At 57.0% G+C, this 57,671-nt stretch carries 51 protein-coding genes and 2 rRNA genes (2 of these 53 running past the window's edge); 24 read left to right on the forward strand and 29 right to left on the reverse strand.

Annotated features, from left to right (window positions below; all coding sequences use genetic code 11):
• Nucleotides 1–2,794 (forward strand): 23S ribosomal RNA (locus QEZ52_RS02730); it begins 34 nt to the left of the window's first position.
• 226 nt (nucleotides 2,795–3,020) lie between these two features.
• Nucleotides 3,021–3,135 (forward strand): 5S ribosomal RNA (gene rrf / locus QEZ52_RS02735).
• A 345-nt stretch (nucleotides 3,136–3,480) separates the two neighbouring features.
• Here the strand turns inward: rrf and QEZ52_RS02740 are convergent.
• The 18 genes from QEZ52_RS02740 to QEZ52_RS02825 all read right to left on the reverse strand — a co-directional run bounded on the left by QEZ52_RS02740 (nucleotide 3,481) and on the right by QEZ52_RS02825 (nucleotide 22,168).
• Entirely contained in the window at nucleotides 3,481–3,729 is a 249-nt protein-coding gene (locus QEZ52_RS02740; protein WP_406646101.1) for a hypothetical protein, read from the reverse strand.
• A gap of 291 nt (nucleotides 3,730–4,020) precedes the next feature.
• A complete protein-coding gene (locus QEZ52_RS02745) occupies nucleotides 4,021–4,938 on the reverse strand; it encodes a helix-turn-helix transcriptional regulator (RefSeq protein ID WP_406647801.1) in 918 nt (305 codons plus the stop codon).
• Nucleotides 4,939–5,052: 114 nt separating this feature from the next.
• Nucleotides 5,053–5,499, reverse strand: coding sequence for an acyl-CoA thioesterase (locus QEZ52_RS02750; RefSeq protein ID WP_406647802.1), 447 nt, complete (start codon nucleotides 5,497–5,499; stop codon nucleotides 5,053–5,055).
• Entirely contained in the window at nucleotides 5,500–6,693 is a 1,194-nt protein-coding gene (gene boxA, locus QEZ52_RS02755) for a benzoyl-CoA 2,3-epoxidase subunit BoxA (RefSeq protein ID WP_406647803.1), read from the reverse strand.
• Entirely contained in the window at nucleotides 6,690–6,866 is a 177-nt protein-coding gene (locus QEZ52_RS02760; RefSeq protein ID WP_406647804.1) for a hypothetical protein, read from the reverse strand. Before QEZ52_RS02760 ends, boxA begins: the two co-directional genes overlap by 4 nt.
• Before the next feature lie 153 nt (nucleotides 6,867–7,019).
• Complete coding sequence (boxB, locus tag QEZ52_RS02765; RefSeq protein ID WP_406647805.1) at nucleotides 7,020–8,471, reverse strand: benzoyl-CoA 2,3-epoxidase subunit BoxB; 1,452 nt, start codon at nucleotides 8,469–8,471, stop codon at nucleotides 7,020–7,022.
• Nucleotides 8,472–8,543: 72 nt separating this feature from the next.
• On the reverse strand, nucleotides 8,544–10,205 hold the full coding sequence (gene boxC, locus QEZ52_RS02770) for a 2,3-epoxybenzoyl-CoA dihydrolase (RefSeq protein WP_406647806.1): 1,662 nt from the start codon (nucleotides 10,203–10,205) through the stop codon (nucleotides 8,544–8,546).
• Nucleotides 10,206–10,377: 172 nt separating this feature from the next.
• Entirely contained in the window at nucleotides 10,378–10,722 is a 345-nt protein-coding gene (locus tag QEZ52_RS02775; RefSeq protein WP_406647807.1) for a DUF309 domain-containing protein, read from the reverse strand.
• A 107-nt stretch (nucleotides 10,723–10,829) separates the two neighbouring features.
• The gene (locus QEZ52_RS02780; protein WP_406647808.1) at nucleotides 10,830–11,657 is read right to left on the reverse strand and encodes an alpha/beta fold hydrolase; all 828 of its coding nucleotides are present in this window, start codon (nucleotides 11,655–11,657) and stop codon (nucleotides 10,830–10,832) included.
• Nucleotides 11,658–11,659: 2 nt separating this feature from the next.
• Nucleotides 11,660–13,198, reverse strand: coding sequence for a benzoate-CoA ligase family protein (locus QEZ52_RS02785; RefSeq protein WP_406647809.1), 1,539 nt, complete (start codon nucleotides 13,196–13,198; stop codon nucleotides 11,660–11,662).
• A gap of 143 nt (nucleotides 13,199–13,341) precedes the next feature.
• Nucleotides 13,342–15,153: a feruloyl-CoA synthase gene (locus QEZ52_RS02790; RefSeq protein ID WP_406647810.1), complete on the reverse strand. Its 1,812-nt coding sequence runs from the start codon at nucleotides 15,151–15,153 to the stop codon at nucleotides 13,342–13,344.
• Between the two features lies 1 nt (nucleotide 15,154).
• Entirely contained in the window at nucleotides 15,155–15,643 is a 489-nt protein-coding gene (locus QEZ52_RS02795) for a MarR family winged helix-turn-helix transcriptional regulator (RefSeq protein WP_406647811.1), read from the reverse strand.
• A 207-nt stretch (nucleotides 15,644–15,850) separates the two neighbouring features.
• On the reverse strand, nucleotides 15,851–17,356 hold the full coding sequence (locus QEZ52_RS02800; protein ID WP_406647812.1) for a TRAP transporter large permease: 1,506 nt from the start codon (nucleotides 17,354–17,356) through the stop codon (nucleotides 15,851–15,853).
• Nucleotides 17,356–17,937 carry a TRAP transporter small permease gene (locus tag QEZ52_RS02805; RefSeq protein ID WP_406647813.1) on the reverse strand — a complete coding sequence of 194 codons (582 nt, stop codon included), beginning with the start codon at nucleotides 17,935–17,937 and terminating at the stop codon, nucleotides 17,356–17,358. The genes QEZ52_RS02800 and QEZ52_RS02805 overlap by 1 nt, the downstream gene beginning before the upstream one ends.
• Before the next feature lie 76 nt (nucleotides 17,938–18,013).
• The gene (locus QEZ52_RS02810; RefSeq protein WP_406647814.1) at nucleotides 18,014–19,060 is read right to left on the reverse strand and encodes a TRAP transporter substrate-binding protein; all 1,047 of its coding nucleotides are present in this window, start codon (nucleotides 19,058–19,060) and stop codon (nucleotides 18,014–18,016) included.
• A gap of 202 nt (nucleotides 19,061–19,262) precedes the next feature.
• Entirely contained in the window at nucleotides 19,263–20,435 is a 1,173-nt protein-coding gene (locus tag QEZ52_RS02815) for a 3-hydroxybenzoate 6-monooxygenase (protein WP_406647815.1), read from the reverse strand.
• A gap of 6 nt (nucleotides 20,436–20,441) precedes the next feature.
• Nucleotides 20,442–21,140 carry a fumarylacetoacetate hydrolase family protein gene (locus tag QEZ52_RS02820; RefSeq protein WP_406647816.1) on the reverse strand — a complete coding sequence of 233 codons (699 nt, stop codon included), beginning with the start codon at nucleotides 21,138–21,140 and terminating at the stop codon, nucleotides 20,442–20,444.
• Nucleotides 21,137–22,168, reverse strand: coding sequence for a cupin domain-containing protein (locus QEZ52_RS02825; protein WP_406647817.1), 1,032 nt, complete (start codon nucleotides 22,166–22,168; stop codon nucleotides 21,137–21,139). Before QEZ52_RS02825 ends, QEZ52_RS02820 begins: the two co-directional genes overlap by 4 nt.
• Before the next feature lie 170 nt (nucleotides 22,169–22,338).
• On the opposite strand from QEZ52_RS02825, the gene serB reads away from it, so the two are divergent.
• From serB to QEZ52_RS02845, 4 genes are all read left to right on the forward strand, one after another.
• Nucleotides 22,339–23,214: a phosphoserine phosphatase SerB gene (serB, locus tag QEZ52_RS02830; RefSeq protein WP_406647818.1), complete on the forward strand. Its 876-nt coding sequence runs from the start codon at nucleotides 22,339–22,341 to the stop codon at nucleotides 23,212–23,214.
• A 131-nt stretch (nucleotides 23,215–23,345) separates the two neighbouring features.
• On the forward strand, nucleotides 23,346–23,669 hold the full coding sequence (locus QEZ52_RS02835; RefSeq protein WP_406647819.1) for a helix-turn-helix transcriptional regulator: 324 nt from the start codon (nucleotides 23,346–23,348) through the stop codon (nucleotides 23,667–23,669).
• The gene (locus QEZ52_RS02840) at nucleotides 23,666–24,097 is read left to right on the forward strand and encodes an SRPBCC domain-containing protein (protein ID WP_406647820.1); all 432 of its coding nucleotides are present in this window, start codon (nucleotides 23,666–23,668) and stop codon (nucleotides 24,095–24,097) included. Before QEZ52_RS02835 ends, QEZ52_RS02840 begins: the two co-directional genes overlap by 4 nt.
• Before the next feature lie 22 nt (nucleotides 24,098–24,119).
• Complete coding sequence (locus tag QEZ52_RS02845; protein WP_406647821.1) at nucleotides 24,120–24,434, forward strand: YciI family protein; 315 nt, start codon at nucleotides 24,120–24,122, stop codon at nucleotides 24,432–24,434.
• A gap of 36 nt (nucleotides 24,435–24,470) precedes the next feature.
• Here the strand turns inward: QEZ52_RS02845 and QEZ52_RS02850 are convergent, their stop codons facing one another.
• The 5 genes from QEZ52_RS02850 to hutI form a co-directional block, all read right to left on the reverse strand.
• The gene (locus QEZ52_RS02850; RefSeq protein WP_406647822.1) at nucleotides 24,471–25,124 is read right to left on the reverse strand and encodes an RluA family pseudouridine synthase; all 654 of its coding nucleotides are present in this window, start codon (nucleotides 25,122–25,124) and stop codon (nucleotides 24,471–24,473) included.
• Between the two features lie 78 nt (nucleotides 25,125–25,202).
• Entirely contained in the window at nucleotides 25,203–26,882 is a 1,680-nt protein-coding gene (hutU, locus tag QEZ52_RS02855; protein WP_406647823.1) for a urocanate hydratase, read from the reverse strand.
• A complete protein-coding gene (gene hutG, locus QEZ52_RS02860; RefSeq protein ID WP_406647824.1) occupies nucleotides 26,879–27,661 on the reverse strand; it encodes an N-formylglutamate deformylase in 783 nt (260 codons plus the stop codon). Before hutG ends, hutU begins: the two co-directional genes overlap by 4 nt.
• Nucleotides 27,658–29,181, reverse strand: a complete 1,524-nt coding sequence (gene hutH, locus QEZ52_RS02865; protein ID WP_406647825.1) for a histidine ammonia-lyase — start codon at nucleotides 29,179–29,181, stop codon at nucleotides 27,658–27,660. Before hutH ends, hutG begins: the two co-directional genes overlap by 4 nt.
• Nucleotides 29,178–30,356 (reverse strand): imidazolonepropionase, encoded by a 1,179-nt coding sequence (hutI, locus tag QEZ52_RS02870; RefSeq protein ID WP_406650281.1) that lies wholly within the window; start codon nucleotides 30,354–30,356, stop codon nucleotides 29,178–29,180. Before hutI ends, hutH begins: the two co-directional genes overlap by 4 nt.
• A gap of 121 nt (nucleotides 30,357–30,477) precedes the next feature.
• On the opposite strand from hutI, the gene QEZ52_RS02875 reads away from it, so the two are divergent.
• Nucleotides 30,478–31,845, forward strand: coding sequence for a formimidoylglutamate deiminase (locus tag QEZ52_RS02875; RefSeq protein ID WP_406647827.1), 1,368 nt, complete (start codon nucleotides 30,478–30,480; stop codon nucleotides 31,843–31,845).
• Here QEZ52_RS02875 and QEZ52_RS02880 read toward each other — a convergent pair.
• Nucleotides 31,842–32,378 (reverse strand): HutD family protein, encoded by a 537-nt coding sequence (locus tag QEZ52_RS02880; RefSeq protein WP_406647828.1) that lies wholly within the window; start codon nucleotides 32,376–32,378, stop codon nucleotides 31,842–31,844. The two genes, QEZ52_RS02875 and QEZ52_RS02880, sit on opposite strands and share 4 nt — an antisense overlap.
• Before the next feature lie 86 nt (nucleotides 32,379–32,464).
• Here QEZ52_RS02880 and QEZ52_RS02885 point away from each other — a divergent pair, with 86 nt between their 5' ends.
• On the forward strand, nucleotides 32,465–33,166 hold the full coding sequence (locus QEZ52_RS02885) for a UTRA domain-containing protein (RefSeq protein ID WP_406647829.1): 702 nt from the start codon (nucleotides 32,465–32,467) through the stop codon (nucleotides 33,164–33,166).
• 99 nt (nucleotides 33,167–33,265) lie between these two features.
• On the opposite strand, the gene QEZ52_RS02890 is transcribed toward QEZ52_RS02885, so the two are convergent.
• From QEZ52_RS02890 to QEZ52_RS02905, 4 genes are read right to left on the reverse strand one after another with little or no spacing between them, the layout of a single operon-like run.
• Nucleotides 33,266–34,009: an Asp/Glu racemase gene (locus QEZ52_RS02890; protein ID WP_406647830.1), complete on the reverse strand. Its 744-nt coding sequence runs from the start codon at nucleotides 34,007–34,009 to the stop codon at nucleotides 33,266–33,268.
• Between the two features lie 22 nt (nucleotides 34,010–34,031).
• A complete protein-coding gene (locus QEZ52_RS02895) occupies nucleotides 34,032–35,186 on the reverse strand; it encodes a M24 family metallopeptidase (protein WP_406647832.1) in 1,155 nt (384 codons plus the stop codon).
• The gene (locus QEZ52_RS02900) at nucleotides 35,179–36,369 is read right to left on the reverse strand and encodes a diaminopropionate ammonia-lyase (RefSeq protein WP_406647833.1); all 1,191 of its coding nucleotides are present in this window, start codon (nucleotides 36,367–36,369) and stop codon (nucleotides 35,179–35,181) included. The genes QEZ52_RS02895 and QEZ52_RS02900 overlap by 8 nt, the downstream gene beginning before the upstream one ends.
• Before the next feature lie 5 nt (nucleotides 36,370–36,374).
• Entirely contained in the window at nucleotides 36,375–37,526 is a 1,152-nt protein-coding gene (locus tag QEZ52_RS02905; protein WP_406647834.1) for an amidohydrolase, read from the reverse strand.
• A gap of 114 nt (nucleotides 37,527–37,640) precedes the next feature.
• Between QEZ52_RS02905 and QEZ52_RS02910 the strand changes: the two genes are divergently transcribed.
• The 11 genes from QEZ52_RS02910 to QEZ52_RS02960 all read left to right on the forward strand — a co-directional run bounded on the left by QEZ52_RS02910 (nucleotide 37,641) and on the right by QEZ52_RS02960 (nucleotide 50,778).
• The gene (locus QEZ52_RS02910; protein WP_406647835.1) at nucleotides 37,641–38,090 is read left to right on the forward strand and encodes an Lrp/AsnC family transcriptional regulator; all 450 of its coding nucleotides are present in this window, start codon (nucleotides 37,641–37,643) and stop codon (nucleotides 38,088–38,090) included.
• An 86-nt stretch (nucleotides 38,091–38,176) separates the two neighbouring features.
• The gene (locus QEZ52_RS02915) at nucleotides 38,177–38,992 is read left to right on the forward strand and encodes a helix-turn-helix domain-containing protein (protein WP_406647836.1); all 816 of its coding nucleotides are present in this window, start codon (nucleotides 38,177–38,179) and stop codon (nucleotides 38,990–38,992) included.
• A gap of 4 nt (nucleotides 38,993–38,996) precedes the next feature.
• A complete protein-coding gene (locus tag QEZ52_RS02920; RefSeq protein ID WP_406647837.1) occupies nucleotides 38,997–39,995 on the forward strand; it encodes an ArsJ-associated glyceraldehyde-3-phosphate dehydrogenase in 999 nt (332 codons plus the stop codon).
• 181 nt (nucleotides 39,996–40,176) lie between these two features.
• Nucleotides 40,177–41,433, forward strand: coding sequence for an organoarsenical effux MFS transporter ArsJ (arsJ, locus tag QEZ52_RS02925; protein WP_406647839.1), 1,257 nt, complete (start codon nucleotides 40,177–40,179; stop codon nucleotides 41,431–41,433).
• 87 nt (nucleotides 41,434–41,520) lie between these two features.
• Nucleotides 41,521–43,125, forward strand: coding sequence for a GMC family oxidoreductase (locus tag QEZ52_RS02930; RefSeq protein ID WP_406647841.1), 1,605 nt, complete (start codon nucleotides 41,521–41,523; stop codon nucleotides 43,123–43,125).
• A gap of 46 nt (nucleotides 43,126–43,171) precedes the next feature.
• Entirely contained in the window at nucleotides 43,172–44,794 is a 1,623-nt protein-coding gene (locus QEZ52_RS02935) for a long-chain-fatty-acid--CoA ligase (protein ID WP_406647843.1), read from the forward strand.
• Between the two features lie 138 nt (nucleotides 44,795–44,932).
• Nucleotides 44,933–45,769, forward strand: coding sequence for a flagellar motor protein MotB (locus QEZ52_RS02940; RefSeq protein ID WP_406647844.1), 837 nt, complete (start codon nucleotides 44,933–44,935; stop codon nucleotides 45,767–45,769).
• Nucleotides 45,770–45,882: 113 nt separating this feature from the next.
• Entirely contained in the window at nucleotides 45,883–47,184 is a 1,302-nt protein-coding gene (locus QEZ52_RS02945) for a flagellar hook protein FlgE (RefSeq protein ID WP_406647845.1), read from the forward strand.
• 34 nt (nucleotides 47,185–47,218) lie between these two features.
• Nucleotides 47,219–48,670, forward strand: coding sequence for a flagellar hook-associated protein FlgK (gene flgK / locus QEZ52_RS02950; protein WP_406647846.1), 1,452 nt, complete (start codon nucleotides 47,219–47,221; stop codon nucleotides 48,668–48,670).
• A 3-nt stretch (nucleotides 48,671–48,673) separates the two neighbouring features.
• A complete protein-coding gene (locus QEZ52_RS02955) occupies nucleotides 48,674–49,678 on the forward strand; it encodes a flagellin (protein WP_406647848.1) in 1,005 nt (334 codons plus the stop codon).
• Nucleotides 49,678–50,778, forward strand: coding sequence for a flagellar basal body P-ring protein FlgI (locus QEZ52_RS02960; protein WP_406647849.1), 1,101 nt, complete (start codon nucleotides 49,678–49,680; stop codon nucleotides 50,776–50,778). The genes QEZ52_RS02955 and QEZ52_RS02960 overlap by 1 nt, the downstream gene beginning before the upstream one ends.
• Before the next feature lie 161 nt (nucleotides 50,779–50,939).
• On the opposite strand, the gene bhcR is transcribed toward QEZ52_RS02960, so the two are convergent.
• Complete coding sequence (bhcR, locus tag QEZ52_RS02965; protein ID WP_406647850.1) at nucleotides 50,940–51,776, reverse strand: HTH-type transcriptional regulator BhcR; 837 nt, start codon at nucleotides 51,774–51,776, stop codon at nucleotides 50,940–50,942.
• 197 nt (nucleotides 51,777–51,973) lie between these two features.
• Here bhcR and bhcA point away from each other — a divergent pair, with 197 nt between their 5' ends.
• The 5 genes from bhcA to QEZ52_RS02990 form a co-directional block, all read left to right on the forward strand.
• The gene (gene bhcA, locus QEZ52_RS02970; RefSeq protein WP_406647852.1) at nucleotides 51,974–53,164 is read left to right on the forward strand and encodes an L-aspartate--glyoxylate aminotransferase BhcA; all 1,191 of its coding nucleotides are present in this window, start codon (nucleotides 51,974–51,976) and stop codon (nucleotides 53,162–53,164) included.
• Nucleotides 53,164–54,132 (forward strand): beta-hydroxyaspartate dehydratase BhcB, encoded by a 969-nt coding sequence (gene bhcB, locus QEZ52_RS02975; RefSeq protein ID WP_406647854.1) that lies wholly within the window; start codon nucleotides 53,164–53,166, stop codon nucleotides 54,130–54,132. The genes bhcA and bhcB overlap by 1 nt, the downstream gene beginning before the upstream one ends.
• On the forward strand, nucleotides 54,133–55,293 hold the full coding sequence (bhcC, locus tag QEZ52_RS02980) for a 3-hydroxy-D-aspartate aldolase BhcC (protein ID WP_406647855.1): 1,161 nt from the start codon (nucleotides 54,133–54,135) through the stop codon (nucleotides 55,291–55,293). It abuts the gene before it with no gap.
• Nucleotides 55,294–55,407: 114 nt separating this feature from the next.
• Nucleotides 55,408–56,373, forward strand: a complete 966-nt coding sequence (gene bhcD / locus QEZ52_RS02985) for an iminosuccinate reductase BhcD (RefSeq protein ID WP_406647856.1) — start codon at nucleotides 55,408–55,410, stop codon at nucleotides 56,371–56,373.
• A gap of 130 nt (nucleotides 56,374–56,503) precedes the next feature.
• A protein-coding gene (locus tag QEZ52_RS02990) for an acyclic terpene utilization AtuA family protein (RefSeq protein ID WP_406647858.1) crosses the window boundary here: on the forward strand, nucleotides 56,504–57,671 show its 5' portion. Its footprint extends 608 nt past the window's final position; only the first 1,168 of its 1,776 coding nucleotides appear in the window; the start codon lies at nucleotides 56,504–56,506; the stop codon falls past the right edge of the window.

The following is a 57,671-nucleotide window of genomic DNA, read 5'->3' on the forward strand; positions in this document are numbered from 1 at the left end:
TGGCAGTAAGAGGCGATGAAAGACGTGATACTCTGCGATAAGCCATGAGGAGCTGAGAATAAGCTTTGATCCATGGATCTCTGAATGGGGCAACCCACCTGAAAGTTCATTATAATTACTTCGGTAGTTTATAATGTTCTTAAACAGGTACTTATAGACTGAATACATAGGTTTATAAGAGCAAACCCGGGGAACTGAAACATCTAAGTACCCGGAGGAAAGGAAATCAATTGATACTCCCCTAGTAGCGGCGAGCGAACGGGGACCAGCCGAGCCAGATGAGTGACTAGAACATGTTGGGAAGCATGGCCATAGCGGGTGATAGCCCCGTATAGGAAGCTTTGATGGACGTATTAAGTAGGGCGGAACACGTGAAATTCTGTCTGAAGATCGGAGGACCACCTTCGAAGGCTAAGTACTCCTTACTGACCGATAGTGAACCAGTACCGTGAGGGAAAGGTGAAAAGCACCCCGACGAGGGGAGTGAAACAGTACCTGAAACCGAACGCCTACAATCAGTTGGAGGGCCCTTGCGGCCTGACAGCGTACCTTTTGTATAATGGGTCATCGACTTGGTCTATCTAGCAAGCTTAAGCCGTTAGGTGTAGGCGCAGCGAAAGCGAGTCTTAATAGGGCGCATGAGTTAGATGGATCAGACCCGAAACCGAGTGATCTAGGCATGATCAGGTTGAAGGTGCAGTAACATGCACTGGAGGACCGAACCCACATCTGTTGAAAAAGATCGGGATGAATTGTGCCTAGGGGTGAAAGGCCAATCAAACTCGGAGATAGCTGGTTCTCTGCGAAATCTATTTAGGTAGAGCGTCATCCGAATACCCCCGGGGGTAGAGCACTGGATGGGTAATGGGGCCCCACAGGCTTACTGATCCTAACCAAACTCCGAATACCGGGGAGTACTAGATGGCAGACACACTGCGGATGCTAACGTCCGTAGTGGAGAGGGAAACAACCCTGACCTACGACTAAGGCCCCTAATTCATGGCTAAGTGGGAAAGCAGGTGGGACGACCAAAACAACCAGGAGGTTGGCTTAGAAGCAGCCATCCTTTAAAGATAGCGTAACAGCTCACTGGTCTAATCAAGTTGTCCTGCGGCGAAGATGTAACGGGGCTCAAGCCATGAGCCGAAGTCTAGGATGCACATTGTGCATGGTAGCAGAGCGTAGTGTGACATAGTCTCATTCCTCCTTAACTCCTTCGGGAGTATTGGAGGAGAGAGGCTTTCGATGAAGCGGGCGCGTGAGCGATCCCGTGGAGAGATCACTAGTGAGAATGATGACATGAGTAGCGACAAAGAGTGTGAGAGACACTCTCGCCGAAAGTCCAAGGGTTCCTGCTTAAAGCTAATCTGAGCAGGGTAAGCCGACCCCTAAGGCGAGGCCGAAAGGCGTAGTCGATGGGAACCAGGTTAATATTCCTGGGCCATGGAGTGGTGACGGATCTCGAAGGTAGTTCATCCTTATCGGATTGAATGGGCTGCTGAGAGGTTCCTGGAAATAGCCCTCCTATAAGATCGTACCCTAAACCGACACAGGTGGACTGGTAGAGAATACCAAGGCGCTTGAGAGAACTATGTTGAAGGAACTCGGCAAAATACCTCCGTAAGTTCGCGAGAAGGAGGCCCGGTTCCTAGGCAACTAGGGGCTGGGGGCACAAACCAGGGGGTGGCGACTGTTTATTAAAAACACAGGGCTCTGCGAAGTCGCAAGACGACGTATAGGGTCTGACGCCTGCCCGGTGCCTGAAGGTTAAAAGGAGGGGTGAGAGCTCTGAATTGAAGCCCAGGTAAACGGCGGCCGTAACTATAACGGTCCTAAGGTAGCGAAATTCCTTGTCGGGTAAGTTCCGACCTGCACGAATGGCGTAACGACTTCCCCGCTGTCTCCAACATAGACTCAGCGAAATTGAATTGCCTGTCAAGATGCAGGCTTCCCGCGGTTAGACGGAAAGACCCCGTGCACCTTTACTACAGCTTCACATTGGCATTAGGCCGAGCATGTGCAGGATAGGTGGTGGGCTTTGAAGCAGAGACGCAAGTCTCTGTGGAGCCTCCCTTGAGATACCACCCTTGCTCTGCTTGATGTCTAACCGCGGTCCGTTATCCGGATCCGGGACCCTGTGTGGCGGGTAGTTTGACTGGGGCGGTCGCCTCCTAAAGCGTAACGGAGGCGCGCGAAGGTTGGCTCAGAGCGGTCGGAAATCGCTCGTTGAGTGCAATGGCAGAAGCCAGCCTGACTGCGAGACTGACAAGTCGAGCAGAGTCGAAAGACGGCCATAGTGATCCGGTGGTCCCGAGTGGAAGGGCCATCGCTCAACGGATAAAAGGTACGCCGGGGATAACAGGCTGATACTGCCCAAGAGTCCATATCGACGGCAGTGTTTGGCACCTCGATGTCGGCTCATCTCATCCTGGGGCTGGAGCAGGTCCCAAGGGTACGGCTGTTCGCCGTTTAAAGAGGTACGTGAGCTGGGTTTAGAACGTCGTGAGACAGTTCGGTCCCTATCTGCCGTGGGTGTAGGATACTTGAGAGGAGTTGCCCCTAGTACGAGAGGACCGGGGTGAACGAACCACTGGTGGACCAGTTGTCGTGCCAACGGCAGTGCTGGGTAGCTATGTTCGGACAGGATAACCGCTGAAGGCATCTAAGCGGGAAGCCCCCCTCAAAACAAGGTATCCCTGAGGACCGAGGTAGACCACCTCGTCGATAGGCCAGAGATGTAAGCATGGTAACATGTTCAGTTGACTGGTACTAATGGTCCGATAGGCTTGATTTGATCCAGTAAAAGTAAGACTGCTGGCCTCATGTAGCGCTCCGCGCAATAGGCCAACAAAACTGGAACCAAACAAAAGCATACAGCCCCAAAAAATCTTGGCTTGGACAGCACAATGTTGATTGATCTCTATCCGCTCTGACAATGAATGGGTGACAACGCGCTTTCCTTTGGAAAACGCTGTCTGTCACTCTCACTGTCCCAGAGCGGACAGTGAGTATTTATTCGGTTTGGTGGTCATAGCACGAGTGAAACACCCGGTCCCATCCCGAACCCGGAAGTTAAGCACCGAAGCGCCAATGGTACTGCGACTTAAGTCGTGGGAGAGTAGGTCACCGCCAAACCTAATAAATACTCACAAAATCTCTCAATTCGATCCAAAACACACACCCAACAAAAAACACCAGACAAACTAAATAGCTCGCAAGTCGATATGTCATCGACAAAATTGACGTGTGGCCCTGAAACGCCTCCAGCTTTGTGTAACCTCCGCCCAACCACAGGACGGAGAAATGAAGGTGGGAGACATCGGCGAGCAGATCATTCAGAGGGTCAAGGAACAGGGCTGAAACCTTCGGGAAATTCGGTGGGCTCAGGATGCGGTGACAAAATCGTGGCCTCAAACCCATCGCACCGGACGAGCTTGGCTCATCCGGTGCGAAAACCGAGGATTGATTGTCTCTGAGGGATTATCCCGCCTGGCGGGCGTCCTGCTTGCAGTCGCGTTTGTCGTGCCCGGCACCTTCGGATTGACGGCAATCCTGGCGATCGCCCCGGCGGTCCTGGCGGTTGTCCATGCCGCGTGTGTCGGCAACCTCATAGCTGGAACTCGCGGGCATCATTCCCGTCTCCAGGACGGGCATCGGCGCGGTCGAAGCGGAAGCCAGAGAGGCGGTGAGCGCAACGGCGACGGCGGCGAAGGTGGCTTTGGTGAACATGATCTGGGTCCTTTCCCTGTGAGCGGTGTGACCGAACTGCGGCCCGCTCCGTGTCTGATGACACCAATATGCGCACCCCATCGCCCCAATGCCGGTGAATTTGGGTCAAAAACTTGCGAATACGAGACGCAAAGCCACCCAAACATAACCCAAGACAGCAATAAAACCTCAGACCCCAACGTGCCCGAATGCGCCTCAAATAAAATCTCCAAACGACACAAAAAAAATACAAACAAAAATCAATGACAGCATAAGAAAGGGCCCAGGATCGCGCGACACTCTCGCTGTGCGTTAGTCCAGGAATTTGTGTTTGGCGATCAAAGTTAGAAATTCTTCCAACGAGAGGGTTTCGTCCTGGCCACTTGTATCGAGACAGGCTTCGGCGCGGCTGTAAAGAGCTTCCCTGCTGGTCAAGATTGACTGCAGCTGTTCCATGGCTTCCGGATTGCCCGACATTGGACGTTCATCGCCTTGGGCGCGGACTCTGTTCATGTGTTCGTCGGGTGATGCCTTGACCCATACGGTATGAAAGTTGCTGAGCAATGTGGTGTACGTATCGGGTTCCGCAACAATCCCACCAGCCACGGCAAGGATCATGGTTTCATAGGTTGCAATTACGCGATTGATCGCTTGATACTCGAGCTTCCGATAGCCTTCTTGGCCGTAAAGAGCCATGACCTCGTCAACAGGCATACCGCTTTGCTCTTCGATCTCTGTGTTCAATTCAACAAAGGGCAGAGTCAGCGCTTGTCCGGCCAACCGGCCGAGCGTGGACTTGCCGGCACCACGCAGCCCGATCAGGCAAATCCGTTGCGCACGCATCGTTGTGACAGGTTCGGGGGCAAGAACCCGTAAAGCGGCCTGTTGTGTATCGGCGTTGGCCGAACGGAACAGGTCAGCCACGCGCAGAGCTTCGGATGTCCAGGGATCTTCTTCGCCGGTCAACCATTCGATACGATGGTCAAGCGCGATCGCCACACGCTGCAACAGTCCGATAGAGATGTTGCCTTCGCCTGCTTCCAATTGTGCGAGATAACGCGGAGAAACACCGGATCTTTCGGACAGAACACGGCGTGGTATCCCCTTGCGTTCCCGCGCCTTTCGGACCCTGTCACCGACCCGACCGATCATTTCCTTTACGGATGCTGACACCGCGTCGCCATCAGCGTCAGAAGTGATCTCTCCACGGAAGTTGGTGATTTCGGCCATGTCTACGGTATCGTTGTGAATAATATTGCACAACTCTGGTGGTTATCGCGCCAAAATACAATGATATATCCCCAAGGTACGGGGTCGTACCTGCAGTATCTTGCGAAGTCGTGCCTATTCTGGCCTGAGGTTCGCGGTGACCACGGCGCGCATATCCTCGGGGGGAGACTTGGGGCTGAATGCGTTCGGGTCGATGAACACACAGACAAACCGTCCTTCGAAACACAGACTGCCGTTCTGACGCGCATCGACCCGAAAGGTCACTGATGTATTGCCCAACTTGACTGGCCAGACCTCACACATCAATCTGTGGCGCGGTGTAACCGGCGAGCGGAAATCGAGGCTCATATGCACAAACGGGGTGCCGGTTCCACGATCCAGCTCCATTTGAAACCACCCGTCCCCGTCCAGATGGTGTTCCCACCAGGCGTCAATCGCAGACAGGGCAAAGCGGGGCAGATGGCCGGTATAGGCAATCTGGGCTGGGTCGCAATCCCCCCAGCCGACGCGGATTTCATGTACAAAAGTCGCTTGGTCGGCGCGCGTGTCGTGAGCGGTCATTCAATAGGTTTCCACATGGTACCTGCCATCGTCGCGCATCCTATTGCGCAGCTCTGACCAGTTCAAACCGATACCCCGAGCGATATCCTTGAGCGCCTCTTCAACTCCCTGCTCCATCGCCTTCAGGCCGCAAATATAGATATACCCATCGGGGTTCTGCAAAAGCTGGGCAACGCGATCCGTTTCGTCGCGCAGCCGATCCTGAACATATTGCTTGGGGCCATCTTTTTGCCGGGAGAACGCAAAATGTTTGGTCATAAAGCTGTCCGGGATCTTCTTGAGCGGGCCAAAATAAGGCAATTCGCTCGAGCGGCGGGCCCCAAATACCAGCGTCATTTTTCCGGTTTCATGAGGCGCCACCCGCAACCGGCGCATCGTAAAGCCCCGGAACGGCGCTGATCCGGTTCCCGTGCAGATCATGAGAACATCTGCTTGTGGATCCGACGGCAACAAGAAGGTCGAGCCAAAAGGACCTGTCAAATTGATGGTGTCTCCGGGGTTCAGATCGCAGACATAATTCGAGCAAACGCCGTGTTCTTCACGTTTCACCGTCAGGGATATGTTTTGATAACCGGGACGTTCGCCATCGCGGGGGCTGGATACGGAATAGAGACGCGGGAGATGAGGTTTGCCAGTGTCGTCGGTGCCGGGAGGCAAAATACCGATAGATTGCCCTTCGAGCACCGGCATTGGCGCACCACCCATATCCAGAATGATGTGGCGCACGTCGCTGTCGCTGTTTTCGTCAGTCAGGCGATAGTTGCCCTGCACCCGGACCTGCGCGGGTTTGCCCAGATTGTACATGTTGATTACGGGTTTCGCTGCGCTGGAAGGGGCCTTGGCCTTGCCACCCGCACCTGCGTGGGCCTGCGCCAGCAAGGCCGCCATTTCGGAATCCAAGGCTTCGTCAGAACCGGGATCCGTGCCGGATTCGGCAATGTCCTCCTGTTCAGGAAGCTCCATCCAGCCGAATTGCTCCTCAACGGAATAGGGTTGGGCAACCACCCGCCATTCATCAATTGAGCCGGTTGGGCAGACCGGTATGCAATCCATGCAGAAATTGCATTTCTCTGCATCTACGACAACATTGTCATCGTCATGCAGGATTGCCTCCAGCGGGCAGGTCATTTCGCAGGTATAACAGCGGATACAGATTTCAGGATCAATGAGATGCTGCTTGATCGGTGCGGTCATTGCGTCTCGCGTTTCTTGGACAGGATGACGTCGGGCACCACCAAGGCTTCGATCAACGGCATGCACAATCCGACGCAATCCGCGCACCCGACACAGGGACCTTGAAGCTCCGAGATCTCGGAAGACAAGGAATTTACGCGTGGGGTTTCAGCTTTGCTACGGTTGATCTGCATGACAGAGCTCCGGACTGGAATGGGTCGGGTCGAGCGATAGAATGCAACGTGGCGCGTCGGGATTATCCTGACGAATCATAGGTTAGCACAAGATATGGCATTTCCCAAAACCCTCGATGGGGACCGGTGCCCGATTGGGCACCGGACGGTTGGTTATGCCATATGAAGTTTGACATATTCAAAATCGCCGGGCTTGTTGTCGATCCCGACTTTGGGTGGTGCAATCCAACCAGCGTATTTTCCAGGCTCGAAACACGGCTTCATCAGCGATTGGATGAAATCGCCATCTGCCTTGGTCGGCAGCCATTTGGGCAACCCGGCGTCATAGTCAGCACCGGTCACCAACCCTCCGTCCGGATCAAACAGCTTGTCGGCAAAGACACCGATTTTGCGGTTGAACGCTTCATGGGGCAGCTTCATTTCGAATTCGACACCGGCCTTTTGGATCAGTTTGTTCCAGCGGCCTACACCGCCGGCGGCGTCCTTGGTATAATCGTCGCGCAGTCGCATGTTGATTGCGGTCAGGGCAGGGACTTCCTTGCGCACCAGTTGGCCGTCTTCCATATCCCAGACGGTATATGTGTCGTTGGTCAGTTTGTGGTCATCGTCAATCCGGGACTCCATATAGCGTCCCTTGATCCCGGCGTTGAACGCGTTTGCGGCGTTGGTCGATACTTCTTGGCCGAATAGATCCAGCGACAGCGTGTAATGCAGGTTCAGCTTTTTCTGGATCAGCGGCAGGTCGATGACACCCAAATCGCGGATCCGGTCGATGTCATAGGGATCGGTGATCCCGGCCTCTTTCATGGCATCGCATGTGCGTTGGATGGTGCGACCCACGCCAGTTTCGCCGACGAACATGTGGTGTGCCTCTTCGGTCAACATGAACCGGCAGGTGCGTGACAGAGGGTCAAAGCCAGATTGCGCCAAGCTTTCCAGCTGCATCTTGCCGTCGCGATCGGTGAAGTAGGTGAACATGAAAAACGACAGCCAATCCGGTGTCTCTTCGTTGAACGCCCCCAGCATCCGGGGCGCTTCCTCGCTGCCTGAACTGCGGCGCAGCAGATCGTTGGCCTCTTCCCGTCCATCGCGACCGAAATACTTTTGCAACAGATAGACCATTGCCCACAGGTGGCGGCCCTCTTCGACGTTGACCTGAAACAGATTGCGCATGTCATAAAGCGACGGTGCCGTCAGCCCAAGAAAGCGCTGCTGCTCGACCGATGCGGGTTCGGTGTCACCTTGTATCACGATCAGGCGGCGCATCAGCGACCGGTATTCACCCGGCACTTCCTGCCAGGCCGGCTCACCAGCGTGTTCGCCACAGGGGATGCGGCGGTCTTCGACCTGAGGCGCCAGCAGTACGCCCCAGCGGTATTCCGGCATCTTCACATAGTCGAATTTGGCCCACCCCTTGGGATCGACCGACACGGCCGTGCGCAGGTAGACCATGCTTTCCTGGAAATTTTGCGGGATCAGGTCATTCCACCAGTTGATATAGCCGGGATGCCATTTTTCCAGCGCCTTCAGCACCCGTTTGTCCGAGCTGAGCCCAACGTTGTTTGGGATCTGGGTATCGTAGCTCACATTGATCAGGTCGAGCATGTCTTTCCTCCGTTGACTCAGGTCATACAGCGCGTTGCGCCGTAGGGTGCGTGCTTGCACGCACCGCTTGTTTTACACACGTTCCATATCGTATTCGCCGCGGATCCCGGTGCCATAGCGTTGCAGGGCCCCGTTTTCCCCCACCGCATTGGGGCGCTGGAAAATCCAGTTCTGCCAGGCGGTCAGGCGGCCAAAAATCCGGGTTTCCATGGTCTCCGGCCCTGCAAACCGCAGGTTGGCTTCCATCCCTGTCATCGCATCAGGCGAGAAGCTGGCGCGTTCTTCGAGAAAGATCCGCACTTCGTCTTCCCAGTCGATATCATCAAAGGCATAGGTGATCAGGCCCAGTTCTTCGGCCTGGTCCGCCTCCAGCGACTCTCCGATATGCTCCCGCAGGGCATCCACGGTTTCAGGAGTGCCCAGGAACCGGGTTTGTAAACGGGTCAGATCATTGCCCATTGGGTAGAGGCCGAAATTTCCGGGGCTCAGTGTGACGGCCGCCATCGGACGGTTATCGCCCTCAAATTCGTCCAGCATCATATAAGAGCGGTCGACGGCCCACAGCAATTCGGCCAGCGGCCCGGCAAAACACGAACCATGCTCGACCAGCGCCACCAGCGAGCGCGACGTCATATCGACCCGCTTCAACACCCGCTTCCAATATTTCAGGATCTCATTGGCGAGCCAGTTGTCGGCGTTCTCCAGCAGCACCGCTTCATGGGCCATAACTTTGTCTGCATCACCTTGGGTGCGAAAATCGACAAGCCCAAGCTCTCGTTCGTTCAGGCGCAAATGCAGCAGAGCATCATCCAATTCGCGTGCTGCCCGGAGGATCCAGGCATCGGCACCTTGCTGATGCAAGGCATCACCAGAGGTTGGTGCATCTTCTTGGGGTCCGCTGATGGTGATCGTTGCGCGCCCTGCGTCTCGATTGACGGTGACTTCCACGCTGGAATAGGCGACCGAACCATCATCACCAAAGCTGCGCCGAAGTGGGGTCAATGCGATCCCGGTGATGTTGGTGGGTTTGGAGGATGCAGCGGCGAACTCCCGAGCGCGGTCCTGTACCGTCGCGTCGAATTTCGAATTGGCGACAACCTCGTCCACCAGTTTCCAGTCCACTGCCCGCTGACCTTTGACGCCTTCTTCGACGGAACAGAAAACATCGGCCAGGTCTCGGCGCACCTTGCGTTTGTCGGTGACACGGGTCAGCCCGCCGGTACCAGGTAGCACGGCCAACAGCGGCACTTCGGGCAGGGCGACAGACGAAGAACTGTCATTGGTCAGCATGATGTAATTGCAGGCCAGAGCCAGTTCATATCCCCCCCCGGCACAGGCACCTTTGACAGCAGCCATGTATTTCTGACCAGAGTCTGCTTCGGCGGCTTCAAAAGTGTTGCGGGTTTCGTTGGTGAACTTGCAGAAGTTGACCTTGTGTGCGTGGCTGGCTCCGCCCAACATCCGAATGTTGGCCCCGGCGCAGAACACCCGATCCTTGGCGGATTGCATGATCACCACTTTGACTTCGGGGTGTTCGAACCGCATGCGTTGAACCACGTCAGCCAATTCAATATCTACACCCAGATCGTAAGAGTTCAGTTTAAGCTCGTAGCCGTCAAACAATCCGCCTCTTTCATCCACATCCATGAACAGGTTGGCAATTTCCCCATCATATTCGACCCGCCAATGGCGGTATCGCGAGGGGTCGGTCTGAAAGTCGATGACTTTGGACATGGCGCGCTCCTGAATAGATCGGTTTGATGCAACTTAATACATCTTTGGGAATGGGTAAAGATAATGATGCAAAATAATGCTCAACGTAACATTCAGTAAAACATAAGTTTCTTGGAGTGACTAAATTGATCTCCAGTCGAGCTGGCTTGAGAATATGCAATATAGTGCAAAATTAGGGATTGCGAAGAATCACGGTGGATCGCAATTGATCCACCTGGTGTTCAAGGGTCTCCCGTACCACGCCGCATGTCACAAAGGCGTCGTTCGGAAGGCCATCCATCAGTTCAACAACCTGATCACACAGTCGCAAAACAGCATTGGGTCTGTTCATCTTTCTTTTCAGCTGCGCGTTGGCCAATTGGATCAATGCACGGGTCAAAGTGCGTTCCGGACTCGGGTTTGGCAGGGCCTGCCACACTGGTTCGAACACTTCATGCGCTTCCCAGTTGTAGTCTGAATTCAGAAACTGCATGCCTGCGGCCCAGGCATCGCTGGACAGGAGCTGGGAAACCGACATTCCTGGTTTTGCGGTGGCGCACAGGAGATTGAATTGGGATGGATCGTGCCGGGGCGTCTGACCCGGAACATAGGCAAAAGGGGGGGATTTAAAACGTGTCACAGAGATCACGCAGGAATGACGACTTCGGCCTCTATCCGCTCCAGCCTCTGGGTAAAATCGGTCACGGCCTCCAAAACCGCATCAGGTTGTTCCAAATGTGGAGAATGTTGGCAATCTTCGAGCACCACCATTTCTACCGGCGCATAAGATCTGGTTTCAATCTCTTCGATCTGTGCCAACGTGCCATATTGGTCGCCGCGCCCCTGGATCGCCAGCGTTGGAATGCGGAAATAATCAATCACATCTCCGATGTTCCAGGACAGGAATTCGGGGTCAAGCCAGGTGTCATTCCAGCCGCGAAAGGCACCTTCTGGATCGCGGTGATGTCTGGCGAGCCGATCTTTCAGATCGGTGGTTTCAAAAGCTATTCGAGCTTGCGCAATTTCAGCCTGCCCAATCGGTTCCGTAAAGAAATGAGGTGCCATGAGAATAAGCCCGCGAATGCGGTGATCGGCCACGCTCCCAGCGTAGATCGCCGATATGCTCGCCCCGTCGCTGTGCCCCATCAAGATCCCGCGTTGCAGTCCGATCCGATCCAAAAGTTCTGGAAGCGGCCCTTGGGCTTCGCGGGTCATAAAATCCAGAGGGCGGGGCAGGTTGATGGATTGGGATTGCCCATACCCTTGCCGTGAATAGGCAAAGACGCCAAACCCTGTGGCCGCGCCGAGCTTTTGCGGGAAATCACGCCATAGTGAAACTGACCCCAGCCCTTCGTGCAGAAGCACAATGGTCGGGGCCTGATCCGGCGAGGGTCCATAACAGGCGCATTCCAGCCGGACCCCCTCGATGTCAAGCAGACCGTGCGGATTGGCAGACCAGTCAAAGGTGTCCATAATCATTCGCCCCGCAGTTTGAATCGTTGAATCTTGCCGGTTGCCGTCTTGGGCAGGTCGTTGCGAAACTCTATCCAGCGTGGATATTTCCATTTTCCAGCCCGCTCTTTGACCAGATCTTTCAGCTCCTGCGACAACGCATCTGACCCTTCGGTGTCCTTGAGCACGACAAATGCCTTGGGCTTGTCCAGTCCTGAGTCATCCTGCGCCGGCACGACAGCGGCTTCAAGAACGCAGGGATGAGAGCCCAAAGCCTGTTCGACTTCAAAGGGGGACACCCAGATGCCGGAAACCTTGAACATGTCATCGGTGCGGCCACAATAGATATAACGGCCATCGGCGGTTATTTCATATTTGTCGCCAGTGCGGGTCCATTCCCCTTCGAATGTGCTACGGCTTTTGCCGCGTTTATTCCAATACCCATCCGCCGCCGAGGCTCCGCGCACCAGCAATTCACCAATGTCACCGGGAGCGGCGTCGTTTCCGTCTTCGTCGACCAGACGAAGTTCATATCCGGGGACCGCGATGCCCGAACTGCCATACAACACGTCACCCGGCGCATTGGACAGGAAGATATGCAGCATTTCTGTCGAACCGACACCATCCAGAATTTCGACCCCCCAGATGGCTTCCCATGCCTTGCCTACATCCATTGGCAGGGCTTCACCGGCAGAAATACAGCGCCGCAAGGGCGCATCCGGTTTTTCATGATGATCCAGGTGCATGACGGTTGCGGCGTAAAGCGTTGGCACTCCGCAGAAAATAGTGGGTTTTTCGGCGTTGATCACATCCATGACCGTGTCCGGGGTTGGGCGACCATTGTACAGGATCGCCGTGGCCCCAACCGACATGGGAAAGGTCATCCCATTGCCAAGCCCGTAGGCAAAGAACAACTTGGCCGCGGAGAAAATCACATCCTGTGGCACAATTCCCAATACATGGGCCCCATAGGTGTCCGATGTCGCCTTGAGTGCGCCATGGACGTGGCGCACGCCCTTGGGTTGGCCGGTCGAGCCCGAAGAGTAGAGCCAGAAGGCGATTTCATCTTCTGAACATGCGGCGGTATCGACGGGGCCTGCGCCATCCATGAAATCAGCAAAGCTTTGCGTGCCGTCGGGGGCCTGATCCGCGATCACCACGATCTGTTTCAGGTCCGGCGCGGATTTGGTTGCTGGCGCGACAACGGGCCATAATTCTTCGGAGACAAACAAGATCGTGGCGCGGCTGTCACGCAGGATCAGTTCGTAGACATCCGTGGCCAAAAGAGTGTTGAGCGGGACCGGTACCACACCTGCCTTGAGTGCCCCCCAAAAGATCTGGGGGAATTCGATCTGATCCAGAACGAGCATCAACGCGCGGGCTTCACGCGGAACATGGGCACGTTCAAAGGCCCCCGCCGTCCGGGCGCTCAGGTCGGCCAGCTCTGCATATGATATCTGGCGTTTGCGACCGCCTGCCTCGCGAAAGGCACAGTGATCGCCGCGACCTTCAACCAGATGGCGATCCACAAAATAGCTCGCGGCGTTGCCTTCACCTGACATGCTTGCTCCTCTCTGTTCGCGCGTGTCCCCGGATGTTCCGAGTGAACGATTCGGTGAGCCGATCAGACAGGCCAACCTTCGTGTGGAGATATAATGCACTCCTTTTGGAATAATGCAATATAATGCTTAAAGAGGTGGCGCCATTATGCAGGTGCCAGCAGAATCTGTTCCGCAATCCATGGGCCATAGAGCAAATCAACCAAGGCAGCGCGCCGGGTCAGCAGCTTTCGGAAATTCAGATTACCCTTGGCCGTAATCTCTCCGGCAGCCATCATTGGTGCTTCTGACAGGATCAAGGCGCGGGTGATACGGTTTGCACTGCCGCGGGATGGATCTGAAAAAGGGGCCAGGCGGTCTGCGATCTGTTGTTGCAGGGCGTCAGAGCAGATCAGGCCGGGACGAGGCGACAGGTCAGCCTTGGCAATCTGATTGGGAGCGGGAAGGATCAGAACCCCAACTGCGTCCCGCCCTTCACCGGTCAGAACAACATCCTGCGCCAATGGTTTCAATGCGCTCAAGACTGCCATTCGAAGATCGGAGGCCCGGACCCAAGTTCCAGTTGCCAGCTTGAAATCTTCGGACAGTCGTCCAGCGAATTTCAACCCGGCATTCACATCGTCCATGTCGGCAAAAGTCATGGCGTCGCCGGTCAAAAAGAACCCTTCGTTGTCAAAGGCCTGTTCGGTTTGTGCCGATGCCTGAAAATATCCCGGCGTGATGTTCGGACCTTTTACGCGCAGTTCGTACCTGTCTGGCCCGTCAGGGACCAATTTGGCTGTGACTTCGGGCAGGGGGACACCCACCAATCCCACACTGGCCGCAGGCTGATGCTGGAAGATGCACGCCGGAGCAGTTTCGGTCATGCCCCAGCATGTAGTCATCATAATCCCGTCCGGGCGCACGGATCGGGCCATGTCATCCAGATCGCTCCAGATGTCCGGGGGCAGGGGGGCTCCGGCATAAAACAGCATGTCCATGTGCCGAAAATAGGCCTGCTTCAGTGCATCATTGTTCTGCATTTCAGTGCGCAGTAGGCCAAAGCCAACCGGAACATTATAGGCAACGGTCGGTGATTTCAGCAGCAGGTTTTCGACGGTCCGCCCGATCAAGGCCGGGATTGGTTTGCCGTCGTCGATATACAGGCTTCCGCCATGACATAGAACCTGATTGAAGTTGTTTGAGCCACCAAACACATGATTCCAGGGGAGCCAGTCAACCAGGCAAGGCGGATGGCTGTCGAGAAAGGGCAAAGCGCCAATGTATTGCGCCTGATTGGTGCACATCATGCCTTGGGTGGTGATTACGCCTTTGGGATCTGATGTCGAACCCGAAGTCATAAGGATCTTGGCAATGGTGTCCGGACCAACGGTGTTGCGTGCGGTGGTGACCTCCATGACGTCACTGCGAGACAGTTCATCCAATGTGGTCATACCGGGGCCGGGCGACTGCGCCACCACCAGATCACGACCTTCCATGACATCCAGAGCCAGAGATTTGGCAAATGTCTGGCCATCGACGGCGAACACCAGTGCGGGGTCGATCAGATCAGTGATGTAGGAGAGTTGGGAGTCAGCACCGGGGATCAGCGAATATTGCTCGGCCACCGGGACAGTAGGAATGCCGACATAATGCGCAGCCAGAGTCACAAGCGCGTGGTCTATGCCATTGCCCGAAAGGATCAGGATAGGTGTTTTGGCGGTTAACCCGCGTGCCAGAAGGCCACCCGCCAAGGATCGCACCTGTTCCAGAGCCGCACCATATCGCAATTCGCGCCAGCCTGCTCCGCTTCGCTCTGCAAGAAAAACAGCGTCAGGACGCGAATGGGCCCACTGTTCAAGCCAGTCATTTGTGCTGTTGGCCGTTGGGGACAATGCATATTCAGACCTGAGTAAAATCGATCCGTCCGCCCGGTTTTGTCGTGAAACCTTTTGGGTGCGGTACTTTGGTCTGGCCATGTCATCCCCCTTGTTTGGTTGCGTCCTCGATCTTTTTCAGCGCGCGTATCAGAATCTGCCGCTCGTCATCGTCCAAATGCTGAGTGACCTTAGCCTCATGGGCGTTGGCTTCTGCAGTTGCTTTTGACAAAACGTTACGTCCTGCCGTCGTGATCCGTAGGCCATAGGCTCTCCGGTCGGTAGGGTCGGGAATGCGGATGACCCAACCGACATTTTGCAATTCGTTGACAATCGCCACCAGGTTTGGCCGTTCCATTCCCAGCGCTTCGGCCAGGTTTGCCTGTCTGATATGGGGATTCCGGGCGACCATGGTCAAAACCGAAAAGCTGATCATGCGAAGTCCCAGGTGTTTCAACGACCGATTGATGTCAGCGTAGATGACGCTGGCAGTGCGACGCACCGAGTAACTGGTAAATTTTCGCAGAACCTGATCGGAAACGGTTGGCCGATTTGTTTTGTGTCGGGGGAGTGTGGTCTGTTTTTGGGTCACGTGGGTCCTAACGGGCGGCTAGAGTATATTGGTTTGCCTGATGCCCCCAATGCGTTCTGATCGACACGTGATCTATCCAAGGCATGTTTCGTGAATGCCGGATCGACAAGTGCGCCAGGAACGGGGCCGCACGTTTAGATTGCAACTGTCTCTGAACCGCGTCAACCCAACAAAAAGCCGGGGAAATTTCCCCGGCTTTGATGCTGTTTAGAACCACCCTGGTAAGAACAGCAGGGTTATGGTTGGGAACATGACCAATATGATCACACGAACAATGTCCGAGGCGACAAAGAACATGACCGCCTTGTAGGTATCGACCATCCGGGTTTTCCGGTCCATCGCGTTGATGATGAACAGGTTCATCCCAACGGGCGGAGTGATCAAGCCGACTTCGACCACGATCAGAACCAGGATGCCGAACCAGATGGCAACAAATTCGGATTCCAGACGGTTGATCTTGCCCTGTGTGACCCGGATACCCAGTTCTTTCATCTGTTCACGGGTCAGTTCGGCACCCGAGGCAATGGATTGACGGATCGAATCCAGCATTTCCGCCCCCATACCTTCGGGGATACCCGCATTCAGAACGGCCAAGGCCGCGTCTGCCTGTTCTTGGGCAAGCGACAGAAATCCGAAATCCATGGCGGAAATCACAGGGAAGAAGATCGGGATAGTCAGAAGGATCATTGAAAGGCTGTCCATCAGGCAACCAAAGACCAGATAGAAGCACAAGATCATGGCAAGCACGACCCAAGGGCTCCACCCTTGGGAGACAACGAAGTCAGCCAGTTCTTGGGGGACCTGGGTCAGCGCGAGGAAGCCATTATAAAACCCGGCACCCAGCACGATGAAAAAGATCATTGCCGTTGAACGCGCGGTTACCAGAAAACTGTCGATCAGGTTGGGACGATCCAGCCCGCCGTTCAACCAGGCAATCAATCCGGTGCCAAAGGCTCCGACAGCGGCACCTTCGGTTGGGGTGAACAGGCCACCGTAGATGCCGCCCACAACAGCGCCGAACACCATCAGAACCGGCCAGACCCGAAAGAGGGCCGCAAAGCGGTCCGCCCATGGAATTGCCGGGCGGGTGCCTGCGCTTTCAGGATAAAGGCGCACATAGATCGAAATCACGATAACATAGCCGAGCGCCGCCAGCAGGCCCGGTACAAAGGCTGCGAGGAACAGTTTGGCAATGTTCTGTTCGGTCAGGATCGCATAGATTACCAGCACCACCGACGGCGGGATCAGGATGCCCAATGTGCCACCGGCAGCCAGCGTGGCCGTCGAGAACCCACCTGCATAACCATATTCCTTGAGTTCGGGCAGGGCAACGCGGCCCATGGTTGCCGCGGTGGCCAGCGACGATCCACAAATCGCACCAAACCCAGCGCAGGCCCCGATGGCGGCCATGGCAACACCACCGCGGCGATGCCCCAGGAAACCCTCGGCCGCTTTGAACAGCGCATTGGACATGCCGCCCAACGTCGCGAAATGTCCCATCAGCAGAAACATCGGCACGATGGTCAGCGAATAAGAGGAGAAGGTTGAATAGGTCTCGCTTTTGAGCCGGCCAAAGGCCACTTGGGTGCCGTCAGTGACGATCACCAGGCCGATCAATCCAATCAGAAACATGGCGAGCCCGATAGGGACCCGTAGAAAGATCAGGACCATCAAGGCCGGAAAAGACGCGATGCCGATTTCAAGGGTAGTCATTATTCAGCCTCCACGCCGTCCCAGATCCGGATGCGGCCTGTAAAGAATTCAAGAGTGCGGATGCAGGCCATATAGGTGCCGACAATGGCGGCGACGATGGCGGCAACAAGGCTGGCGGCATAGGCCCACCAGACCGGGAATTCGAGAAGAAACGAGGTCTCTCCATTTTTCAGTTTGCTCAGCATTCCATCGCCCAATTTGACGGCAATCAGAACAAGGACCACTGCAAACACGATTTCGGTAACCATGCGCAGGAACCGGTTCACTCGCTTGGAAAAAGAGTTCGCCAGAATATCCACCGACGCGTGGCCCGCGGTGATCTGACACAGGGGAAGGAAGGCAAAAATTGCAAAGGCAACGCCTGCTTCGACCAATTCAAAGTCGCCGTTGATTGGTCCAACACCCAGATTGATCATCCATTTTGAAAAACCGGGCGCGATGCCTTCCATCAAGTCGCTGTGAAAGAAACCGTTCAACAGGCGTCCGGTAATCGAAATGCAGGTGAGAATGATGAGAACGCTCAGGATGAGCCCGCCGATCATGGCCATCTTTCTGGCCAATCCCGTCATGAAACTGTGCATGGCTGTTTGCCTTTTGCCGGATAAGCAAAGCCGCGGCGAACCAGTCGCCGCGGCCAAATTTTATGGAACGACCGCCTTACTTTTCGTATTGCGGAGTGTACTTTTCGATCAGCATGGTGGCTTCGTCGATCAGGGCCTGACCGTCTTTGCCTTTTTCCGCCATGTCAGCCAGCCAATTGTCGTAAATTGGCTGAGACAGTGTGCGCCATTCGGCGGTCGCGTCGGCGTCCAGGGTGATCACGTTGTTTCCCAGATCCAGCGCCATTTCACGCGACGGGCCGTCTGCATCGGATTGCGTTCCACCAGCAAAAACCGAGAATTCCAGACCAGATTTGTCGTCGATCACCTTTTGCAGGTCGGCGGGCAGGCTGTCGAATTTCTCTTTGTTCATCGCCAGAACAAAGGTCAGCGTGTACAGGGCCTTGCCGGTGAATTCGGTGTGGTTTTCAACCAGCTCCGGGACCTTCAGGGCTGCGGTGACTTCCCACGGAATCGTGGTGCCGTCGATCACGCCTTTGGACAGACCTTCGGGGACTGCAGGTACCGGCATGCCAACCGGGGTTGCACCCAGCTGTGTCAGCAGCGCGTTCACAGAACGCGACCCGCCACGGATTTTCATGCCTTGCAGATCATCAGGAGTTTCAACCGGATCCGCAGTGTGGATCATGCCGGGGCCATGCACCCAGGTTCCCAGGATTTTGACGTCCTTGAATTCGGTGTCCTTCAGATGCTTGTCGAACATTTCCCAGTAGGCGTGGGAAACGGCGCGCGCATTGGTCATCATGAACGGCAGCTCGAACACTTCGGTCGATGGATACCGACCGGGGGTGTAGCCAACAACGGTCCAGACGATATCAGCAACGCCATCAATGGCCTGGTCCATCAGCTCTGGGGGCTTGCCGCCCAGCTGCATCGACGGAAAGCGATCAATTTTGATCCGCCCGCCCGACGCTTCTTCGATGCTGTCGGCCCAGGGGTCCAGAATCAGCTTTGGCACATTTGCCTGCGCAGGCAGGAATTGGTGCAGTTTCAGTGTGACCTCTTGTGCCATGGCTGAGGTTGCGCCCATGGCCATCATGGCCGCGGCGCCAACTGCGCCCAAAAGCATTCTCCGAGTGGTCATATGATTCCTCCCTTTGACCTTACTCGCAATATAATGCCTACCCATTACGATATTGCAATATATTGCCAAAATCTTTGCAAAGATGTCCCGAACCTCGAAGTGCAGTTGAGATAATTTTACAACTGACCGTTCGGTCGGGTAATTTCTTCACCCTACTCGTATTGAGTGCATTTGTAACTATCAACCGTCAGATGCCGAAGTTTTATTTTTTTTTGTAAAGCCAGCTTAGCGTTTCGTACCAATTTAGGGGATTTTTTTCAATCATTAACTTGTTACGCAAATCGGCATGCGCCCCTTCGGGATGGTAAATATGGGTGCCGATTTCGCGCGATTGAAGCTGTACGCGTGCCGTGCGCAGGTGGCGCTTGCCCTGATAGGTCACCAAGGCATCCTGGGGTGCAACATTTGGACGGGAAAGCTCTTCGGCCAGACATACAGCGTCTTCCATTGCCATACAGGCACCCTGTGCAAAATACTGGAGCATCGGGTGCGCAGCGTCGCCCAAAAGCGCAACATTCCCATCTGTCCAGGTCATCACGGGATCGCGATCACACAACACCCATTTTTTCCAGTTCGACCCTTTGTCGATGACTTGCAATGCTTTTGGATGCACATGTTCAAAACCCTGTCGCACCTCATCATGCGTCACCGGTGTTCCCGCGACCGGGGCGGGTGCATCATTGTGATAGGTGACCACCAGGTTGAACAGCTTCCAGCCCGACAGGGGATAGTGGACGATGTGGCATTTGGGGCCGGCCCACAGAGTTGCCGCGTTCCAGCGCAGATCTTCGGGCATTTCGTCGACCGGGATCACCGACCGATAGGTCGTGTGACCCGAAATACGAGGCGGACCATCGTGCAGCATTTGGCTGCGAATTTTGGACCACAGCCCATCGGCTCCGATGACGGCGGTGCCCTGAATGGCCTGACCATCCTCTAAAATGGCCCTGGCATGGTCCTGGGTCTGATCGTACCCGATCACGCGTGCGTCGGTCCGCAATTCGACCCGATCGTGCGCCTGGCAGGCCTTGAGGAACACCCGGTGCAATTCACCGCGATGCACCACCCCATAAGGATTGCCCATAAAGGCGCGGAATTCTTCGCCCAAAGGAATGCGGGTGATTTCGCGCGCGGTCAGCGCATCCATCAGGCGTAGGTTGTCAATGTAGACGGCCATGTTTCGAGCCGCGTCGCCTATCCCCAGGGCGTCAAAGGCGTGAAAGGCATTGGGCCCCAGTTGAATGCCTGCCCCGATTTCTCCAAAGGCACCGGACTTTTCCAACACGATGACATCGCGACCCCGATTGGCCAATCCAATGGCCGCAGCCAGACCGCCAATCCCTCCTCCGGCAATGACGATCCGATCCGTGGTCATATGTGGCTACTCCGCTGCGCTCAGGTCGAGCCTGATCGGGTCCAACCCGTCAATGCCACCGGTGATCTGATCCCCGGCAACCACCGGTCCAACTCCGGCTGGCGTGCCGGTCATGATCAGATCCCCAGGTCGCAAGTGGTAAAACCCGGATAGATGGCAAATGATCTCATCCAGCTTCCAGATCAGCTCTTCGAGCGTGGCATCCTGTTTGGTGTCACCGTTGACAGCCAAATGAATACGGGTCGCGTCCAGGGGGCTCCAGTCGCCGGCCTTGGTCAGAGGGGCAAATACCGCGGCATTCTCAACGTCTTTGCCCAGATCCCAGGGGCGCTGTTTGTTACGTTCCCGAATCTGCAAATCACGCCGGGTCATGTCGAGCGCACAGCCATAGGCATAGATCGCATCCCACGCCTGTTGAGCGGTTGCACGGAACACCGGCTTGCCGATGGCGACGGCCAGCTCCATTTCATAGTGGAAATTCTCGGTTCCGGGAGGATAGGCGGTTTCGCTGCCGCTCAGGATCGCATTGGCGGGGGATTTGGTAAAGTAGAACGGTGCTTCACGGTCGACCTCGTGCCCCATCTCCGCTGCATGGGCGGCGTAGTTGCGCCCGACGCAGAAAATACGTCCAATGGGAAATGCGTTATCTTCACCGTTGACCGGGATCATCGGAATAGCGGGCAATTCGAACAGGGGGGATGTCATCGGGGTCTTTCCTCGTAATAGCCCAGGCGGTCCTGCAGTGGGCGATCGTGTATGCGGATCAAAAAGCTTTCGTCGTCAGCCTCGTGTATCAGATCGGCAAAAACAGGGGCGGTAAAGGTGTCTTTGGGGCCCCAGTCAAACGGTTCTCCGTTGATGGTTGTTCGTCCTGTGCCGCGCACCACGTGAAACGCCGCTGAACTGGACCGCAGAGGCGGGGTCACGATTTCACCTGGCTGCAACATCATGGCGGTAAAACCCAGGGTTGGCAGCACGTCGGTGCCGGTCTCGGGATTGATGTAGTCGAGCTCGGCCACCTCTCCATGCGCAGCCATGGCCCGCAATGCCCGTTCCGCACTCGCCCACGGATAGCGCATCATTGGATAGCGCCGCACGGCCTGTTGGCGCACTCGGGTGGGGACCATCCCTGCGGCGGCATATTCAACCGCGCTGGCATCTGGGCGGTTGCGCTGGGCCTGAAGGTCGCCGCCGATGGCATAAGACCCTTCGAGATAGACAAACAGCGGCAGATCCAACGCATCCAGCCAGACCACCGGGTCCGTGCCATCATGGCCGTGATCGTGCCAGTCGCCACCTGGCGTCATCACCAGATCGCCTTCGCACATGGGGAGGCGTTCACCGTCAACCACGGTATAGCCGCCTTCGCCTTCGACAACGATGCGCACAGCAGACGGAGTATGTTTATGAGCTGGCGCAGATTCACCTGGCAACAGCAATTGCAGCCCTAGATAGATTGACGAGGTGGCCTGCATCGCGCCGACGCCGCGACCGGGGTCAGACAGGACCAGAACCCGACGTTCTGCCTTTTCCACCGGGGTCAGCGCACCGGCCTTGATCAACAGCGGGCGAATGGTCTGATAGTTCCAGTACCCCGCACGGGTTTTCGGTACCGGCGCATCGTGGGGCAGAACATTGCGCATCATCGGCCAGAGCGGCGCAACACCTGCGGCGACCAGCTCTTCCCGATAGTCCTGAGGCAGATCTTCGAGGCGTCCCAGTTCGTCCGTCATGGCGATGTTCCTCTTTGAGTGACGCCCTTAATTGATAAGTATACACCCTAACAAGTCAAGCTTTGCTCGCTTTTGGGTCCTGTACGCCGCATTGAAACTTGGTCGCAATCGGTCCAAAAGGCATCGCAACAGGCCATCGTGGCCTTTGCAAGCTCGGGGATCCGCACATCATGTTTTATGCCACTCTTCTGACCTCTCCTGCCAATCCTGCGCTGGATCCCGCTTTGGTGGACTCCCTACGCAATGCCTGGGGTGGCGGAGAGGCCCAGTGGCTGTCCGTGGATGAGGCTGCAGAATTTCAACTGGAAACCAAACCCGACAACCAATGGGCTGTGTGGCAGGACCTTCAGGGGATGGCGGTCGATCTGATCATTCAGCCTGAACAGGGACGGCGCAAGAAGATGCTTCTGGCGGATATGGACAGCACCATGATCCAGCAGGAGTGTATCGACGAATTGGCAGATGAAGCTGGAGTGGGGGATCACGTCAAGGACATCACCGCCCGGGCCATGAATGGAGAATTGGACTTTGAAGGGGCGTTGATCGAACGGGTTGGGCTGCTCAAAGGGCTGGATGAAAACGTGATTGCCAAAGTTCTGGCGGAACGGATCACCCTGATGCCAGGTGGCCGGGCTTTGTTGGCGACAATGAAAGCAAACGGCGGGTATGCGGCGTTGGTCTCTGGTGGGTTCACCGCATTTACGGCCTATGTGGCATCGGCCCTGGGGTTTGACGAAAACCGTGCCAACACGCTGCATATCGAAAACGGCAAGCTGACCGGAGATGTTGGGCATCCAATTCTGGGGCGCGAGGCCAAGGTGCAGGCGCTCGAAGACATCTCGGCGCGTTTGGGCATTTCCGAATTCGATGTGATCGCGGTGGGCGATGGTGCCAATGATCTGGGCATGTTGGGCCGGGCAGGCGCAGGGGTGGCGCTGCACGCCAAACCATCCGTAGCAGCACAATGCGATATCCGGATCAACCACGGTGATTTGACGGCCCTGTTGTATCTCCAAGGCTATTCCAAAGCGGAATTTGCCGCCTGAACGGCGAAGAACGCAACGAATAACACAATGAAAACACGGGCTCGTGGCGGAGCGACGGAAACGTCAAACAATCTATTGCTATCCATAAATTAACTATTGCGTTAATTAACAAAATGATTAATGATCAGAGCATGGCACCTTTGCTTAGAACATTTTCGGCCCTGTCTGACGAAACCCGTCTGACCATCGTCGAACAACTTATGGATCACGGTGAACTACCCGCCGGGGATCTGGTGCGAGGATCTGGGATCTCGGCCCCGGCGATCTCGCGGCATCTCAAGGTCCTGCGCGAAGCGGGGTTGATTGAACAGCGCGCCGATGGGACGCGGCGGCTCTATTCCGCGCGCCCCGAAGGTATACAGCTGATCGCCAATTGGACGATTTCGCGACGTGATTTCTGGAACAGCAGCCTGGACCGCCTGGAGGCGGCGATACGCGAAGAGGAATTGGAATGACCGACCTGCGTCTGGAACGCGATTTTCCTGTAACCCCTGATCGTCTGTATGTCTGGCTGACCGATCCGGCCAAATTGTTGCAATGGTGGGGGCCCGAAGGGATGACCATTGGCGAACATGATCTGAACCTGACCAAACCCGGGCCTTGGCTGTCCGTGATGGTCGGTGACGATAGCGGGCAGAAATTCAAGGTCTCTGGACAGGTGACCCATGTGGATCCGCCAAAGTCCGTTGGCTTCACTTGGGGGTGGCATGACGATCAGGATCAGCGCGGACCAGAAAGCCATGTGACATTCAGCGTGTCCGAAACCGCGACGGGTGCGCGTTTGACCATTGATCACCGGGATCTGGATGACAGCGAAATGAGCGCAAGCCACGAACGCGGTTGGAGCTCGGCATTGAGCAAACTCACTGCAAAACTCAACTGATTTTCAACAGGAGGAAGATATTATGCCACAGTTCGTATTTGCCTATCACGGCGGAAAAACCCCCGATACCCCTGAAGAAGGCGCCAAAGTCATGGCTGCCTGGCAGGCCTGGATGGGGGGAATGGGCGATGACCTGGTGATCCCCGGCGCGCCTGTGGGCATGTCAAAAACCGTGTCTGGTGGCGGTGTCGCTGATGATGGCGGTGCCAACCCGATTTCCGGTTACTCTGTTATACAGGCGGCTGACATTGCGGCCGCCTGCGAAGTGGCCAAAGGCTGTCCGATGGTTGTGGACGGGTCCGGGTCCGTAGAAGTGGCCGAAGTCCACGAAATGTAAGCGATTGGAACAGGGCCCCGGTTGTGTCGGCCCTGTTCAAAATTCGGCCTTGGCCCGGAATTTCATGGATTTCTCGTTTTCAGGGTGTTTTAGCCGCAATTCTTCGGAATGCAGCATCAGGCGGCCATATTGATCCATCGTTTCCGGTGCATACAGCGGGTCGCCCAACATGGGGTGACCCATCGCCAGCATATGCACCCGCAGTTGATGTGTTCGCCCGGTTCTGGGTGTCAGCCGCACCCTGGTTTCCCCGGCACCATATTTGACCACCCGCCAATCCGTTACTGAGGGTTTGCCCGTCTCGTGGCACACCATTTGCAAAGGACGGTTCAGCCAATCCACGATGAGCGGCAGATCCACTGTACCCGTCTTGGGTTCCAGTCGACCGGAAACACGGGCGACATAGGTCTTTTTGGTCGACCGTTTTTCGAATTGCATCGACAGATGGCGCTGGGCATGCGGTGTCAATCCGAACACCATCACCCCCGATGTATCCCTGTCCAGCCTGTGCACCAACAAGGCGGTAGGGAAGGCAACCTGCACACGGGCCAACAGGCAATCCGACAGATGCTCGCCGCGCCCGGGAACCGACAACAGACCAGCAGGTTTGTTGACAACAACAATATCGCTGTCCTCGTGCAGGACGTCCAGCGGGGTTTGCGGGGGGGTGTAGTCTGTACCGGTGCTCATACGCGCACAGGTCGCATGATTTGGCGCAAATGGCCAGTGGGAGAAGCGGCCACCCTGGTCGGATGGCCGCAACCTATTTTAGAGAATGCCAGGCAGGTTCAGGCCGCATTCGCGGGCATGATCTTTGGCGATATCATACCCTGCATCTGCATGGCGCATCACACCAGTTGCAGGGTCGTTCCACAGCACACGACCGATACGGCGATCAGCATCTTCGGTGCCGTCACAACAGATCACCACGCCCGAGTGCTGAGAGAAGCCCATGCCAACACCACCACCATGGTGTAGCGAAACCCAGGTCGCGCCGGATGCGGTGTTCAGCAGCGCGTTCAGCAGCGGCCAATCCGACACCGCGTCCGAGCCGTCCATCATCGATTCTGTCTCACGGTTGGGTGAGGCAACAGAACCCGAATCCAGATGGTCACGGCCGATGACAACCGGGGCCGAGAGTTCGCCAGTGCGGACCATCTCATTGAACGCCAGACCCGCTTTGTGACGATCACCCAGGCCGATCCAACAGATCCGCGCCGGCAGGCCCTGGAACGCGATGCGTTCCTGCGCCATGTCCAACCAACGATGCAGGTCAGCGTTGTCAGGGAACAGTTCTTTCATTTTGGCGTCGGTCTTGCGGATATCTTCGGGATCACCCGACAGAGCACACCAGCGGAACGGGCCAATGCCCTTGCAGAACAGCGGACGGATATAGGCGGGGACAAAGCCGGGGAAATCGAACGCGTTTTCCAAACCTTCTTCCAGCGCCATCTGCCGGATGTTGTTGCCATAATCCACGGTTGGAATGCCCATCGCGTGGAATTCGCACATTGCCGCAACCTGCACCTTCATTGATGCTCGGGCAGCTTTTTCCACTGCTTTAGGGTCTTTTTCGCGCATGTCCTTCCACTGGGCCATGGTCCAGTTCTGCGGCAGGTAGCCGTTGACCGGGTCGTGGGCCGATGTCTGGTCGGTGACGATATCGGGTTTTGTGCCGCCCGCCTTGGCGCGTTCCACCAGTTCGGCAAACACATCCGCGGCATTGCCCAGCAGACCCACGGATTTGGCTTCGCCAGCAGCGGTCCAACGCTCGATCATCTCCAACGCTTCGTCCAGGGTTTCGGCCTTTTCGTCCAGATATTTGGTGCGCAGGCGGAAATCGATGCTGTCAGGGTTGCATTCCACGGCCAGACAACAGGCCCCGGCAAATACAGCTGCCAAAGGTTGCGCTCCGCCCATGCCGCCAAGACCACCGGTCAGGATCCATTTGCCGGTCAGATCGCCGTCAAAATGCTGACGCCCGGCCTCGGCAAAGGTCTCATAGGTGCCCTGAACGATGCCTTGGGTGCCAATGTAGATCCAGGACCCGGCGGTCATCTGGCCGTACATCATCAGGCCTTTTTTATCGAGCTCGTTAAAGTGGTCCCAGTTGGCCCAATGCGGCACCAGATTGGAGTTGGCGATCAGAACGCGCGGCGCGTCCTTGTGGGTCTGGAACACTCCAACCGGTTTGCCCGATTGCACCAACAGGGTCTTGTCTTCTTCAAGGCCCTTCAGGGTTTCGACGATCAGGTCGAAATCTTTCCAGGTGCGGGCGGCGCGGCCGATGCCGCCATAAACCACCAATTCATGCGGGTTTTCGGCTACATCCGGGTGGAGGTTGTTCATCAGCATCCGCATTGGCGCTTCGGTCAGCCAGGATTTGGCCGTGATCTCGGTGCCGGTGGGGGGGAAAACGTCGCGGGTGTTCTTACGGGGATCGCTCATGCGGGTCTCCAGTTCTGCAGGTCGGTGAGAATATCGGTGAGATGTGTGCGCAACCGGGTCGCGCGGTCAGCTTCATAGCTCCAGGGGGGGCTTTCCTGGCAATAGGTGGCCTGGGCCAATTCCATCTGGATGGCGTGCAGCCCTTCGGCAGGGCGGCCATAGTGACGAGTGGTCCAGCCGCCTTTGAACCGACCGTTGAGGATGTCGGTGTACCCATCGGCGGCGGCACATCGGGCCACGGTCATGGCCTCGATCGCAGGATCACAGGTGGTGCCCAGATTGGTCCCGACATTGAAATCCGGCAGACGCCCGTCAAACAGAAACGGGATGTCGCCGCGGATCGAATGGCAATCATAGAGAATGGCAAACCCGTGGATTTCCTTGACCCGTTCCATCTCGGCCTCCAACGCGGCATGATAGGGCGCATGAAACGCCTCGCGGCGGCGGATGATCTCTGCCTCATCCGGTTCGCAACCCTCGCGCCAGATCGGGTTCCCGTCGAAATCGGTTATCGGCACCAAAGTGGTGGTGTTCTGGCCGGGGTACAGGCTGACCCCAGCTGGGTCGCGGTTCACGTCAATCACATAACGGTGGATCGGCGTGCGTACCGTTGTGACGTTTTCCACCACCCCGTCATAGAGATCTTGGATGTGCCAATCAGTATCAGCCAACCCCTGTCCGGTCTCGTTCAGATTACCCCAGATGTCGTCGGGCACATCGGTCCCGGTGTGGGGCAGCCCCAACACCAGCGGAGATGTGCCTTGGGTGATTTCGATCATGCGGCCACCTCGATACCAGCAGCGGCCGCGATTTCGCCCGCGCGCACCATGGCGGATGCGGCTTCGATATCTGGTGCGAGATAGCGATCATCTTCCAGCGACGGCACATTGGCGCGCAGCGCGTTGATAACGTCCTGCAATCGGGTGGAGGTGGCCAGCGGGCTGCGGGCTTCAACACCCTGCGCGGCGCACAGCAGTTCGACCCCCAGGATGACCGACAGGTTGGTGTTCATCCGGCCCAGACGCAGCGCACCATGGGCGGCCATCGACACGTGGTCCTCCTGGTTGGCGGAGGTCGGAGTAGAGTCTGTTACGCAAGGATTGGCGAGATGCTTGTTCTCGCTCATCAGCGCGGCGGTGGTCACCTCGGCGATCATAAAGCCCGAGTTCAGACCCGGATTCGGGGTCAGGAACGGTGGCAGATCAAAGCTGAGCGTTGGGTCGACCATCAGCGCAACGCGGCGCTGGGCGATGGCACCAATTTCAGCCACGGCCAACGCGATCTGATCAGCGGCAAAGCCGACATATTCGGCGTGGAAGTTGCCGCCCGATACGATGCGCCCTTCGTTCACCAGAACCAGCGGATTGTCGGTGACGGCGTTGGCTTCGATCTCCAGCGTTTTGGCGGCCATGCGCAGCACGTCCAGTGCGGCACCGACAACCTGTGGCTGGCAGCGGATACAATAGGGATCCTGGACACGAGTGTCGTCTTCGCGATGGCTTTCGCGGATTTCCGACCCCTCCATGATGGCGCGCATTTCGCGGGCGACATCGATCTGTCCCGCGTGACCGCGCAGCGTATGGATGTCCGCCACCAGAGGTGCAGTCGACCCCATGATCGCGTCCGTGGTCAACGAGGCAATCACCATGGACGCTTCGGCCAGCCGCCAGCCATCAAATAGCCCGGCCAAGGCACAGGCGGTTGAAAACTGCGTTCCATTGATCAGCCCCAGACCTTCTTTGGGGCCCAGAACGATCGGCTGCAACCCGGCCTTTTCCAATGCCTCCGCGCTGGGCATGCGGGCACCTTCAAATGTGGCTTCGCCAGCGCCGATCATTGCGGCTGCCATATGGGCCAAGGGGGCCAGATCACCCGAAGCCCCAACAGACCCCTGAGAGGGAACCACAGGGAGAACTCCGTGCTCCAGCATGTTTTCGATCTGTTCGATCACCAACCAACGCACACCAGAAGCGCCCCGGCCCATCGACAACAGCTTCAGCGTCATCATCAGGCGGACTTTGTCTTCGGGCAGCGGATCGCCGACACCGCAGCAATGCGACAGGATCAGGTTGCGTTGCAGGGTCTCGGTGTCTTCTGGGGCAATCTTGGTGCTGGCCAGCTTACCGAACCCTGTGTTGATGCCATAGACGGCTTCGCTGCCGGCGGCGGCGTCTGCCACCATCTGGGCGGCGGCTTCGACGGCGGGTCGGGCCGCGCGATGCAACCGCGCCGGTGTTAGGTTGCGGTAGATCTCTTGCAGCGTGACGAGCGTGACTTCGCCGGGCGTCATTGAAATCATGATGTACCTTCTTGCGTCTGAGCGTAAATGCGTGAGTGGAGCGGGTTGAACCCGATGCGATAAGAGAGCTCTCCGGGGGTTTCGACGTCCCAGATCGCCAGATCGGCCACCATGCCGGGGGCGATCTGGCCACGATCCTTCAGACCCAGCGCCTTGGCGGCGTTGCGAGTGACACCAGCCAGTGCCTCTTCGGGGGTCATGCGGAACAGGGTGCAGCCCATGTTCATGGTCAGCAGCAGCGAGGTCAGAGGCGATGATCCGGGGTTGCAGTCTGTGGCCAGCGCCATCGGCACGCCGCGATTGCGGAATGATCCGATGGGGGGCACCTGTGTTTCGCGAATGGTGTAGAACGCCCCGGGCAGGATGACCGCGACCGATCCGCTGTCGGCCATCGCCCTGGCGTCGTCGTCATTGGCATATTCCACGTGGTCAACCGACAGCGCCCCATAGCGGGCCGCCAATTGGGTCCCCCCCAGATGGCTCAGCTGTTCGGCGTGCAATTTGACCGGCAGGTTCAGTTCCGCCGCGACCTGGAACACCCGTTCGATCTGATCGGGTTGAAAGGCGATGCCTTCGCAGAATCCGTCGACGGCGTCTACCAGCGCTTCGGCATGGGCGGCGCGCAGGGTCGGGATACAGACCTCGTCGATATAGTGGTCATCGCGATCCTTGTATTCGGCCGGTGTTGCATGGGCTCCCAGAAACGTGGTCCTGATCGTCACTGGGCGCAGTGTTGCCAGCGTGCGGGCAGCGCGCAGCATGTTCAATTCGGTTTCGCGATCCAGCCCATAGCCGGACTTGACTTCGACCACGGTTGCACCTTCGGCGATCAACGCGTCCAGACGGGGCAGGGCATTTGCGATCAGGGTCTCGATCGACGCTGCGCGGGTCGCCGTCACGGTGGACACGATGCCGCCACCAGCCCGGGCAACTTCCTCATAGCTGGCACCATTCAGGCGCATTTCGAATTCCAATGCCCGATGGCCACCAAAGACAATATGCGTGTGGCAGTCGATCAGGCCGGGTGTCATCAGACGTCCCGCCATATCCCGAGCGGTCAGGCCAGCGTAGGATGCAGGCAAGTCTCCTGTATCTCCGACCCATTCGATCACGCCATTTCGAACCGCAACCGCGCCGTCTTTGATCAGCCCATAAGGCGTTTCACCGGTGTTCATTGTCGCGATGCGCGCCCCGGTCAGAACAAAATCCCTTGTCACCGAATCCGATCCCTTCATTCTGCTTGCTGTATTTAAGGTATGCGTTTAAGATTATTATGTCTAGACATAAGAGGATCACATGCAGACGATTTTCGCGCAGCGCGCCAGAACCGATGCCGGATGGCAAAGAAATGTGCGGGTCAGTCATGAGAACGGCAAAATCACCGCGATAGAGACGGATGTGACACCCCAGCAGGGCGACATCATGGTGGATGTGTTGTTGCCTGCGCTGGCCAACCTGCATTCGCATTCGTTCCAACGGGCTATGGCCGGCATGACCGAGGTGCGCGCAGCCGGGCGCGACAGCTTCTGGACCTGGCGCACCTTGATGTATCAATTCATGCAGAATGTGACGCCCGAACAATACCAGGCCATCGCTGCGCTGGTGTTCATGGAGATGCAGGAAGCTGGCTATGCATCGGTTGGTGAGTTTCATTATGTGCACCATCAGAATGGCGGGGGACGTTTCGATCAGGTCAGCGAGTTGAGCCAGCGGGTATTTTCTGCGGCGGATCAAACCGGGATCGGGCTGACCCATTTGCCGGTTCTCTATTCCTATGGTGGCGCTGGGCGTGCTGATCTGAGCGGTGGTCAGATGCGGTTTGGCAATTCGGTTGCCCAATTCGCCGACCTGGTGGGCGAAGCTCGGGCCGTGGCTGAGGCGACGCTGCCCGCAGATACCCGTGTCGGCATCGCGCCACATTCGCTGCGGGCCACGTGCCCCGAAGATTTGGCCGAGGTTCTTCCAGTTGCCGCTGGAAACCCGATCCACATCCACATCTCCGAGCAACCCAAGGAAGTCGAGGATATCCAATCCTGGCTTGGCGCGCGCCCTGTCGAATGGCTGTTGGAGAACGCTCCGGTCGACAGCAATTGGTGTTTGATTCATGCCACGCATATGACCGACTCGGAAACCCGTGACATGGCCCGGTCGGGCGCGGTGGCCGGCCTGTGCCCGATCACCGAGGCCAATCTGGGCGACGGTCCGTTCAACGGCCCTGCCTACTTGGAAGAGGGGGGCGCATTTGGGCTCGGCTCGGATTCAAACGTTTGCATTTCCTTGACCGAGGAACTAAGGATGCTCGAATACTCCCAGCGTTTGCGCGACATTAGCCGCAATGTCATGATCCCGGGCGAAGGGTCGGTGGGCGAAGTCCTTTACATGGGGTCAGCCGCCGGAGGTGCCACCGCCGTAGGGCGCAGCAGCGGTGCCATTGCTGTGGGCAAATTTGCAGATCTGGTGGCAATTGACAGTGCCGATCCGGCCTTGGTTGCGCTGCGGGATGATCAGCTTTTGGATGGCCTGTGTTTTGCTGCCAAGGATCGGGTTGTCACCGATCTGTGGTCTGCTGGCCGTCATCAAGTCCAGAACGGTCAACATGTCGCTCGTGCGGAAATCACTGCCAACTACGGTGTCGCAATCAAATCCCTTCTGGCGTCGATCTAAACAGATCGGGACTCCAAAGAGACAATCAGGCCGGACGCTCCCGGTTCGGCCTGAATCTGTGTGGATCCTTCCAATCGGGCTCCCTGCCCATCTTGCAGGTCGGGTTGTCCGAAAATCCGAACCGCCCCCTGCATGACAAAAACAACATTTGTCCCCGAAAGATCCGATCGCCCAGTTTGCAGCACGTGGACGTCGCCCCGGATCTGATCCGCATCAAACATCAGGTTGAATGCTCTTGTGTCCGCCCCGACACGCTGGCTGTCCAACGCCAGATCACCTGAAAAGGACACAGGCTGATAGGGGCGCGCCAGTAGGCGGTGGTCCGAATTGAACAGGTCGATCCCGTCCCCGGACACGATGGTCAGGATTCGCTGCAATCCGGGAAATGACGAAAATGGCCCGTCGGTCTGTATGTCCGCCAGGCTCAGACGCCAGGACAGCCCATTCGGTCCCTCCTGTGACATCAACATCCGGGTCATCCCGCCGCCATTTTTCCAGGGCACCGGCGGGCAGATTGCAATATCAAAGCGCATCGGTTGCGTCTCCTTTGTGATCCGGACATAATCGCAGACATAATCACGATAACCAGAACATAATCCTTCCAGATATCGGAACCTAAGTGACCAATAGCCGAAAAACCAGCTTCCAGGACGTACGCGACGAAGTGATCCGCCGAATTCAGGATCGCGAATGGCCTCAGGGCACCCTGTTGCCCACCGAATTCGAACTGGCGGAAGAATTCGGCTGTGCGCGTGCGACAGTCAACAGGGCCATGCGTGAATTGGCCGAACGCGGTATCGTCGATCGTAAACGCAAAAGCGGCACGCGGGTGGCTGTGGCACCGGTAAAACAGGCCGTGTTCGAAATTGCCGTTGTGCGCCACACCATTGAAGAAACCAACGCAACCTATCGATATGCTTTGGTACAGCGCACCCTGGCCACCGCTCCCGATTGGTTGGCGGCCCAGTTGAACCTGCCGGATCGCGCGCGCGCGTTACAGGTGAAATGTATGCATTATGCCGACAACCGACCGTTTCAATTCGAAAATCGTTGGATCAATGTCGATGCGGTTCCTGATGTCCTCGAGGCAGATTTTGCATCCCTGGGACCAAATGAATGGCTGCTCGAGCGGGTGCCCTTTACCGATGCGGAGATCGGTCTGACATCCGTCGCAGCGGACGCGTCATTGTCGGAGTTTCTGGCCATACCATTGGCCACACCCGTTTTGCAGCTTGACCGGACCACCTGGTTTCAAGGTCAGCCTGTCACTTATGTAAGAATGAGCTACCACCCCGGCTATCGGATGAGCACCCGTTACTGATCTCTTTGAGAGTACGGTTTCGTTCTGATCAAACCCACCTCGGGTGGAGGAGGAAACCCTATGGGATTGCAACGCGGGGGGCAGCGCCCCAAATCTTCCTCAGACTTGCAGCAACTTCCCAAACCCGATGCGCGGCTCTGAAACGCCAGACAGGCGCAACATATGCCAGCTCAATGCCAGATTGCTGGATATCACCGGGCACCCGATCCTCGCTTCGGCCTGTTCCAGAATGTTCAGGATCCTCAGGTTGGTGCAGGACACAAACACTGCATCACAAGACGCCTGGGCGGCCACGGTTTCGATCGCGCTCAGGACGGATGCTTCGGAGATCCGGGCCACGACACGGTCGTCGCTTTCTTCAAACGACCCGAAACCGGTGATCTCGATCCCTGCGTCTTCCAGCTTGGTCCGCATCCTGTTGGAGACTTCCGGGATATAGGGTGTCACGAACCCCAGTCGCGTGACGTTCAGGGCCTGACAGGCGGCAATTGCGGCCCGCAGCGGATCAGTGACCTGAACGCCCGGGCGCGCTGTGCGCACAGCATCGCGTACCGCATCAGACCCGATCACCGTCGAAGCCGACGTGCAGCCATATCCGATCACGTCAAATTCCATCGGCTCTGGCAAGGCATTGGCAGCAGCAGGCAGATCCTGTTTCATCCGCATCAGCGTCTCGGGGTTGATCTCGGCGACCATCGGGATTCGTGTATGATAGATGGCCACGCCCGGCAGGCCGGCGACCCGGGCCAGCTCAGGCTCCAGGGATTCGTCGGTTTCCAAAACGATCAGCCCCATCTTGGCCCGGGTTCCGACCCCCGCGTCGGTTTCAAAATCCAGCTTCATGACGCTCTCCCTGGTGTCCGGATCATATGATGGGCAATTCCCGCGCGGCGCGGGTGCTGAGCAATTGCGCAGCGCCGTCGCGGACCACGATGTTTTCCTCGTGAACCATGATCCGACCATCACCGTAGCCCATGGACGGCTCCAGTGTCAGTACCATGTTTTCCGTTAGAACGGTTTCATCCCATGCGGCGTGGGACGGCCATTCGGTCAGCTGCATGCCCAGACCGTGACCCAAACGCCCAACGTCACCATCTGCCTCACCGATCACCGACATCATCGCCCGGAACAGATCAGCGCAGGTGGCACCGGGGCTGGCTGCGGTCAGGCCCGCCTCGGTGGCGCGCCACAGGGTGTCGTAGGCATGTTTGGACGCGTCATCAGCGCGCCCGATGGCCCAGTTGCGATCAAAGTCGCAGAAATACCCGTCAAACGTGGCCCCGGTGTCCAGCATCATGATGTCGCCGGTCTGCAGGGGGCGCATAGACGGGGGGGAAATCACATCGTGATAACCGCCCTGATCTGCGCCGCCGACCAAATAGGGCACGTCATCGGCCCCCTGTGCCAGCGCTTCGCGGCGAAAGGCGCGAAATGTATCGGCAAAAGGCTGTCCAGCATGGGCAAAGCTCTCGACCTGCGCAAAGCTGCGCGAGCCGATGGCGCAGATGTGCGCCAGCTTTTCGATCTCGGCCTCGGATTTCACCATTCGCAGATCCCGGATCAACCCGGTGCAATCGCGCACATGCAATCCTGTCAGCCCTGACATCAACCTTTCATAATCACCCAGCGGCATACGCAGCCCGGTTTCATGCCCTTTCATCACGCCCAGAGTCGCGCCGCGGTCCGCCAGCGGGGTCAGCACGTCGGTCAAAAGGGATATTCCGTCATCCTCGGGCTGGGGCGCGGCCCAGGTGCGAATGTCATCCAGCCACCCGGTGCGCATCAGCGCGGCACCGATTTCGGGAATGATGGCAATTGGTTTGCCTTCGCGTGGGACGAACAGGAACCAGGGGCGTGTCGGGCTTTGCCAGAACAGCGTATGGAAGCCGCTGAAATAGCGCACTTCCGGTTCTGATAGCAGCAGCAGGCCGTCAAAACTCTGTTCGGCCATCCGTGCCTGGGCCTTGGCAGTGCGCGCTTCGAATTCGCGGACTTCAAAACCGCGCGCGATGTCAGCCATGTTTGGTGCCTTCCATGATCTCGGCGTAGATTTCCGGGTCGGTGATGCCTTCGGACCCAATCAGAAGAACCCGCGAGCCCGCGTCCAGTCCCAACGTGGTCTTGAGGTCCGACTTGCAGGCGGCAATCAAGGCCGCCAGGCCTGCTACTGCGCTTTCTCCGGCTTCGACGATTTTGGCCGCACCTGTTGGGCGGGCCAGCATCCGCACGGTGGGGGCCACGATGCTATCTGGGATTGTCACAAAGTCGCTGGATTCCTCGGCCAGAATTTCCCACGCCATTTCCGATGGTTCCCCACAGGAAAGACCGGCCATGATGGTCTCCTGGTGTATGGAAAAATTGGTCGCCTTGCCCGCTTTGGCGCTGTCGAACAGGCAGGCGGCCAGTTCGGGTTCCACAATCACGACGCGCGGGGTATCGTCGCCCCAAACCTGACGCAGACGCGCGGCGACCGATGCGGCCAACCCGCCAACGCCGCCCTGTAGGAACACATGTGTTGGAGCCTGATCCATGGCGTCACAGGCTTCCTGTGTCATGACACCATATCCGGCCATCACGTCGCGCGGTGGTTCACTGTATCCGGGCCAGGAGGTATCGGACACCACGAACCAGCCGTTGGCTTCGGCCTCGCTCCGGGCCAGCGCGACAGATTCATCGTAATCCCCTGCGATACGGACGACGTCGGCACCCAGGTCCTGCATCGCGACTTCGCGACCCTTGCTGACTTCAGCATGGATGTAGATCCGGCACGGTGCGCCAAAGGTCTGGCAACCCCAGGCCAGGGACCGGCCGTGATTGCCATCGGTGGCAGAACACAGGGTGATTTGGGAGCAGTCGTCGGCGTATTTTCCAGCGCGGATATCGGCCAGCGCCACGTCTGTGCCGCGACGCCGCGCGATCTCACGCTGTAGCACCCGCAACGCTGCGTACGCACCGCCCAGTGCCTTGAAGCTGCCCAGCCCAAAGCGAGGGCCTTCATGCTTGTACAGGATTGCGCCCACCCCCAGATCGCTGGCCAGATCATCCAACGACACCAGCGGGGTTGCGGCATAGCCTGGCCATTGGGTGATTTCGCTGATGGCTTGATCGAAATCTGACCGGCTCAACACGCGGGTTGCTGCCGTATGGCCATGTGGGTTGCCGGTGGTGTGGGTCAGTTGGGCCTGGGTGTAAACATCAGTCATATTGATCAGTCCTTGGTCTTGGGCAGGCGGTCATGCACCAATCCGGCCCAGAACTGGGCCCCGATGGGCAAAAGCGCGTCGTTGAAATCATAGTCCGAAGCATGCAGCGGCTGCGCATGTGCCCCCTGTTCGCCGTTGCCGAGCAACAGGAAACACCCGGGAACTGCAGCGGCAAAATGGGCAAAATCTTCGGAGAAGCTCATGGCGGGGCGATTGGGCCAGGTCGGCAACCTCTGGGACTCAGCGACGCGGATGACCGCATCAGCGGGATTCTGTGCATTGATGGTTTCGATGAATTCAGTGCGGAAATCCACCTGAACCTCTACGCCATGTGCTATCGCAATACCGTTGCAGATCTGGCGCATGAACCGTTCGATGTCGGCGCGGTCCTGTGGCAAACGCGCCCGAGCGTCGCCTTTGAGAAGGACCTGACCAGGCAGGACGTTGCGCTGCCCATTGGCGATGAATTCGGTGACCGACACCACGGCACCGGCTGATGGTGCAAGCTTGCGCGACACGATGGTTTGCAACGCAGTAACCAGTTCGGCCGACACGGTAATTGCATCCACGCCAACCTGTGGCATCGAAGCATGGCCACCTTTGCCTGTGACCGTGATTTCGAACAGGCTTTCCGAGGCGCAGATCTGGCCCACGCGGGTTGATATTTGACCCACAGGAGCGCCGGGCAGGTTGTGAATTGCGTAAACCTCCTCGACAGGGAACCGCTCCAGCACGCCTTCGTCGATCATCGCGATTGCGCCCAACCCGTGTTCTTCGTTGGGCTGGAATAGAAAGACGACAGTGCCGTCAAAATTGGGGTTCTCGGCCAGCAGCTCAGCGGCCCCCAGCAGCATTGTGGTGTGTCCGTCATGGCCACAGGCGTGCATCGTTCCCGGCGTGGTCGAAGCATAGTCCAACCCAGTGGTCTCCAGGATCGGCAGCGCATCCATATCTGCCCGCAGGCCAATCGCCCGGTTGCCAGATCCCGCCCTCAGAATGCCGACAACCCCGCGACCTTCATGGACTTCCAGGCCCAGGTCGCTCAGACGCTGGGCCACCTGTGCCTTGGTTCGGTGTTCGGAAAACCCCAATTCAGGATGGCGGTGAAAATCGTGGCGCATATCGCGCAACCGGGCGTCAAAACTCTGGTCGGGCATCGGGAAACCTTTTGAATCGTTGCGGCGAGGTTAGAAGATTTATGAGATGCAAAACGGACATTTTCGGATAATCTGTTACGAAATTCGGAACCATTGGAAAGGACCGCGAGGGCAATGGACGAAACAGATCACAAGATTCTCAAATTGGTCCAGGGCGACGCACGTTTGACCGCGGAAACCATCAGCCTCGACGTCGGGCTATCGCAGGCTGCGGTGCAAAAGCGGCTCAAGAAATTGCGCGATACCGGGGTGATCGAAAAGGAGATTGCGGTTCTGTCTCCGGCCAAGCTGGGCCGGGAAATGACGGTGATTGTCGAGGTGATCCTGGAGCGGGAAAATCTGGCGTCGTTGGAGGCGTTCAAACGTAGAATGCGTGGCGCATCATGTGTGCAGCAGTGTTATTATACCACGGGCGAGGCGGATTTCATTCTGGTTCTCGTGGTTGAAAATATCAAGGAATATGAACAGTTTACCCAAACTTATTTCTTTGAGGAATCCAATATCAGCCGGTTCAAGACCTCGATTGCCATGGACCGGGTCAAAGTTTCGTTGGATGTGTTCTGACGAGAACCCAGGATCACACAGGGTGGGACGTTTTGGGAGGCAAAAAAAGGTTGCGCATGCCGCTTTAATTCAATAATCCATGAATAATGGAAAAAGAGATTCTGAAACGCCTCACCACTTTGGGACATCCACACCGCATGGCCGTGTTCAGGTTGTTGGTGCGCAGATATCCCGATGATGTTTCAGCCGGTGATATCGGTGCGGCGCTTGGGGTCAAGCCAAGCACGCTTTCAGTCTATCTGTCGGCCCTGAGAGAAATTGGGCTGATATCTCAGACCCGGCACGGCACATCTCTTTTGTACAAGGCGCAGGTGTCAGCCGTGCAAGAGATCATGGATTACCTGCTGCTGGATTGTGGGCGCGGCAGGCCCGACATAGGGGGGGGGCGTAATCTTGCCCTGCCGACGGACCGCAAGCTGAATGTTCTGTTCATCTGTAGCGCAAACTCGGCGCGTTCGATTTTTGCCGAAGCGATCCTGCGTCATGAAGCGGGACAGGTGTTCAATGTCTATTCTGCGGGTGTGACCCCCGCGACCGAGCCAAACCCGATGGCCATGCGTCTGCTTCGGAACAAAGGCTATGATGTCAGTGACCTGAGGTCGCAGAATATAGACGTCTATCAGGCCAAAGATGCGCCTGAGTTGGATTTTGTGTTCACTGTATGTGACGAATCTGCAAACGAGGAATGCCCGCCCTGGTCAGGACAGCCGATCAGCGCCCATTGGGGGGTGCCGGACCCGGTCACTGCCTCCGGGTCCGAGGCTGAACGGGCGCTCGCCTTTCAGAATGCTTTTGCCATGTTGCGCCATCGGATTCAGGCCTTTGCCGCATTGCCATTTGAAACACTCGACAGATCGTCCTTGCAGTACAGAGTAGACGATCTTGCCAAAGACAAGGATTGAAAAGATGACAACCTATGCCATCAACGGAATGGGCCGGATGGGCAAGCTGGCCATTCGGCCGCTTCTGGAACGCGGTGCCAAGATTGCGTTCATCAACGACGCGATGGGTGATCCGGAAATGCACACTTTGTTGTTGGAATTCGACACTGTGCACGGGCATTGGGATGCCGAGTTCGGCCATGACGCAGACAGCATCACAATCAATGGTGCCCGCATCCCAGTGTGCCGGTCCGACGGGTTGGAGGATCTGCCGCTGGATGGTGTGGATGTGATGATCGACTGCACGGGTGCCTTCAAGACGGAAGCCAAACTGGCACCGTATTTTGCCGCTGGCGTAAAAAAGGTCGTGGTTTCGGCTCCGGTAAAGGACGGTCCGACGGCGAACATCGTGATGGGGGTCAACGAAGACATCTATAACCCGGCGCAACATCGGATCGTAACCGCTGCCAGCTGTACCACCAACTGTCTGGCCCCGGTGGTCAAGGTGTTGCACGAAGGGTTAGGGATCAAACATGGGTCCATGACCACGATTCACGATGTGACCAATACGCAAACCATCGTCGATCGCCCCGCCAAGGACCTGCGCCGGGCCCGATCAGCGATGAATTCTCTGATCCCGACAACCTCTGGATCGGCCACCGCGATCATGCTGATCTTTCCGGAACTGACTGGCAAGCTGAACGGTCATGCTGTGCGGGTGCCGCTGCTGAACGCTTCGCTGACCGATTGTGTGTTCGAGGCCGAGCGCGAAACCACTGCCGAAGAAGTGAATGAGCTGTTCCGGGTGGCATCCGAAGGTGCATTGAAAGGCATTCTGGGGTATGAGACCCGGCCGCTGGTCAGTTGTGATTATGTCAATGACGCGCGTTCGACGATCATTGACGCGCCGTCGACCATAGTCGTGAACGGTACGCAGGTAAAGATTTACGCCTGGTATGACAACGAATGGGGGTATGCACATCGGCTGGCAGACGTGGCCCTGATGGTAGGCGACAGCCTCTGACCCGAGAGGACAGTTTGCGCAGGGGCGACTATCTGCAAGGCCTCCGACGTTTGTGAAAACGGATACGCAGGAGGCGAGAGGTATGGAACACAGGGCGTTCTCCCCCCTGGTTCCTCCATGGGGCGTGCAGAGGTCTGACCCTGCCTCTGCCTCTGCCCCTGCAACTCTTTGATTTGGAACCATGACCGAAAATAATCCCACGCCGCCTGAGGGCCTTTCGGCCTATATCGCCGTAACCGCCGCCTATTGGGCCTTCATGCTGACCGACGGCGCATTGCGCATGTTGGTCTTGCTGCATTTTCACACACTGGGTTTTTCACCGGTGCAATTGGCCTATTTGTTCGTCCTGTACGAAATCGCCGGAGTCGTAACGAACCTGAGCGCCGGTTGGATCGCAGCGCGGTTTGGGTTGACCTCGACGCTCTATGCCGGGCTTGGTTTGCAGATCGCAGCGCTGCTGGCGCTGGCGCAGCTGGATCCGAAATGGGCCGTCGCAAGTTCGGTGATCTTTGTGATGTTGGTCCAGGGCGCGTCGGGCGTTGCCAAAGATCTGGCAAAGATGAGCTCGAAATCCGCAGTCAAGCTGTTGGCCCCATCAGAAGGAGACGGTTTGTTTCGCTGGGTCGCTCTGCTGACCGGATCCAAGAACGCCGTCAAAGGGTTGGGGTTTCTGCTGGGTGCCGGGCTGTTGGCGGTGGCCGGGTTTGTGCCTGGAATTCTGGCGATGGCCGCTGTTCTGGGGGTCATCCTGGTCATCGTGGTCTTGCGAATGCCGGGCGGTCTGTCGACAAGGCGCAAGGATGCCAAGTTCAAAGAGGTGTTTTCCAGAAACCCAAATGTGAACTGGCTCAGTTTTGCCCGGGTGTTCCTGTTCGGGGCACGTGATGTGTGGTTTGTGGTCGGCATTCCAATCTATTTTTATGCGGCACTGTCAGACGGGAGCGAGGCCGGCAACCGAACGACATTCTTTTTGATTGGCAGTTTCATGGCGGTGTGGATCATCCTGTACGGCGCAGTACAGGCAGTAACGCCCCAGGTGCTGCGCGTGCGCGAACGTGGTGTTGCTGCGATGGTCCCCGAAGCTGCGCGGTGGGCAGCCATGTTGGCGATTGTCCCTGCAGCGTTGGCTGTTCTTGTGTGGTGGGCGGGGGAACCGACGCTTTGGTTGACGCTGGTACTGGTCGGCGGATTGCAGGTGTTCGGGGCGCTCTTTGCCGTGAATTCGGCGCTGCATTCATTTTTGATCCTGGCCTTTACCAGCGACAAGCGTGTCACAATGGACGTCGGGTTCTATTATATGGCGAACGCAGCTGGCCGGTTGCTGGGGACGGTGCTTTCCGGTCTGTCCTATCAACTGGGCGGGTTGCCTCTGTGTCTGGGTATAGCGGCCGCGATGGTGGGGCTCAGCAGCCTGGGTGCGCGACGGTTGGCGACCTGACCACAGACCATCAGTCGATGACGTTCCGTTAGGCTGGACAGATTTTCGAAAACCCCGTCGTCTGTCGCCCTAGGGATGGGGGGCGACATGCGATTTGACTATGTCATTGTTGGCGGTGGCTCGGCGGGGTGCACGCTGGCCAGTCGGCTGAGCGAAGACCCGAAGGTTTCGGTTTGCCTGCTCGAAGCGGGTGGGCGTGGAGACGGATTGATGGTCCGCCTGCCGGCCGCAGTCATCGCGATGCTGCCGGGGCGACCCAAAATCAACAATTGGGCTTATCAGACCGTGCCACAGGCCGGGTTGAACGGGCGGTGTGGATATCAACCGCGCGGCAAGGCGCTGGGGGGCTCCAGTGCGATAAACGCGATGTTGTATGTCCGCGGGCATCGCGATGATTATGACGCCTGGGCGGATCTCGGCTGTGACGGATGGAGCTGGGATGATGTGCTGCCCTATTTTCTTAAATCGGAAAACAATGCCTGGGGCGCAGGCGACGCGCATGGTGTGACCGGGCCACTGCAGGTCAGCGATCAGAAATCCCCCCGCCCCATTTCCAAGGCCTTTGTCGAGGCCGGACAGTCCCTCCAGATCCCGTATCGCCGCGAATTCAACGCAGGTGACACAGAAGGCGTCGGCCTGTTCCAGGTCACTCAGTTTCATGATCCGGCGCGCAATGGGGAACGATGTTCAGCGGCCGCGGCTTTTTTGCATCCCGTGATGAACCGGCCCAATCTGACGGTTCTGACCCGTGCCCATGCGACCCGTATTCTGTTTGATGGCAAACGCGCGACAGGTGTTGCCTATCGACACAACGGCCGAGAGGCACAAGTGGAAGCCACCGGCGAAGTGATCCTGTGTGGCGGTGCTTTCAATTCTCCACAGCTGCTGCAATTGTCCGGTGTCGGGCGGCCCGAAGATATCACACCGCACGGAATCGACATGGTTCATGAACTGCCAGGTGTTGGGCAGAACTTGCAGGATCACCTGGATTTCATCCTGGCTTACAAGAGTAGAGACAAGGACACTTTTGGCCTGACACCAGGCGCTGGGCTGCAGATGATCCGTCACCTACTGACCTGGCGTCGCAATGGTACCGGGTTGATGGCGACCCCGTTTGCCGAAGGGGCGGCATTTTTGAAAACGTCACCCGATCTGGCACGTCCCGATATCCAGCTGCATTTCGTCATCGGAATCGTAGATGACCATGCGCGCAAGCTGCATCTGGGCCACGGGATCAGCTGTCACACCTGTGCGCTTTACCCACACTCCCGCGGGCGTGTGGGTCTAAGCTCGGCGGACCCGCAGGCATCGCCGGAAATCGACCCGAACTACTTGTCCGACCCAAGAGATCTGGACACCCTTGTCAAAGGAGTGCGCCTGTCGCGCCAGATCATGCAGGCCGCGCCGTTGGCATCCCGGTTGCACAAAGAGCTGTTCGTAAAGGGGGAACCGGACAATACTGAACTCGAAACCCATATTCGACAACGGGCCGATACGATCTATCATCCTGTCGGAACCTGCAAAATGGGGCGCGACGACATGGCTGTTGTCGATCCTAAATTGCGGGTGCGTGGAATGGATGGGCTGCGCGTGGTTGATGCGTCAGTCATGCCTCGCCTGGTCGGGGGAAATACAAATGCGCCGACGATCATGATTGCCGAAAAGGCAGCAGACCTGATCCGGGGAACCTGACTTGGTAGAAAACCAGGCGCACAATAACAAAGGGGAGAGACAATACATGCTTGGCAAGATGATGCACAAACAGCTGACGATCAGTTCGCTATTGGAACATGCCGGTCGCTATCATGGAGATACGACGGTGACGTCGGTCGAAACATCTGGTGAAACGGTCCACTCCAACTGGGGCGAAGTCGAAGCGAATGCGCGTAAATTGGCGTCGGCGCTGAAACGACTGGGGTTAGCGCAGGAGGATTGTGCAGCGACGATTGCCTGGAACAATCGGCGCCATCTGGAAATCTATTTTGGCGTCGCTGGCGGCGGCTTCATTTGTCACACGATCAATCCACGCCTGTTTCCCGAACAGCTGATTTACATCATCAATCATGCCGAAGATAAGGTGTTGTTTATTGACGCGACCTTTGTTCCAGCGGTGGCCAAGCTCAGGCCGCATTTACCCAATCTGCGTCATGTGATCCTGATGGGGGCACGGGATGATACAGCGGCCCAGCAGATCGACGGGTTATTGTTTTACGATGAACTGCTTGCGGGCGAACCTGATGATTGCATCTGGCCCGAGATTGACGAAAATCTGCCGTCCAGCCTGTGTTATACGTCCGGCACAACAGGCCACCCCAAAGGCGTGCAATACACCCACCGAACCAATGTCCTGCATACATTGGGCGGCAACCAACCTGATGGCTTGGGGCTGGCTGCGCGCGACACCGTGATGATGGTTGTGCCGATGTTCCACGCCAATGCCTGGGGTGCACCCTATGTTGCGGCAGCTGTCGGCTGCAAAGTTGTCCTGCCGGGTCCGCATCTGGATGGGGTCAGCCTGGCAAATCTGATCGATTCCGAACAGGTTACTGTGTCGCTAGGCGTTCCGACCATCTGGATGGGACTTCTACAGGGACTGGAGGAGACCGGGTCCAAGGCCGAAAGCCTGGAACGCACGATTGTCGGTGGTTCCGCGTTGCCGACCGTGATGATTCCGACCTTCCGCGACAAATACGGGGTCGAGCTGATCCACGCCTGGGGAATGACGGAAACCAGCCCGTTGGGCACATTGAACCAGTTGCTGCAGAAACACGATGATCTGAGCGTGGCGGAACGGAGCGCGATCCGCGAAGGTCAGGGACGTCCGCCCTATGGAGTCGAGCTGCGACTGGTAGATGATGCCGGTACGACCCTGCCGGAAGATGGCGAAACCCAGGGCAATCTACAGATCCGGGGCCATTGGATTGTCGATACCTATTTCAAGTCCGAAAACAGCGCTTTGACCGATGATGGCTGGTTTGACACGGGTGATGTGGCCACGATTGACGCCGATGGGTATCTGATTATCCGTGATCGGTCCAAGGACATCATCAAGTCAGGAGGTGAATGGATATCGACCGTTGAATTGGAAGACATCGCCGTTGGCCACCCCAAGATCGCCAACGCGGCCGCGATTGCTGCAAAACACCCGAAATGGGACGAACGCCCTGTGATTATTGCGGTCAAGGCGGCCGGAGAAGAGGTCAGTGAGGCAGAGGTTCTTGCCATATATGACGGGAAAGTCGCCAGTTGGCAGGTTCCGGACAAGGTGATTTTTGTGTCCGAACTACCGCTTGGGGGGACCGGAAAAGTGCTCAAGAACAAGTTGCGCGAACAGTTCGGGGATGTTCTAGTCAAAGCGTGATCAAACGGTGCGGATTGGTTCCGTTCGGCTGATGCCTGTCCGCGCCGCCCCTTAGTTTCTGACAAGTTTATCTGTTAAGCCCTGTTTAACACCGCCGCTGATATCCCTGATCCTGGGTGAATATAAAGGTGGTGGAGTATGAGCGCGCAAAGCAATGCGGCGCCCATCATCATCAAGAGGAAAAAGGTCAGTGGTGGCGATGGTCACCATGGTGGCGCGTGGAAAGTCGCTTATGCGGACTTTGTGACGGCCATGATGGCATTCTTCATGTTGATGTGGCTGTTGAACGCAACGACGGAAAAACAAAGAAAAGGTCTGGCGGACTATTTTTCGCCGGACATACCGATCAGTCGAACATCGGCAGGCGGGGACGGTGCCTTTGGTGGAACCAGCCCGTTTGCTGAGGACATCCAGACCCAGATGGGGACCGGGGCGTCCGATCGCAATCCAACAGTGTCGAACCAATCTCAGGGGCAGTTTGGCGTGTTGCGCGAGGGGCAGGAACTCGCGCTTGAAAAGGACCTCAAGACCATTGAAGAGGCCCTGCAGGGGCGCGGAGGCGAAAGCCTGATCAGCACCGAGATGGCCAAACACATTGTGACGCGTGTGACGGACGAAGGGTTGATTATCGAATTGTTTGACACCGATGATGCCCGGCTGTTCCACAAGGATACCTCCAGGCCGACTGAGTTGTATCAGTCGCTGACGCGTGTGGTTGCGCAATTGTCGCAAAGGGTGACCAATGCAATTGCGGTCAATGGTTTCACGCAATCCCATCCTGTGGTTCTCGCAGAAAACCCGGTTTGGGCATTGTCTACTACCAGGGCTGGGAAGACCCGTGAGCTTCTCGAATCTAACGGGGTCCAGACGCGAAGAATTCATCGGGTGACGGGACATGCTGATCGCAAGCCCGCAGTGAACAACCCGATGGCGACCCGGAACAATCGTATCGAAATCACTTTGTTACGCAATTGAATCAGTGCTTTGGCGCTGGCAATTACAAAGGATTTTATCTGTTAGCTCCGTATTAAGCGGTCGCACGCTAGCTGTTGCATCAAGATTTAATGATGCAGCAGAAAGGCGTGTCCATGACCATTTCTTCTTCGCTGAACGCGGGTATTTCGGGCTTGTCCGCAAATGCTTCCCGATTGGCTTCGATTTCAGACAATATCGCGAATTCGTCAACCTATGGGTACAAACGCGTTCAGACAGATTTCCATTCACTTGTCATGTCATCCAGCGGTGGGTCGTATTCTGCCGGCGGGACCCGTGCAACGACACAGCGACTGATCAGCGAAAGCGGGTCGTTGGTGTCCACGTCGAACGCGACCGATTTGGCGGTTCGTGGACGTGGGTTGCTGCCTGTCGCGACGTTGAGCGACGTCAACAGCGGGAATGGATCCCCCCAGATGTTGCTGACCACAACCGGATCGTTTCGAACCAATTCCGACGGGTTTCTGACTTCGGAATCCGGTCTGGTGCTGATGGGGTGGCCTGCGCAGGCCGATGGAACCATTCCGCCGTTTCCACGGGACACGTCAGATGGGTTGGAACCCATTCAGATCAACGTGAACCAGTTTTCGGGCGAGCCCACGACACGCATGACTTTGGGAGTGAACCTGCCAGCAACTGATACCGAAGCGGGTTCCGCGGGAGTGGCGCAGGAGCTATCGGTCGAGTATTTTGACAACCTGGGCCGATCCGAGAACATTCAAGTCGAATTTGCGCCAACGATTCCCGCGACGGGTTCGTCCAATACCTGGACTATGACTTTGCGCGATACGGCATCGCCAGGCACCGTTGTCGGTGAATATACACTGACGTTTGATGACTCCCGAACTTCGGGTGGGACATTGGCGTCGGTCACGACGGTCTCGGGCGGGGCCTATGATGCGACCTCTGGGACGATGTTGGTCAACGTCGCGGGTGGACCGATGGAGATCAATATCGGTCAGATCGGGGAAAGTGACGGGATCACCCAACTGTCCGACAGCTTTGCACCAGTTTCCATCACCAAGGATGGGTCGCCAGTGGGCAACATGATTGGTGTCGAAGTTGACGCCAACGGGTTTGTGCACGCCAATTTTGACACAGGCATAACCCGGACGATCTACAAGGTGCCCCTAATCGACATGCCCAATCCCAACGGGATGGTGGCGTTGGATCAGCAGACCTATATGCCATCGACCGACAGCGGGACATTCTTCCTTTGGGACGCGGGTGAAGGACCGACCGGGGATATCGTATCCTACGCACGCGAAGAGTCTGCCGTCGATGTCGCGGGGGAACTGACCGCCATGATCCAGACACAGCGGGCCTATTCCTCGAACGCGAAGGTCATTCAGACCGTCGATGAAATGCTGCAGGAAACCACCAATATCAAGCGGTAATCGGGTTCGCGCCTGATTTCGGGGAGGGCTCGGGATGAGTATCACATCGACATTCAATACTGCGTTGAGCGGTCTTTCAGCCGCGCGTCGGTCTGCATTGACCATCTCCGACAATTTGGCCAATGCGTTGACGCCGGGGTATGCGCGGCGAACAACCGAACTGGTGTCGCAGGGCGATTTGTTCCCCGGCGTTCGCGTCGCCGGGGTGGTGCGCAATGTTGATCCCGCCGTCGTATCATCCCGAAGGGGTGCTGAAGCGGAGCTTGGCGGCGCGACGGCACAGGCACAGTTCTTTGACCGGATGGCAACATTGGTCGGAGACCCGACATCTGCGACTTCCATCGGCAGCCGCCTTGCTGCTTTCGATGGGGCGCTCATCGAAGCGGCGTCACTGCCACATTCACCGCAACGCCTGGATCAGGCAGTCGCGCAGGCACATGATCTCGCTTCGTCTCTTTCGGATGCAGCCGAGGGGTTGCGCAATATGCGTACACAGGCTGACCAATCCATCGCAACCCAAGTGGACAAGTTGAACACAGCCCTTGCCGAAGTTCAGAAGCTGAACGTTCGAATTACGGCCGCGCAATCCGGTGGAAATGATGCCGCCGCATTGATGGATCAACGCGACATGTTGATTGATAACATCAACGTCATGGTTCCTGTCAAAGTGGTTGCCCGAGATTTTGGCCAGGTTGCATTGTATTCGGATGGAGGGGCCATCCTGTTGGATGGTCAAGCCGCCGAGTTAAAGTTCACCGCGACGCGGGATACGATGCCGCATATGTCGGTCGACAACGGGTTGTTGTCTGGTTTGGAAATCAATGAACGCCCTGTTCGTACCGACAATCTGCGCGGAGCAATTCGCGGGGGTACTCTGGCTGCTCAATTCGAAATTCGAGATGAGTTGGCAGTGTCGGCTCAGGACGCTTTGGACGCGGCGGCCCGGGATTTGGTCGAACGTTTCCAGGACGCAGCGCTGGATTCCACCGTTTCGGTCGGGGCAGCGGGTTTGTTTACAGATGATGGAGCGGCGTTTGATCCTGCAAACGAGGTTGGGATTTCCAATCGGATTTCGGTGAATGCGGCTGTGGATCCGACACAAGGCGGAGAAAGCTGGCGCCTGCGCGCGGGTTTGGGCGCGAGCGACCCGGGAGATCCAGGTGAGGCACGGTTGCTTCAGGCGTTTGGTGCTGCTCTGGATGCGCCTCGTCTCATGGGGTCCATGCTGTTGGGGCCAGGTTCCATGAGCGCAGACGCTGTGGCGAACAGTTTGCTCTCTCATTTTGCTTCGTTGGATGGCCGTGCAGAACAGTCGCTCGGGTATGCCTCTGTTCTGCTGACTGAAACCCAACGGATAGAACAGGAGCAGGGCGTGGATACGGACGCCGAACTGCAGAACCTGATGTTGGTCGAAAAGGCTTACGCCGCCAACGCACGGATGTTGCAAACCGTAGATGAACTGATGGAAACTTTGCTGAGGCTGTAACCAATGAACATGACTTCAATAGGCGATCTTGCACACAGTCTGATGTTGCGTACGCAAAGCACCAGCCTCAAGGCACAGATATCAACACTGACCGAAGAACTGGCGACTGGGCAGATCACAGATGCCGGTTCTCGAACGGGGGGCGATTTTTCGTATCTGTCCGATATCGAACGGAATGTATCTCTGCTCAACAGCTATGGGCTTGCGGCGTCCGAAGCGGCGCTGTTTACCGGGGCTGCACAACAGCATCTGGAACAGCTACAGGATCTGATGTCCGGGTTTTCAGCAACGTTGGCAACCACCAGACAAAGCACGCAACCTTCGGCACGGGAACATGCGGCGCTTGAGGCAAGGTCTGGCCTGGAAAAGGCAATTGCCACATTGAACGGGTCAATCGGTGGTCGTCGGTTGTTTTCGGGGACGGCAACGGATCAACCGCCCTTGCAGGATACCGAAACCCTGTTGGCTGAGCTGAAAGCCGAGGTTGCCGGTCTAACAACAACGACGGATATACGTCAGGCTGTGCAGGATTGGTTTTCCGACCCAAGCGGATTTGATGCCATGATGTATCAAGGGTCGGATCAACCGTTGGCTGCCATGCAGATCGGGGCCAATGAAAGCGTCACAATGTCGATCAAAGCGGATGACGCCGAGTTTCGCGAGATCTTGCAGACTTTGGTATTGCCGGTGTTGGCAATGGAAGCCGACTTGGGGTTTTCCAGTTCGGTCCAGACTGGTCTGATCCACCGCGCGCTAGATGATTCCATGAACAGCGAAGGCCACATAACAGCAGTCCGGGCTGATCTAGGATTTGCCGAGGCGCGGATCGAAGAGGTGAACACCAGAAATACAGCCGCACAGACCAGCCTGGAATTTGCACGCAATCAGCTCCTGGCAGCGGACCCCTACGAGACTGCCGTCAAATTGCAGGAAACTCAATTTCAGCTCGAAAGCCTCTATTCTGTTACGGCGCGCTCGTCCCGTCTGTCATTGTTGAGCTATTTGTGATGAAATTTCTTAGCATCTTGGTATTCTTGTTGGTCGCGCCGGCGTTCCTGTATGCGGCTCCGATCCGGCTCAAGGATCTTGTGGAATTTGATGGCGTCCGGGGCAACGATCTGGTGGGATACGGGTTGGTCGTCGGGTTGAACGGAACCGGGGACGGGCTGCGGAATGCGCCCTTTACCGAAGAAATCATGTCCAACATTCTGGAACGCCTTGGTGTTAATGTGACGGGCGAACAGTTCCGGCCGAAAAATGTGGCTGCTGTTTTTGTCACCGCCACGCTGCCTCCTTTTTCCAGAGTGGGTGGTCAGATTGACGTTACGGTTTCTGCGATCGGGGATTCAAAGAGTTTGTTGGGCGGCACATTGATCATGACGCCATTGAATGCGGCAGATGGTCAAATATACGCGGTCGCCCAGGGAACCATTCTTGCTGGTGGCGCTGTAGCAGAAGGGGATGCAGCGACGATTACCCAGGGTGTACCTACCGCCGGGGTGATCCCGTCTGGTGCACGGGTGGAACGTGAAATCGAATTTGACCTTTCGTCTCTGACCACACTGCGATTGGCGCTTCGTGATCCGGATTTTACCACCGCTGGACGCATTGAACGTGCGGTCAATGGTGAGTTCGGCCGGAGCATTGCCATTATGCGGGATTCCGGGACGGTCGAATTGGATATCAATGCCACTCGGGAAATTTCTCCGGCGCATGCCATCGGGAGGATCGAGAACATCCTGGTTCAGCCAGAGCGGAAAGCCAGAGTTGTGGTTGATCAACGATCCGGCACGATTGTCATGGGCGCAGATGTACAATTGTCGCGGGTGGCAGTCTCTCAAGGAAACCTGACATTGCGGGTCGAAGAAGCGCCAGTCGTCGTACAGCCCAATCCGTTTGCGGAAGGACGAACCGTTGTCGTGCCGAGAACCGGTGTCGCGCTTGATGAGGAAGAAGGAATCGCTTTGGCAGAAGTTCCAGAAAGCACCAGCCTGTCCCAGGTTGTCTCCGGATTGAACGCCTTGGGGGTATCTCCGCGGGACATGATCGACATCCTGAAAAGCTTGAAAGCTGCAGGTGCGTTGCATGCCGAGTTTATAGTTCGGTAAGGCAGGCCATGAATTCGGTCTTGTAGATGAACGAATTGACAGGCCAGTTGGGGTGCAGCTCAGGGACGCCGATTTGAGGAAGGGCCCACCGGGGAGCGGTCGGTGATCGCCTGTCACAGTCGGGCAGGATCTCGTCGGGTCCAAAGTTTGGGCTGACGGGTCTAACCGGATAACAGGCTTCGGAGCCCCAAACGCGGGCCGCCGATGGATTGCGACAAGGATTCTGCGGCATCCCGCACCCGAGCACCAAAATCCGCGATCATGGGCTTGGTGACCCGGTGTGTGGGTCCCGAGACCGATATCCCAGCCACAGCCTCACCATAGACATTCAATATGGGGGCCGCGATGCATCGCATGCCTTCGGTGCGCTCTTCATCATCTACGGCATACCCGCGGGTTCGGATGTCCGACAGGTCCCGGCGCAAGGCATGTTCTGTGGTCAGAGTATGAGGCGTGAAATTGGACAAGCCACGTTTAACGAGTGAATCAATGCGGTTTTCGGGAGCGCAAGCCAAGAGCGCCTTGCCAATCCCGGAGGCATGGAGCGGAGATAATGTGCCCGGCGGGAAAAAGGCCCGGATCGAAAAGTGGGTCTCGACTTGGGAAAGGAACAAGACTTCGCTGCCTTTTTCTATCCCCAAATTCGCGGTTTCACCTGTCTCCTCCATCAGCGCGCGCATCACGGGGCGGGCCCGTTCTACAACGCTGGTTTTGCGCAGGAATGCAGATCCCAGTCGAAAGGTTGTAGCCCCAATATGCCACGTCTGGTCACCGGCATCCATTTCGGCGGCACCGCGCAACTCCAAAGTGGTCAGGATGCGATAGATCGTTGCAGGCGACTGATCCAACGCGGTGGCTATTTCTGTCAACGTCTGTCCGTTGCCATGGGCCAGTTGTTCAAGCACATCCAGCGCCCGATCCAGGGATTGGATGCGGTTTTTTTCAGATTGATCATGAAACGCCTTGGGGCGCCCGCGTTGGCGGCTAGAAGAGGACATGAACATATCTTTCGGTTCTCAACTACAATGGCGAACATTGTCATGAAATATTATTTCTATCAATGAAAAAATCCAACCATCAGAAAATAAACAGTTAAATGCAAAAATTCATATTATGAAAATCTTTTTCAAAAAAATTGCCACTGTGAAGTCTACCTGTCAGGTTCTGTGTGACACCTGCACAGGAGGGCAGAAAGATGAGCTTTCAGAACCCGGTTTTCATTCCCGGACCGACCAATATGCCAGAAGCATTGCGTCGGGCCGTAGATATGCCGACCTTGGATCACCGGTCGTCGCTGTTTGCCGAAATACTTCATCCGGCGCGCGAGGGCGTGAAGCACGTCCTAAAGAGTGCGACCGCTGAGATCTTCTTCTTTCCCTCGACTGGCACAGGGGGGTGGGAAACTGCTCTGACCAATACGCTCAGCCCGGGTGACAAGGTGCTGGCAGCCCGCAATGGTATGTTCAGCCACCGATGGATTGATATGTGCCAACGGCATGGGCTCGTATTGCAGGTTGTCGAGACGCCATGGGGCGAAGGCATTCCGGCGGACAGATTCTGTGAAATCCTGACGGCTGACACAAGCCATGAGATCAAGGTGGTGCTGGCGACGCACAATGAAACGGCAACGGGGGTGAAATCCGATATTGCGGCCATCCGTGCTGCGTTGGATGCTGCCAACCACCCGGCCATGTTGTATGTCGATGGGGTTAGTTCGATCGCGTCGATGGATTTCCGGATGGATGACTGGGGCGTTGATGTCGCTGTCACAGGGTCACAAAAGGGATTCATGCTGCCAGCCGGGTTGGCCATTGTCGGGTTCTCGCCAAAGGCCATGCAGGCGGTTGAAACGGCGACGTTGCCACGGACGTTTTTTGACATTCGAGACATGGGAAAGTCCTATGCTGCCAATGGCTATCCTTACACCCCCGCTGTGGGGTTGTTGAATGGGCTGAACCAAAGCTGTGGCATGTTGAAAGCCGAGGGACTGGAGAACGTCTTTGCCCGTCACCGGCGGATTGCTGATGGGATCCGGGCCGCGGTCCATGCTTGGGGTCTGCGCTTGTGTGCGGCATCCCCCGATCTCTACTCGGACAGCGTCAGCGCCATCTGCACGCCCGATGGGTTCAATGCCACCAATATCGTGACCCACGCGGCCGACACCTATGGCGTCGCCTTTGGCGTCGGCCTGGGCGATGTGGCGGGGAAGGTCTTTCGTATTGGACACCTGGGGATGCTCACCGACGTCATGGCTTTGTCGGGAATTGCGACGGCTGAAATGTGCATGGCTGATCTGGGGCTGGACATCCAATTGGGATCAGGGGTTGCGGCTGCGCAAGAGGTCTATCGGGCCACCGCCGCGCACCCGGTCCGGGCCGCCGCGTGATGAAGGATGCACCAATGATCATTCCTACAATCGAGGATATGCAAACTGCCCGGGAACGGATTAAGCCACATGTACATGTGACGCCTGTTCTCACCTCATCCTTTATCAATGATCTGACCGGAGCCGAACTGTTCTTTAAGTGCGAGAACTTTCAAAAGGCGGCGGCGTTCAAAGTGCGCGGTGCCTGCAATGCGGTGTTTGGTCTGACCGAAGCAGAGGCGGCGCGGGGCGTTGCCACACATTCCAGCGGCAACCACGCGCTCAGCCTCAGCTATGCGGCGGGTCGGCGGGGGATTCCCTGTCACGTGGTGATGCCGCGCACGGCACCTCAGGCCAAAAAGGACGCGGTTGTCGGCTATGGTGGTGAGATAACCGAATGCGCGCCATCCACATCATCACGAGAAGCGGTGTTCGCTGACGTCCAGGCCCGGACTGGTGCGGATTTTGTACACCCCTATAACGACCCTCGCGTGATTGCAGGACAGGCAACCTGTTCCGCCGAGCTGTTGGAACAGGTTGCGAGATTGGATGCGGTGATCGCACCTATTGGCGGCGGAGGGATGATTTCCGGAACCTGCCTGACACTGTCCAATCTCGCCCCGGAGATCGAAATATTTGCGGCAGAGCCCGAACAGGCAGACGATGCGGCGCGTTCATTTCGGGCGGGACATATCATAGCGGATGATGCGCCTGTGACCGTGGCAGATGGGCTCAAAGTGCCTCTCAAGGAGCTGACCTGGCATTTTGTCAGCACCCATGTGAGCGACATTCTGACAGTTACCGAACAGGAAATCGTTGATGCCATGCGCCTTATGTGGGCGCGCATGAAAATCGTGGCCGAGCCGTCATCGGCGGTGCCTTTGGCCTGTGTGCTGAAACACCCGGAGCTGTTCCGGGGCAAGCGGGTCGGGGTGATCGTGACTGGCGGGAATGTAGATTTGGGCAAGCTGCCCTGGATGGAGGGATAGATGAAACACGTAGATATCGCCGAGTTGGAAGTGGGTTTTGACGTTCCTGCCTTGCCCGGCATGGACGAAGCAGACATCCAGACACCCTGTCTGATCCTGGATTTGGATGCGTTGGAACGCAACATCAGCAAAATGGGCAACTATGCGCGTGAGCACGGAATGCGCCATCGGGTGCACGGCAAGATGCACAAATCGGTAGATGTGGCCAAACTTCAGGAAAAGCTGGGCGGCGCAGTGGGTGTTTGTTGTCAAAAGGTGAGCGAAGCCGAAGTGTTCGCGCGGGGTGGGATCAAGGATGTGTTGGTGTCAAACCAGGTGCGCGACCCGATCAAGATCGATCGGCTGGCGCAGTTGCCCAAGCTGGGGGCACGGATCATTGTCTGCGTGGATGACATCGACAATATTGCTGATCTGTCAGCGGCGGCGAAGTCGCACGGCACCGAACTGGAAGTCTTTGTCGAAATCGACTGTGGGGCGGGCCGATGTGGCGTAACCACTGCCGAGGCCGTCGTCCAGATTGCCCAGGCAGCTGATACCGCGGAGGCGCTGAAATTCACCGGTGTTCAGGCCTATCAAGGTGCCATGCAGCACATGGATAGCTATGCTGATCGCAAGACCAAACTGGACCTCGCCATTGCCCAGGTCAAAGAGGCAGTCGCGGCGTTGAAGACGGCCGGGTTGGAGCCTGAGCTGGTATCGGGAGGCGGCACGGGATCGTATTACTTTGAGAGTAATTCCGGTGTCTTCAATGAGCTTCAATGCGGATCCTATGCGTTCATGGATGCTGATTATGGTCGAATTCTGGACAGCCAAGGCCAGAGGATTGATCAGGGGGAATGGGAAAATGCGTTGTTCATCCTGACCTCGGTGATGAGCCATGCCAAGGCGGACAAGGCAATTGTGGATGCCGGTCTCAAGGCACAGTCTATGGACAGTGGTCTGCCTGTCATTTTTGGGCGCGATGATGTGGAATATCTGAAATGTTCGGATGAGCATGGTGTTGTCGGTGATCCACAAGGCGTTCTGTCGGTCAATGACAAGCTGAGACTGGTGCCTGGGCATTGCGATCCGACCTGTAACGTACACGATTGGTATGTGGGTGTGCGCGGCGGCAAAGTCGAAACGTTGTGGCCGGTTTCGGCACGCGGAAAGGCCTATTGACCGCGCTGACGCGCGGTGCCTCCGGCGGAGGTATTTTTTACCAGAAAGAAGCTGCAGGTCAGTGCCTTGGATCAACCCGAGTGCTGGCCGGCTGCGCAGGACAAGGATAGAGCCATGTGGATTGTACCCGAAGCTGAAATCGCCGGGTTGCTGGGGCGGCAGGAGAGTTTTGATGCGGTCGAGGCCGTGTTCGCCGCGATGGCCCGGGGAGATGCCTATAATTTTCCGGTCATCCGCGAGTCGATTGGTCACGCCGATGCATTATATGGTTTCAAAAGCGGCTTTGATCGGACCGGATTGTCATTGGGGTTGAAATCGGGTGGCTATTGGCCAGGCAATGAGGCGCGGGGGCTGACCAATCACCAATCGACTGTGTTTCTGTTTGATGCGGACACAGGTCAGGCCAAGGCCGTCGTCGGTGGCAACCTGTTGACGGCCTTGCGGACAGCGGCAGCGTCGGCCGTGTCGATCAAACACCTGGCTCGCGCCGATGCGCGGGTTCTGGGCATGATCGGTGCGGGCCATCAGTCGGCGTTTCAGTTGCGGGCCGCAGTGGAGCAGCGCGACTTTGAAAAGATCGTCGGCTGGAATCTGCATCCTGAAATGTTGAGCCGCCTTGACGATGTTGCCAATGAGGTCGGTCTTCCCTTTGAAGCCGTGAGCCTGGATGAGTTGGGCGCACAGTCAGATGTTATCATTTCGATCACGTCGAGTTTCGCGCCAAGCCTGCGGGATGCACAGGTCAGGCCGGGCACGCATTTGGCGTGCATGGGGACGGATACAAAGGGCAAACAGGAAGTGGAGGCTTCATTGTTGACCCGTTCCAGGGTGTTTACTGACGAAATTGCACAGTCGATCACGATTGGTGAAGCGCAGCACGCGGTTGGCCAAGGGTTGATCGACGCAGAGCAGATCACGGAGATTGGCGCTGTGATCAATGGGACGCAAGCCGGGCGGCAAACGGCCAAGGATATTACATTGTTTGACGGAACAGGTGTCGGGTTGCAGGACCTGGCTGTGGCGTCGGCTGTTGTCGATCTGGCAATTGAACAGGGGATCGCCATCAAAGTTGCTTTGTAAAATAATCCGACGTCAACCGCAGGACGCAACGTGCCGGGATACCTGTGCTTGCCAGATGTGATCTATGATGCGTACAAACAGAACGTGTGGTCTGTTTGTACGTGGATCATGAGACAAGCGGAGACCTGATGTGACGAAAGCATTGCGAATTGGCGGGGCCTGCGGCTTTTGGGGGGAAACGGCTATGGCCACGCCCCAATTGCTGGCAGGCGATGGGGTCGATGTGCTGGTATATGACTACCTGGCCGAAATAACCATGTCGATATTGGCCCGTGCGCAACAGAAAAACCCGGAACGGGGGTATGCAACGGATTTTGTTGGCGGCGTTCTGGCCGACAGTCTGGACGAGATTGCCAAACAGGGTGTTCGGGTCTTGTCCAATGCCGGGGGTGTGAATCCCCAAGCCTGCGCGCAGGCTGTCCAAGCATTGATCAAGGACAAGGGACTGTCGTTGAAAGTGGCGGTTGTCGAAGGCGATGACCTGATGGGCCGCTCTGCAGAGTTTGCTGACAAAACCGAAATGTTTTCAGGTGCGCCAATGCCGGGTGCGGACCGCATTTTGTCAATGAATGCCTATTTGGGGGCTTGGCCCATTGTTGCCGCGTTGAATGCAGGAGCTGATATCGTGATAACCGGGCGCTGTGTCGACAGTGCGCTGACCCTGGCTGCGTGCATTCATCGCTTTGGTTGGGAGAGCGATGCATATGATCAACTGGCAGCGGGCTCATTGGCGGGGCACCTGTTGGAATGCGGGCCCCAGTCGACCGGCGGCAATTTTACCGATTGGCAATTGGCGGGAGATTTGGCCGGAATTGGGTATCCTGTGGTCGAGATCCAAGGCTGTGGTGACATGACTGTGACCAAACCAGCGGGTACCCAGGGTATCGTGTCTCCCGCAGCGGTCTGCGAACAGATGTTATACGAGATTGGCGATCCGCAGGCATATGTTTTGCCCGATGTGATCTGTGACTTTTCGCAAGTCGTGTTGGAACAGGTCGGGTCCGAACGGGTTGCCGTACGGGGCGCCAAGGGGCGCGCGCCGACAGGGCAGGTCAAAGTTTCGGTCACTTGGTTAGATGGGTATCGCGCCGGATATCTTTTTCAGTTCAATGGCGTAAACGCCCGGCGCAAGGCGCAGAATTTTGCACGGATCGGATTGGACCGGGCCCAAAAAGCACTGCGCAAGATGGGGGGAGGGGACTATTCCGACGTCAGCATAGAAACCTTTGGCGGCCGACCGGGAGACGGCCCGTATGAGGAGATTGCGCTAAAGACCGCCGTGCGTCACCAAGATCCGC

Origin of the sequence: Aliisedimentitalea scapharcae (assembly GCF_045277565.1) — a bacterium.
Taxonomy (GTDB): domain Bacteria; phylum Pseudomonadota; class Alphaproteobacteria; order Rhodobacterales; family Rhodobacteraceae; genus Aliisedimentitalea; species Aliisedimentitalea scapharcae.

Bases quoted from the DNA above. Each gene is read 5' to 3' on its own strand.
- QEZ52_RS02740 (WP_406646101.1), bottom strand. From the start codon at position 3,729: ATGTTCACCAAAGCCACCTTCGCCGCCGTCGCCGTTGCGCTCACCGCC.
- QEZ52_RS02745 (WP_406647801.1), bottom strand. From the start codon at position 4,938: ATGGCCGAAATCACCAACTTCCGTGGAGAGATCACTTCTGACGCTGAT.
- QEZ52_RS02750 (WP_406647802.1), bottom strand. From the start codon at position 5,499: ATGACCGCTCACGACACGCGCGCCGACCAAGCGACTTTTGTACATGAA.
- boxA (WP_406647803.1), bottom strand. From the start codon at position 6,693: ATGACCGCACCGATCAAGCAGCATCTCATTGATCCTGAAATCTGTATC.
- QEZ52_RS02760 (WP_406647804.1), bottom strand. From the start codon at position 6,866: ATGCAGATCAACCGTAGCAAAGCTGAAACCCCACGCGTAAATTCCTTG.
- boxB (WP_406647805.1), bottom strand. From the start codon at position 8,471: ATGCTCGACCTGATCAATGTGAGCTACGATACCCAGATCCCAAACAAC.
- boxC (WP_406647806.1), bottom strand. From the start codon at position 10,205: ATGTCCAAAGTCATCGACTTTCAGACCGACCCCTCGCGATACCGCCAT.
- QEZ52_RS02775 (WP_406647807.1), bottom strand. From the start codon at position 10,722: ATGTCGGTTTCCCAGCTCCTGTCCAGCGATGCCTGGGCCGCAGGCATG.
- QEZ52_RS02780 (WP_406647808.1), bottom strand. From the start codon at position 11,657: ATGGACACCTTTGACTGGTCTGCCAATCCGCACGGTCTGCTTGACATC.
- QEZ52_RS02785 (WP_406647809.1), bottom strand. From the start codon at position 13,198: ATGTCAGGTGAAGGCAACGCCGCGAGCTATTTTGTGGATCGCCATCTG.
- QEZ52_RS02790 (WP_406647810.1), bottom strand. From the start codon at position 15,153: ATGGCCAGACCAAAGTACCGCACCCAAAAGGTTTCACGACAAAACCGG.
- QEZ52_RS02800 (WP_406647812.1), bottom strand. From the start codon at position 17,356: ATGACTACCCTTGAAATCGGCATCGCGTCTTTTCCGGCCTTGATGGTC.
- QEZ52_RS02805 (WP_406647813.1), bottom strand. From the start codon at position 17,937: ATGCACAGTTTCATGACGGGATTGGCCAGAAAGATGGCCATGATCGGC.
- QEZ52_RS02810 (WP_406647814.1), bottom strand. From the start codon at position 19,060: ATGACCACTCGGAGAATGCTTTTGGGCGCAGTTGGCGCCGCGGCCATG.
- QEZ52_RS02815 (WP_406647815.1), bottom strand. From the start codon at position 20,435: ATGACCACGGATCGGATCGTCATTGCCGGAGGAGGGATTGGCGGTCTG.
- QEZ52_RS02820 (WP_406647816.1), bottom strand. From the start codon at position 21,140: ATGACATCCCCCCTGTTCGAATTGCCCGCTATTCCGATGATCCCGGTC.
- QEZ52_RS02825 (WP_406647817.1), bottom strand. From the start codon at position 22,168: ATGACGGACGAACTGGGACGCCTCGAAGATCTGCCTCAGGACTATCGG.
- serB (WP_406647818.1), top strand. From the start codon at position 22,339: ATGTTTTATGCCACTCTTCTGACCTCTCCTGCCAATCCTGCGCTGGAT.
- QEZ52_RS02835 (WP_406647819.1), top strand. From the start codon at position 23,346: ATGGCACCTTTGCTTAGAACATTTTCGGCCCTGTCTGACGAAACCCGT.
- QEZ52_RS02840 (WP_406647820.1), top strand. From the start codon at position 23,666: ATGACCGACCTGCGTCTGGAACGCGATTTTCCTGTAACCCCTGATCGT.
- QEZ52_RS02845 (WP_406647821.1), top strand. From the start codon at position 24,120: ATGCCACAGTTCGTATTTGCCTATCACGGCGGAAAAACCCCCGATACC.
- QEZ52_RS02850 (WP_406647822.1), bottom strand. From the start codon at position 25,124: ATGAGCACCGGTACAGACTACACCCCCCCGCAAACCCCGCTGGACGTC.
- hutU (WP_406647823.1), bottom strand. From the start codon at position 26,882: ATGAGCGATCCCCGTAAGAACACCCGCGACGTTTTCCCCCCCACCGGC.
- hutG (WP_406647824.1), bottom strand. From the start codon at position 27,661: ATGATCGAAATCACCCAAGGCACATCTCCGCTGGTGTTGGGGCTGCCC.
- hutH (WP_406647825.1), bottom strand. From the start codon at position 29,181: ATGATTTCAATGACGCCCGGCGAAGTCACGCTCGTCACGCTGCAAGAG.
- hutI (WP_406650281.1), bottom strand. From the start codon at position 30,356: ATGAACACCGGTGAAACGCCTTATGGGCTGATCAAAGACGGCGCGGTT.
- QEZ52_RS02875 (WP_406647827.1), top strand. From the start codon at position 30,478: ATGCAGACGATTTTCGCGCAGCGCGCCAGAACCGATGCCGGATGGCAA.
- QEZ52_RS02880 (WP_406647828.1), bottom strand. From the start codon at position 32,378: ATGCGCTTTGATATTGCAATCTGCCCGCCGGTGCCCTGGAAAAATGGC.
- QEZ52_RS02890 (WP_406647830.1), bottom strand. From the start codon at position 34,009: ATGAAGCTGGATTTTGAAACCGACGCGGGGGTCGGAACCCGGGCCAAG.
- QEZ52_RS02895 (WP_406647832.1), bottom strand. From the start codon at position 35,186: ATGGCTGACATCGCGCGCGGTTTTGAAGTCCGCGAATTCGAAGCGCGC.
- QEZ52_RS02900 (WP_406647833.1), bottom strand. From the start codon at position 36,369: ATGACTGATGTTTACACCCAGGCCCAACTGACCCACACCACCGGCAAC.
- QEZ52_RS02905 (WP_406647834.1), bottom strand. From the start codon at position 37,526: ATGCCCGACCAGAGTTTTGACGCCCGGTTGCGCGATATGCGCCACGAT.
- QEZ52_RS02910 (WP_406647835.1), top strand. From the start codon at position 37,641: ATGGACGAAACAGATCACAAGATTCTCAAATTGGTCCAGGGCGACGCA.
- QEZ52_RS02915 (WP_406647836.1), top strand. From the start codon at position 38,177: ATGGAAAAAGAGATTCTGAAACGCCTCACCACTTTGGGACATCCACAC.
- QEZ52_RS02920 (WP_406647837.1), top strand. From the start codon at position 38,997: ATGACAACCTATGCCATCAACGGAATGGGCCGGATGGGCAAGCTGGCC.
- arsJ (WP_406647839.1), top strand. From the start codon at position 40,177: ATGACCGAAAATAATCCCACGCCGCCTGAGGGCCTTTCGGCCTATATC.
- QEZ52_RS02930 (WP_406647841.1), top strand. From the start codon at position 41,521: ATGCGATTTGACTATGTCATTGTTGGCGGTGGCTCGGCGGGGTGCACG.
- QEZ52_RS02935 (WP_406647843.1), top strand. From the start codon at position 43,172: ATGCTTGGCAAGATGATGCACAAACAGCTGACGATCAGTTCGCTATTG.
- QEZ52_RS02940 (WP_406647844.1), top strand. From the start codon at position 44,933: ATGAGCGCGCAAAGCAATGCGGCGCCCATCATCATCAAGAGGAAAAAG.
- QEZ52_RS02945 (WP_406647845.1), top strand. From the start codon at position 45,883: ATGACCATTTCTTCTTCGCTGAACGCGGGTATTTCGGGCTTGTCCGCA.
- flgK (WP_406647846.1), top strand. From the start codon at position 47,219: ATGAGTATCACATCGACATTCAATACTGCGTTGAGCGGTCTTTCAGCC.
- QEZ52_RS02955 (WP_406647848.1), top strand. From the start codon at position 48,674: ATGAACATGACTTCAATAGGCGATCTTGCACACAGTCTGATGTTGCGT.
- QEZ52_RS02960 (WP_406647849.1), top strand. From the start codon at position 49,678: ATGAAATTTCTTAGCATCTTGGTATTCTTGTTGGTCGCGCCGGCGTTC.
- bhcR (WP_406647850.1), bottom strand. From the start codon at position 51,776: ATGTCCTCTTCTAGCCGCCAACGCGGGCGCCCCAAGGCGTTTCATGAT.
- bhcA (WP_406647852.1), top strand. From the start codon at position 51,974: ATGAGCTTTCAGAACCCGGTTTTCATTCCCGGACCGACCAATATGCCA.
- bhcB (WP_406647854.1), top strand. From the start codon at position 53,164: ATGAAGGATGCACCAATGATCATTCCTACAATCGAGGATATGCAAACT.
- bhcC (WP_406647855.1), top strand. From the start codon at position 54,133: ATGAAACACGTAGATATCGCCGAGTTGGAAGTGGGTTTTGACGTTCCT.
- bhcD (WP_406647856.1), top strand. From the start codon at position 55,408: ATGTGGATTGTACCCGAAGCTGAAATCGCCGGGTTGCTGGGGCGGCAG.